Source organism: Reyranella sp., from assembly GCF_050185545.1.
In the GTDB taxonomy this organism is placed as follows: Bacteria; Pseudomonadota; Alphaproteobacteria; order Reyranellales; family Reyranellaceae; genus Reyranella.
Genome location: NZ_JBFWZI010000034.1, coordinates 1 through 53,499 on the forward strand (window position 1 = coordinate 1; position 53,499 = coordinate 53,499).

General features: G+C 67.7%; 44 protein-coding genes. 27 read left to right on the top strand and 17 right to left on the bottom strand.

Translation table 11 applies throughout. The features are described 5' to 3' along the window. The 3 genes from AB7O82_RS12220 to AB7O82_RS12230 form a co-directional block, all read right to left on the bottom strand. Nucleotides 1-478, bottom strand: a 478-nt coding sequence (locus tag AB7O82_RS12220) for a glycosyltransferase family 2 protein (RefSeq protein ID WP_428619473.1), incomplete at its 3' end; no start/stop codon positions are given. A 234-nt stretch (nt 479-712) separates the two neighbouring features. Continuing rightward, entirely contained in the window at nt 713-1,675 is a 963-nt protein-coding gene (locus AB7O82_RS12225; RefSeq protein WP_428619476.1) for an FkbM family methyltransferase, read from the bottom strand. Between the two features lie 327 nt (nt 1,676-2,002). Next, nucleotides 2,003-3,103, bottom strand: a complete 1,101-nt coding sequence (locus tag AB7O82_RS12230) for a citrate synthase/methylcitrate synthase (RefSeq protein WP_428619478.1) — start codon at nt 3,101-3,103, stop codon at nt 2,003-2,005. Nucleotides 3,104-3,187: 84 nt separating this feature from the next. Here AB7O82_RS12230 and AB7O82_RS12235 point away from each other — a divergent pair, with 84 nt between their 5' ends. The 6 genes from AB7O82_RS12235 (at nt 3,188) to plsY (ending at nt 9,029) form a co-directional block, all read left to right on the top strand. Then, nucleotides 3,188-4,408: a citrate synthase family protein gene (locus tag AB7O82_RS12235; protein WP_428539811.1), complete on the top strand. Its 1,221-nt coding sequence runs from the start codon at nt 3,188-3,190 to the stop codon at nt 4,406-4,408. After that, entirely contained in the window at nt 4,405-4,944 is a 540-nt protein-coding gene (locus AB7O82_RS12240; protein WP_428539814.1) for a cysteine hydrolase family protein, read from the top strand. Before AB7O82_RS12235 ends, AB7O82_RS12240 begins: the two co-directional genes overlap by 4 nt. A 250-nt stretch (nt 4,945-5,194) precedes the next feature. Next, nucleotides 5,195-6,163: an aspartate carbamoyltransferase catalytic subunit gene (locus AB7O82_RS12245; protein WP_428539817.1), complete on the top strand. Its 969-nt coding sequence runs from the start codon at nt 5,195-5,197 to the stop codon at nt 6,161-6,163. Further along, complete coding sequence (gene pyrC / locus AB7O82_RS12250; protein WP_428539820.1) at nt 6,160-7,509, top strand: dihydroorotase; 1,350 nt, start codon at nt 6,160-6,162, stop codon at nt 7,507-7,509. The genes AB7O82_RS12245 and pyrC overlap by 4 nt, the downstream gene beginning before the upstream one ends. Before the next feature lie 85 nt (nt 7,510-7,594). Next, complete coding sequence (locus AB7O82_RS12255) at nt 7,595-8,416, top strand: hypothetical protein (protein WP_428539823.1); 822 nt, start codon at nt 7,595-7,597, stop codon at nt 8,414-8,416. Between the two features lie 4 nt (nt 8,417-8,420). Then, entirely contained in the window at nt 8,421-9,029 is a 609-nt protein-coding gene (gene plsY, locus AB7O82_RS12260; RefSeq protein ID WP_428539826.1) for a glycerol-3-phosphate 1-O-acyltransferase PlsY, read from the top strand. A 240-nt stretch (nt 9,030-9,269) separates the two neighbouring features. Here the strand turns inward: plsY and AB7O82_RS12265 are convergent, their stop codons facing one another. Then, the gene (locus AB7O82_RS12265) at nt 9,270-11,057 is read right to left on the bottom strand and encodes an FAD-binding protein (protein WP_428539829.1); all 1,788 of its coding nucleotides are present in this window, start codon (nt 11,055-11,057) and stop codon (nt 9,270-9,272) included. 345 nt (nt 11,058-11,402) lie between these two features. Beyond that, entirely contained in the window at nt 11,403-12,107 is a 705-nt protein-coding gene (locus AB7O82_RS12270; protein ID WP_428539832.1) for a GNAT family N-acetyltransferase, read from the bottom strand. A gap of 60 nt (nt 12,108-12,167) precedes the next feature. On the opposite strand from AB7O82_RS12270, the gene AB7O82_RS12275 reads away from it, so the two are divergent. The 12 genes from AB7O82_RS12275 to AB7O82_RS12330 all read left to right on the top strand — a co-directional run bounded on the left by AB7O82_RS12275 (nt 12,168) and on the right by AB7O82_RS12330 (nt 28,080). Next, a complete protein-coding gene (locus AB7O82_RS12275) occupies nt 12,168-13,748 on the top strand; it encodes an ABC transporter substrate-binding protein (protein WP_428539835.1) in 1,581 nt (526 codons plus the stop codon). 200 nt (nt 13,749-13,948) lie between these two features. Beyond that, nucleotides 13,949-14,977: an ABC transporter permease gene (locus tag AB7O82_RS12280; RefSeq protein ID WP_428619481.1), complete on the top strand. Its 1,029-nt coding sequence runs from the start codon at nt 13,949-13,951 to the stop codon at nt 14,975-14,977. A 4-nt stretch (nt 14,978-14,981) separates the two neighbouring features. Continuing rightward, on the top strand, nt 14,982-16,151 hold the full coding sequence (locus tag AB7O82_RS12285) for an MFS transporter (protein ID WP_428539841.1): 1,170 nt from the start codon (nt 14,982-14,984) through the stop codon (nt 16,149-16,151). Further along, nucleotides 16,148-17,068, top strand: a complete 921-nt coding sequence (locus AB7O82_RS12290) for an ABC transporter permease (protein ID WP_428539844.1) — start codon at nt 16,148-16,150, stop codon at nt 17,066-17,068. The genes AB7O82_RS12285 and AB7O82_RS12290 overlap by 4 nt, the downstream gene beginning before the upstream one ends. Nucleotides 17,069-17,168: 100 nt before the next feature. Further along, complete coding sequence (gene dprA, locus AB7O82_RS12295) at nt 17,169-18,176, top strand: DNA-processing protein DprA (RefSeq protein ID WP_428539847.1); 1,008 nt, start codon at nt 17,169-17,171, stop codon at nt 18,174-18,176. 51 nt (nt 18,177-18,227) lie between these two features. After that, nucleotides 18,228-20,933, top strand: a complete 2,706-nt coding sequence (topA, locus tag AB7O82_RS12300; protein WP_428539850.1) for a type I DNA topoisomerase — start codon at nt 18,228-18,230, stop codon at nt 20,931-20,933. Further along, nucleotides 20,926-23,196, top strand: coding sequence for a ribonuclease R (gene rnr, locus AB7O82_RS12305; protein WP_428539853.1), 2,271 nt, complete (start codon nt 20,926-20,928; stop codon nt 23,194-23,196). Before topA ends, rnr begins: the two co-directional genes overlap by 8 nt. Nucleotides 23,197-23,218: 22 nt before the next feature. Next, nucleotides 23,219-23,620, top strand: a complete 402-nt coding sequence (locus AB7O82_RS12310) for a DUF983 domain-containing protein (RefSeq protein WP_428539856.1) — start codon at nt 23,219-23,221, stop codon at nt 23,618-23,620. 55 nt (nt 23,621-23,675) lie between these two features. Then, a complete protein-coding gene (locus AB7O82_RS12315; RefSeq protein WP_428539859.1) occupies nt 23,676-25,256 on the top strand; it encodes a S41 family peptidase in 1,581 nt (526 codons plus the stop codon). Nucleotides 25,257-25,351: 95 nt separating this feature from the next. Further along, entirely contained in the window at nt 25,352-25,519 is a 168-nt protein-coding gene (gene rpmG / locus AB7O82_RS12320) for a 50S ribosomal protein L33 (protein ID WP_395711807.1), read from the top strand. 148 nt (nt 25,520-25,667) lie between these two features. Continuing rightward, entirely contained in the window at nt 25,668-27,167 is a 1,500-nt protein-coding gene (locus AB7O82_RS12325) for an aldehyde dehydrogenase (RefSeq protein ID WP_428539863.1), read from the top strand. Nucleotides 27,168-27,249: 82 nt separating this feature from the next. Continuing rightward, a complete protein-coding gene (locus tag AB7O82_RS12330; RefSeq protein ID WP_428539866.1) occupies nt 27,250-28,080 on the top strand; it encodes an FkbM family methyltransferase in 831 nt (276 codons plus the stop codon). A 97-nt stretch (nt 28,081-28,177) separates the two neighbouring features. Here AB7O82_RS12330 and AB7O82_RS12335 read toward each other — a convergent pair whose 3' ends face one another. Genes AB7O82_RS12335 through AB7O82_RS12345 form a run of 3 tightly spaced genes read right to left on the bottom strand, consistent with a single transcriptional unit; the run spans nt 28,178 to nt 30,853 of the window. Further along, a complete protein-coding gene (locus tag AB7O82_RS12335) occupies nt 28,178-29,011 on the bottom strand; it encodes a TauD/TfdA dioxygenase family protein (protein ID WP_428539869.1) in 834 nt (277 codons plus the stop codon). Nucleotides 29,012-29,021: 10 nt separating this feature from the next. Beyond that, nucleotides 29,022-29,573, bottom strand: coding sequence for a cysteine hydrolase family protein (locus tag AB7O82_RS12340; RefSeq protein WP_428539872.1), 552 nt, complete (start codon nt 29,571-29,573; stop codon nt 29,022-29,024). Between the two features lie 11 nt (nt 29,574-29,584). Continuing rightward, on the bottom strand, nt 29,585-30,853 hold the full coding sequence (locus AB7O82_RS12345; RefSeq protein ID WP_428539875.1) for an alkaline phosphatase family protein: 1,269 nt from the start codon (nt 30,851-30,853) through the stop codon (nt 29,585-29,587). A gap of 117 nt (nt 30,854-30,970) precedes the next feature. On the opposite strand from AB7O82_RS12345, the gene AB7O82_RS12350 reads away from it, so the two are divergent. The 3 genes from AB7O82_RS12350 to AB7O82_RS12360 all read left to right on the top strand — a co-directional run bounded on the left by AB7O82_RS12350 (nt 30,971) and on the right by AB7O82_RS12360 (nt 33,082). Then, nucleotides 30,971-32,077, top strand: a complete 1,107-nt coding sequence (locus tag AB7O82_RS12350) for an LLM class flavin-dependent oxidoreductase (RefSeq protein WP_428539878.1) — start codon at nt 30,971-30,973, stop codon at nt 32,075-32,077. 168 nt (nt 32,078-32,245) lie between these two features. Then, nucleotides 32,246-32,527, top strand: coding sequence for a helix-turn-helix transcriptional regulator (locus AB7O82_RS12355; protein ID WP_428539881.1), 282 nt, complete (start codon nt 32,246-32,248; stop codon nt 32,525-32,527). A 9-nt stretch (nt 32,528-32,536) separates the two neighbouring features. Continuing rightward, entirely contained in the window at nt 32,537-33,082 is a 546-nt protein-coding gene (locus tag AB7O82_RS12360; protein WP_428539884.1) for a metallophosphoesterase family protein, read from the top strand. 526 nt (nt 33,083-33,608) lie between these two features. Here AB7O82_RS12360 and AB7O82_RS12365 read toward each other — a convergent pair. After that, nucleotides 33,609-34,799, bottom strand: coding sequence for an MFS transporter (locus tag AB7O82_RS12365; RefSeq protein WP_428539887.1), 1,191 nt, complete (start codon nt 34,797-34,799; stop codon nt 33,609-33,611). Between the two features lie 110 nt (nt 34,800-34,909). Between AB7O82_RS12365 and AB7O82_RS12370 the strand changes: the two genes are divergently transcribed. Together AB7O82_RS12370 and AB7O82_RS12375 are read left to right on the top strand one after the other, a co-directional pair. Continuing rightward, the gene (locus AB7O82_RS12370) at nt 34,910-35,935 is read left to right on the top strand and encodes a patatin-like phospholipase family protein (RefSeq protein ID WP_428539890.1); all 1,026 of its coding nucleotides are present in this window, start codon (nt 34,910-34,912) and stop codon (nt 35,933-35,935) included. A 12-nt stretch (nt 35,936-35,947) separates the two neighbouring features. Beyond that, entirely contained in the window at nt 35,948-36,853 is a 906-nt protein-coding gene (locus AB7O82_RS12375; RefSeq protein WP_428539893.1) for an ROK family protein, read from the top strand. Nucleotides 36,854-36,859: 6 nt separating this feature from the next. Here AB7O82_RS12375 and AB7O82_RS12380 read toward each other — a convergent pair whose 3' ends face one another. Genes AB7O82_RS12380 through AB7O82_RS12390 form a run of 3 tightly spaced genes read right to left on the bottom strand, consistent with a single transcriptional unit; the run spans nt 36,860 to nt 40,017 of the window. Beyond that, complete coding sequence (locus tag AB7O82_RS12380; RefSeq protein WP_428539896.1) at nt 36,860-38,335, bottom strand: AMP nucleosidase; 1,476 nt, start codon at nt 38,333-38,335, stop codon at nt 36,860-36,862. Between the two features lie 18 nt (nt 38,336-38,353). Then, the gene (locus AB7O82_RS12385; RefSeq protein ID WP_428539899.1) at nt 38,354-39,163 is read right to left on the bottom strand and encodes an EipB family protein; all 810 of its coding nucleotides are present in this window, start codon (nt 39,161-39,163) and stop codon (nt 38,354-38,356) included. Continuing rightward, nucleotides 39,157-40,017 carry an EipB family protein gene (locus AB7O82_RS12390; RefSeq protein ID WP_428539902.1) on the bottom strand — a complete coding sequence of 287 codons (861 nt, stop codon included), beginning with the start codon at nt 40,015-40,017 and terminating at the stop codon, nt 39,157-39,159. Before AB7O82_RS12390 ends, AB7O82_RS12385 begins: the two co-directional genes overlap by 7 nt. A 112-nt stretch (nt 40,018-40,129) precedes the next feature. On the opposite strand from AB7O82_RS12390, the gene AB7O82_RS12395 reads away from it, so the two are divergent. Continuing rightward, on the top strand, nt 40,130-41,107 hold the full coding sequence (locus tag AB7O82_RS12395; RefSeq protein WP_428539905.1) for a 2-hydroxyacid dehydrogenase: 978 nt from the start codon (nt 40,130-40,132) through the stop codon (nt 41,105-41,107). On the opposite strand, the gene AB7O82_RS12400 is transcribed toward AB7O82_RS12395, so the two are convergent. Next, a complete protein-coding gene (locus AB7O82_RS12400; RefSeq protein WP_428539908.1) occupies nt 41,067-41,675 on the bottom strand; it encodes a hypothetical protein in 609 nt (202 codons plus the stop codon). The two genes, AB7O82_RS12395 and AB7O82_RS12400, sit on opposite strands and share 41 nt — an antisense overlap. 83 nt (nt 41,676-41,758) lie before the next feature. Then, nucleotides 41,759-43,564 (bottom strand): aspartate--tRNA ligase, encoded by a 1,806-nt coding sequence (gene aspS, locus AB7O82_RS12405; protein WP_428539911.1) that lies wholly within the window; start codon nt 43,562-43,564, stop codon nt 41,759-41,761. Nucleotides 43,565-43,682: 118 nt separating this feature from the next. On the opposite strand from aspS, the gene rnd reads away from it, so the two are divergent. After that, on the top strand, nt 43,683-44,843 hold the full coding sequence (rnd, locus tag AB7O82_RS12410) for a ribonuclease D (RefSeq protein ID WP_428539914.1): 1,161 nt from the start codon (nt 43,683-43,685) through the stop codon (nt 44,841-44,843). 212 nt (nt 44,844-45,055) lie between these two features. Here rnd and AB7O82_RS12415 read toward each other — a convergent pair whose 3' ends face one another. Together AB7O82_RS12415 and AB7O82_RS12420 are read right to left on the bottom strand one after the other, a co-directional pair. Further along, nucleotides 45,056-46,579: an exopolyphosphatase gene (locus AB7O82_RS12415; protein ID WP_428539917.1), complete on the bottom strand. Its 1,524-nt coding sequence runs from the start codon at nt 46,577-46,579 to the stop codon at nt 45,056-45,058. 86 nt (nt 46,580-46,665) lie between these two features. Beyond that, nucleotides 46,666-48,831, bottom strand: coding sequence for an RNA degradosome polyphosphate kinase (locus AB7O82_RS12420; RefSeq protein ID WP_428539920.1), 2,166 nt, complete (start codon nt 48,829-48,831; stop codon nt 46,666-46,668). 119 nt (nt 48,832-48,950) lie between these two features. On the opposite strand from AB7O82_RS12420, the gene AB7O82_RS12425 reads away from it, so the two are divergent. Together AB7O82_RS12425 and AB7O82_RS12430 are read left to right on the top strand one after the other, a co-directional pair. Further along, nucleotides 48,951-49,478 carry a SixA phosphatase family protein gene (locus AB7O82_RS12425; RefSeq protein ID WP_428539923.1) on the top strand — a complete coding sequence of 176 codons (528 nt, stop codon included), beginning with the start codon at nt 48,951-48,953 and terminating at the stop codon, nt 49,476-49,478. 184 nt (nt 49,479-49,662) lie between these two features. Then, a complete protein-coding gene (locus tag AB7O82_RS12430; RefSeq protein ID WP_428539926.1) occupies nt 49,663-50,043 on the top strand; it encodes a type II toxin-antitoxin system VapC family toxin in 381 nt (126 codons plus the stop codon). Nucleotides 50,044-50,298: 255 nt separating this feature from the next. Here AB7O82_RS12430 and AB7O82_RS12435 read toward each other — a convergent pair. Further along, nucleotides 50,299-53,499 (bottom strand): Calx-beta domain-containing protein (locus AB7O82_RS12435; RefSeq protein ID WP_428619483.1); only part of this gene is annotated, 3,201 nt, incomplete at its 5' end.

Genomic DNA, 53,499 nt, shown 5'->3' on the forward strand with positions numbered 1-53,499 from the left:
ACAGGGCCGGGTACATCATGCCGATGCCGTCCTCCCGCGACAGCGCAAGCCAGTCCAGCGCATCGAGGTCGGTCCACGTCTTGTCCGGAACGAAGGTCGTCTCGCCGGCGTCGCTGTAGAATCGTCCCCACTCGGCGGAAGCGATGCAATCCGGATTGGCGGACAGCCGTGCCATCTGCAGGGCGATCTTTTCGGGCGACAGAAGATCGTCGGCATCGAGATACTGAATGAACTCGCCCCGGCTGTGCGCCAGCGCGACGTTGCGGGCGGTCGCGGCGCCTGCATTCTCCTGTCGGATCAACCTGATGTCGGCGAACCGCCGTACCTCGTCGGCACTGCCATCGGTCGAGCCATCATCGACGACGATGATTTCCAGCGGCCTGTAGCTCTGGGCCATCACCGAACGCAGAGTCTCTGCAATGAATGGACGGCCATTGAAACAGGGAATCAGGACGGAAACGAGAGGGCCGCTCGTCACCTGCGCCCGTCGAAGGTGGGAGCCGCAAAAGAACGTCCATCGTCATGGCGTGGTGGGCCTCAACAGACGCAGTCCACGACGATTCCCCTCTTCTCTCCTCTCGATCATTTTAGTCGGAACCAAAACGAGGACAATCGCAATCAGCCGACGCCCTCCATGATCACGATGGTTTGTAAGGCGCGCCGGCTTGCACTGGCGCTCGCGAGTGCCTGGCGGCCCCGCGCGGCGGCCGGACTACGATGGTCGATACCGGGCCAGGAAATTCCCGGCATCGCTTGCGACGAACTGCGCGACCTGCAACGAAGGCCGCAGCCCCCGGCCCGTCCACGGCAAGGTCTCGACTGCGTATGAATGGCGCACGAGCAGTGCATGCAACTCGGCGCGCCTGCCGGTTCGATTGCTTTCGAAGACGATCATCGGTCGGACTTCTTGCAGCAGTCTGGCAGCTCCTTCGAGGACGGCGACCTCGGCCCCTTCGACATCGACCTTCATCAGCACCCTTCTTCCCGCCACGGCGTCCAGATAATCGTCGAGCTTGCGCAGGGGAACCTGCCGCACGGTGGTCTTTTCATTCCGCTCCAACGCTTCGATGACCTCCGTGACGACCGATCCGTGCCACGTCTTGCGCTCGGGAAAGACCAAGTCGGCTGTGCCTTGCCGATTGCCCAGGGCGACCGCCTCCCATTTGGCGTCGAAGCCGTTCAGCGAACAAGCCAGGCGGAAATACTCCAGGCATCGTTCGTTGGGCTCGAACGAGATCGTCTGGATTCCCGCCGAGTTGAACAGCAGCGAATGGGTACCGTAGTTCGCGCCGACATCGAGGAATAGGTCGGGCCGATCTGCGGACTGGACGACCTCGGCATAGGTCCGCTTGACCTCCAGGTCGTGCCCGAGGATCGCGACAGCGAGGTCCCAGTCGAGCCACGCGTGGTCGGGCCGCAAGGGCAGACGCAATGTCCTGCCGAGGAACTCGACGGTCCAATGGCCGGCCGCCAGCGTTGCCGAGGTGCCCGCAAATGCCGACGCGTAGCGCCCGTGGTACTTGCTCTTGCCCGCGTCGCTCAGCGACCGGTAGAAGGCATTGACGAACCACCGAGTCCGCGGATCGCGGACCAGCGATCGCACGATCGCCCGCTTGATGGGCTTGGTGAATCGGTTGTCGCTCAGCCTGTCGACCAGCGAGATCGATTCGGACATCGGGCCTTCTGACTGACACAGGGCATCGCCGCCCCGCGGAGAGGCAATCCCTAGCGCGTACATGCCGTCGGGCGCAACCCCGCCACCCGGTGCAACGGCCCTGCTGAGCGGACGCGCACTTTTTGTCATCCTGAACGCAGCGAAGGATCTCTTCGCCAGAAGCTTCAAAGCACACTTTCGCGAACGGCAACGAGGTCGTTCGCTTCGCTCAGCACGACGTAAAGGTTCAAGCTTTCCTGCCGATCGGCATATCAGGAACGGCGATCGACAAAGTCGCGAGCTCGGAGCGAGGGGCCTTTCCCCGACATTCGCCAGGAGACCCCAGACCTATGCGCTCGGCCGCGGGCCGACATAGTTCGATTGCGGGCGGATGATGCGGCCACCTTTCTCCTGCTCGAAGATGTGGGCGCACCAGCCGGCGGTGCGACCGACCGCGAACAGGGCGGTGAAGGCGCTGCGTGGCACCTCGAGCGCCTCGAGCAGCAGCGCGGTGTAGTACTCCACGTTGGTGTCGAGCCGCTGGCCCGGCTTGTACTTGCGCAGCGCCGAGATCGCGCCCTGCTCGACGGCGGCGGCATAGGCCAGTCGCCCGGCGGTCGACGGCAGGGTGGCCACAGTGCGCTTCAGCACGTCGGCACGAGGGTCGCGCACCTTGTAGATGCGATGGCCGAACCCCATCAGGCGGGTGCCCCTGGCGAACGTCTTGGCGAACCAGGCCTCGGCGCGCCCGGCGTCGCCGATCTCGTCCAGCATGTCCAGCACCGGACCGGGCGCCCCGCCATGCAGCGGCCCCTTGAGCGCACACAGCGCCGCCAGCACCGCCGAGATCAGGCCGGCCCGGGTCGAGCTGACGACGCGGGCGGTGAAGGTCGAGGCGTTGAAGCCGTGGTCGGTGATGGTGGCGAGGTAGGTATCGAGCGCCGCCTCGAATACGGCGCCGGCGCGCTGGCCGCGGATCATGCGCAACAGATCCTGCGCCGTGGTCAGGCCGGGATCCGGCGCGATCGGCGGCAGCCCTTTCTCCGCGTTGAGCAGCGCCGCGAGGAACACCGGCATGGCGCCGCACACCAGATAGTGATGTGGCGTCGCCTCGCCGTCGGACAGCATGCCGACGCCGACGCGCAATGCCTCGACCGGATTGAGGCCGTGCGTTGCCGCCAGGAGCTTGGGCACTTCGGCGAAGGCGCGCACGCGCGCCGCCGCCAGGCCGTCACGAACCGCGGCAGCATCGCCGTCACCGCCCTCCGCCGACGGGGCGTAGCCTTGCCACAGCAAGGCCGCGACGCCTTCGAAACCGCGGGTCGCCACCAGCTCCTCGAGCGCGTGTCCGCGCACGATCAGGCGGCCGGCTTCGCCGTCCACCTCGCTCATCACCGTATCGGCTACGACCACCCCGTCGAGACCGCTGTTCACCCGAGTCAGCAGCATTGGCGTTCCTTTCCTGGGACCGCGCGCAAAGTCATGGTCCGGAAAAACATTGTCAATCTTGATTATATTGATCAATATCGCCCCATGGCACATGAATTCCTGACCTCAAAGGAAGCGGCGCGGCGACTGGGCATCTCTGCCGCCACGCTCTATGCCTATGTCAGCCGCGGGCTGCTGCGGTCCGAAGCGCTCGACGGCAGCCGCGAGCGGCGCTACCGCGCCGACGACGTCGCCCGCCTGAGGCGTCGGCGGGACGTCGGCCGCAAGGCCGAGTCGATCGCCAACCATGCGCTCGATTTCGGCACCCCGGTGCTCGAATCGGCCCTGACCCTGATCGAGGGCAACCGCCTCCACTACCGCGGCGTCGACGCGAGCATGCTGGCGCGCACGGCCTCGCTCGAGGATGCCGCCCGCCTGTTGTGGGACTGCGACGACAGCCCCTTCGCGGCTGACAATCTGCCGCCGCTGACGACGCCGCTGCGCCGCGCCTGGCTGGCCGCGGCCACGCTGGCGCCGGTCGATCGCTGCCTCGTCCTGCTGCCGGCGGCGGCCGCGCTCGATCATGCGAGCTGGGTGGAGGACCGCGCGGCGATGCTGGGGACCGGCGTCCGGGTTATGCGGCTGCTCGCCGCCGCCGTCACGGCGCAACCGCTGTCGGCGCGGCCGGTGCACGAGCAGCTCGCGGCGGCCTGGCGCGTGCCCGACGAGCGCGCGCCGCTGCTCAGGGCGGCGCTGGTCCTGTCGGCCGATCACGAGTTCAACGCCTCGGCCTTCGCCGCCCGCGTCGTGGCGTCGACCGGCGCCAATCTCTACGGCGCCACCATGGCCGGCCTCGCCGCCTTGAACGGCCCGCGTCACGGTGGCCTGACGCGTCGCGTGTCGTCGCTGTTCGACGATCTGCGCAAGGCCTCCGACCTCGATGGCGAGCTGGCCCGCCGGGTGCGCGATCGCATCTACATTCCGGGCTTCGGTCACCAGCTCTATCCCGACGGCGACGTCCGCGCGGCGACGCTGTTCGCCCTGCTGCGCCAGGCGATGCCGCGTTCGGCCGAGCTCGCGTTCGCCGAACGGTTGGCCGCGGCGGTCGAGCGGCTGATCGACCGGCCGGCCAACGTCGACTTCGCCACCGTGACCGTGGAGCGCGTGCTCGGCCTGCCCAAGGATTCGGCGCTGGCGCTGTTCCTGCTCGGGCGCAGCGTCGGCTGGATCGCCCATGCGCTCGAGCAGGCGGCACATGGCGCCTTGATCCGGCCGCGCGCCCGCTATACGGGTCCCCGTCCCGCAGCTGCGCAAGGTCCGCCATGAGACACGCGCTGATCGTTATCGACATGCAGCAAGGCTCGTTCGGCAAGGCGACGCCGCGCCATGACACATCCGGATTGATCGACCGCCTGAACCGGCTGGCCGCCGCGGTCCGCGCCGAGGACGGCGCCGTGATCTTCGTCCAGCACGACGGCCCTGCGGGCGACCCGCACCATCCCTCGCAGCCAGGCTGGCGCCTGCTCGAGGGGCTGGACGCGCGACCGGCCGACACCATCGTGCGCAAGACCGCGTGCGATGCCTTCCTCGACACCACGCTCGACGCCTCGTTGCGCGCCCTTTCGATCGACCGCCTGATCATCACCGGCTGCGCCACCGATTATTGCGTCGACACCACGGTGCGCAGTGCCCTGGCGCGCGGCCTGCGCACGGTCGTGCCGTCGGATGGCCATACGACCAGCGACCGGCCTCACCTGCCGGCTGCCAAGATCATTCAGCATCACAACGCCATCTGGGCCGACTTCATCGCCCCGCGCGGCCCCGCCCTGGTGCAGCCGTGCGCCGAATTGCGGTTGTCATGATTCATCCCCTTGAAGTGGGATGGTGTCGCCGTTACCGGCGCGGGTGGGATCATCGTCTTGGACCGCGGGCGTCTCGCCCGCTCTTCAACATGCGGGGGCGAGACGCCCGCGGTCCGCTTGAACTCGAGTCCATGACCCCTCCGTCGCCGATGACGGCGACACCTCCCCAGCGAAGCTGGGGAGGAAGCCTGTTATCCACCAGGCCGTCGCCTTGCGGGCCCGGCGCGGGCGTGCTTAACGTCGCGCTTTAGTGACAACGAAATGGGCGGGCGTGCCGAGGTTGCCCCATCTTCTCGGCATCGAAGGTCTTGCGCCTGAAACGATTTCGGGCCTGCTCGACCTTTCCGAAAGCTACATCGACCAGAACCGATCCCTCGACAAAAGGCGTGACCTCTTGTCGGGCCGCACCGTGATCAATCTCTTCTTTGAGAACTCGACGCGCACGCGCACCAGCTTCGAGGTCGCCGCCAAGCGGCTGGGCGCCGACGTGATCAACATGGACGTCGCCACATCGTCGGTGCGAAAAGGCGAGACACTGCTCGATACGGCGATGACGCTCAATGCCATGCGGCCCGACGCCATCGTCGTGCGACACAGCGAATCGGGCGCCGTCAACCTGCTGTCGCAGAAGGTCAACTGCGCTGTCATCAACGGCGGCGACGGCCAGCACGAACATCCGACACAGGCGCTGCTCGATGCGCTCACCATCCGCCGCCGGCGCGGCAGTCTGCAGGGTCTGCTGGTGGCGATCTGCGGCGACATCCTGCACAGCCGGGTCGCCCGCTCGAACATCCATCTGCTGCAGATCATGGGGGCGCGCGTGCGCGTCGTCGGCCCGCCGACCCTGATGCCGACCGACATCGAGCGGATGGGCGTCGAGGTGCATTACCGCATGAAGACCGGCCTCAGCGACGTCGACATCGTGATGATGCTGCGGCTGCAGACCGAACGCATGCAGGGCTCGTTCGTGCCGTCGATCAGTGAATATTTCCACTTCTTCGGCCTCGACCACGAAAAGCTCAAGGTCGCCAAGCCCGATGCCCTGATCATGCATCCCGGCCCGATGAACCGCGGTGTCGAGATCGATTCGGAGGTCGCCGACGACCTCGACCGCTCGGTCATTCATGAGCAGGTCGAGATGGGCGTGGCCGTCCGCATGGCCTGTCTGGATGCGCTGATCGGCGGGCGCCGCAATGCGCTCGCGGGGGCGGCGGCGTGAGCGGCGCCATCGATCCCGGCGCGCCGCCGCACAGCGGATCGACTGCCTACATCAATGCCCGCATCGTCGATCCCCTCGGCGACGCCGAGTACAACGGCGCCGTCCTGATCAGCGACGGCAAGATCGCCGACTACGGCCCCCAGCTGTTCGCCTCGGGCGCGCCTTATGGCATCCAGTCGGTCGATTGCCGCGGCCTCTGCCTCGCGCCGGGCCTGGTCGATACCCGCGTGCACACCGGCGAGCCGGGCGAGGAGCACAAGGAGACGCTGAAGAGCGCCGGTGCCGCCGCCGCCGTCGGCGGCGTCACCTCGATGGTGCTGCTGCCCGACAACGAGCCGCCATTCGACGATGCCTCGCTGATCGAGTTCGTCGCCCGCCGCGCCCGCCAGATCAAGCTTGCCAACATGTACGCCTATGGCGCACTGACGGTCGGGCTCGAGGGCAAGGAGCTGGCCGAGATGGGCCTGCTGGCCGAGGCCGGCGCCGTGGCCTTTACCGACGCCGATCATGCCGTCGGCAACGCCCAGGTGATGCGCCGGGCGCTCTACTACGCCAAGGCGTTCGATGCTTTGATCGTTCACCTGCCGCAGGAGCCGACGCTGTCGGGCGGCGTGATGACCAGCGGCGAGATGGCGACGCGGCTCGGTCTGTCCGGCAATCCGCCGCTCGCCGAGGTCATGATGGTCGAGCGGGACATCCGGCTGGCCGAGATGTCGGGCGGGCGATTGCACCTCACCAAGATCTCAACCGCCGAAGCGGTCGCCGCGATTGCCGCCGCCAAGGCGCGCGGCCTGCGCATCACCTGCGACACCGCCGCACCCTACTTCGCGCTGAACGACCTCGCGGTCGGCGACTATCGCACCTTCGGCAAGCTGGTGCCGCCGCTGCGCGCCGAGAAGGACCGGCAGGCTGTCGTCGAAGGCCTGCGCGACGGTACCATCGACGCCATCGTCTCCGACCACCGACCGCAGGACCAGGACAGCAAGCGTGTGCCTTTTGCCCAGGCCGAGCCGGGCGGCATCGGGCTCGAGACACTGCTGCCGATCTCGCTCGAGCTGGTGCACAACCGCCATCTCACCCTGCCGCACTTGTTCCGCCTGCTGTCGGCCACGCCGGCGCGGCTGTTCGGGCTGCCCGGCGGCAAGCTCGCCAAGGGCGCGCCAGCCGACCTCGTCGTCTTCGATGCGGACCATGCCTGGCGGGTCGACCGCGACGAGCTGTGGAGCAAGACCAAGAACTCGCCGTTCGACGAGCGGCCGGTGCAGGGCCGCGTCATGGCCACCATCGTGGGCGGCCGCACGATCTACCGCGACGACAGCTTTGTCACAGCCGCCCGCGCGGCCTGATCGCTGCCCGGAAATCCGCCTCCAAACGGCCATTTCGTCTGGTATTGTCGGCCAGTCCCGACCGCCGCTTCCGCAAGGGCCTTCCATGCATCGATTCTCTCTCCTTCTCGCCGCCGCCACGGTGGCCGCCTCCGGCGCGAGCCATGCCCAGCAGCGCGGTCAGTCACGCGACGATCTGCTCGACGCGCTGACGCGGCACATCCAGATCTGCGCCGAGATCACCGACACCCAGCAGCGCCTGTCCTGCTACGACCGCCTGCAGACCCAGGTCGGCGGGGTGTCGCCGCAACCAGCGGTGACACCAACGCCGATCCAGGCCGCCCAACCTCAGCCCCAGCAGCAGCTGCAACCCCAACCGCAGCCACAGCCCCAACCCCAGCCGACCACCGGCACATCGATCAGCAGCGCGCCACTCACGCCGCAACCCCTCACGCCGACGCCGCCGGCGCCCCAGCCGCAGCCGCTGGCGGTGCCGGGTGGCGGCACGGCGACACTGCCCCCGCCCGGCGGCGGCACGCGTGATCCCGATGCGGCGTTCGATCCACGCACCGCAACGACGTCGCAGCCAGGACAGACAGGCCCGCGGCCGCAAACGTCGATGCGCCGGACGGGCCCGCGCGCCATTCCCAGTGCGTCGCGCCCGCAGCCCTTGGTGTCCCTGGGCGCCGCCAACCTGACCTATGGGCCGACCCGCTACTGGCAGGTCACGGTGACGCTCACCTCCAACACGCCGCGGGCGGTCAACACGCAGGCGGAATGCACCTTCATGAATGCCGGCCGACCGGTCGGCACCGACTATCTCGGGCCAGTCACGATCCAGCCCGGCGAGCAGATCACTGCCGAGCTGATCGGGCCGCCAACCACGACCTACGTCGATTCGAGCAACTGCAAGCTCTTGAGCCCCTGAGCCGATGGCCTCGACGCTGCTCGTCCTGCTGGCGCCCTTCCTGCTCGGCTACCTGCTGGGCTCGATCCCGTTTGGCCTGCTGCTGACCAAGGCCGCCGGACTGGGCGACATCCGCAAGGTCGGCTCGGGAAACATCGGTGCGACCAACGTCCTGCGCACCGGGCGCAAGGGCCTGGCTGCCGCGACTCTTCTGCTCGATGCGTTGAAGGGTGTGGTGGCGGTGCTGATCGCCGACCAGATCGGACAGCTCGCCGCGGTCGGCGCCGCCGCCGGCGCCGTGATCGGCCACATGTTCCCGGTGTGGCTGTCGTTCAAGGGCGGCAAGGGCGTGGCGACCACGCTCGGCATCATGTGGGGCCTCTCCTGGCCGGTCGGTGCGGTTGCCTGCGCCGCCTGGCTGGTGGTCGCCGCCCTGTTCCGCTACTCGTCGCTGGCGGCGCTGCTCGCCGTCGTGGTCGCCGCGATCGCCGCCTGGTTCCTGACCGATCCCCGTGCCGCCACGCTGCTCACCCTGCTGGTGCCGCTGGTCTGGGTGCGCCATCACGAGAACATCAGCCGGCTGCTGAACGGTACAGAGACCAAGATCGGCCAGCGCGCCAAGCCGGCGACGTAGTCTGAACGGGACGCCATGTGCCGGGAGCGCGCCACTCCGTGGTGCCTCATTTCCTCCTCCCCAGTTTCGCCGGTAGCTTCGCCGGGTACAGGTGTCCGCGTCTTCGCGGACGGAGGGGTCAAGGGCCACAGTCGCGATGCTCATGACCCCTCCGTCGCCGTATGACGGCGACACCTCCCCAGTTCTGCTGGAGAGGAAGCAAGAGCGCCACGGAAGTGGCGCACTCCCGGCGAAGCGTCCTCACCGCAGCCGCGTGTTGCCGTCGGCGCTCCAGTCCTCGCTGCCGACGCCGTGGTGCACGAAGAAGAGCCCGTCGGCATCGTACTTGTCCTTGACCTGGCGCAGCCGCGCGTAATTCGTGCCCCAGAAGGCGCGCCGCCAATCGACCTCGTAGTAGTTCGACTCCGAAACGTAGGATCCGTGATCGGGCACCAACCGGCGGATCTCGTCCATGGCCGCCGTGATCTTCGCCGCGTTGCGCCGCGCCAGAGCCAGATCCGGTTCGCGGCCGGCCACGCCGGGGAAGGCCGGCGGCGCTTCCGAGGCGCTGATCGCGAGCGCGAAGGCATCGGCCGCGACAGGATGGGTCGCCGTATCGCGCGCTGCGGCTACCTCGTCGGCAGGCGCGCCGGCCAGCCCCTTGTTGAAGTGCAAGGTAATCCGCCAGTGTCGCGAGCCGGCGAACAGTGCATCGATCAGCCCGTCCTGGCGCGCCGGCTCGATCAATGGCCCCGGCATCCACACCGATTCGTAACCCTGGATGAACCAGCCTGCCTCGCCTAGATTGTTGCGCCAGAAAATGTTGTCGGGGCGCGCTCCCGGCCGATCGTCGCTCAGGATGAAGTCGGGCGCGTTGGCCTTCATCCAGTCCGCGTCCCAGAAGTGCCGCGCCGGCAGAGCGGCAATCATCGGCGGCGCCGCCAGGGTGAAGTCGGCCGGCCGCTCCGCCAGCCAGGCGACGAACGGCCGCCATAGCTCGGTCGCCGCTGCTGCGTCGAGGCCCTGGAATACCAGGGCGACGGCAAGTGCGTTGTCGGGCCGGAACGTCACCTGCTCACCCCAATGCGGATTGAACAGCCGCTCGCGGTAGAAGGCGAGGAAGCGCTGGATGAGATCGCGATAGGCCGGCGCCGACCTCGCCTGGACGGTGATGAACACGCCGCCAAAAAATTCCGGCAGTTCGCGCGTGCGCAGCGTGATGCGCGTGACCACCCCGAAGCTGCCGCCGCCACCCCCCTTCAAGGCCCAGAACAGGTCGGGGTTGGTGCAGGCATTGGCAATGCGGACCTGCCCATCGGCCGTCACCACCTCGGCCTCGATCAATCCAGCCGCCGCCATGCCGTAGCGCTTGGAAAAGGTGCCGAAGCCGCCGCTCTGGATCAATCCGGCCACACCCACCGTGGTGCAGCCGCCACCTTGCACGTAGCGGCCGGCGCGCGAGGCCGCATCGTAGGCGCGCAGCCAGACCACGCCCGCCCCCAGCGAGACCGCCGGCTGCGGCGGCGCGTTGCAGCCCTGTCCGACAAAGTCGTCGTGCAGTTCGATGCCGTCCATCCTGCGTGTCCAGAGGAGCAGCGAATCGGGAGCATTCGACGTGCCCTGATAGGAATGGCCGCCGCCCTTCACCACCAGGCGAAGGCGATGCTGTCGGGCGAAGTCGACGGCGGCGGCGACATCGCTGCTGTTGCGAGCGGCGACGGCATAGGTGCTGGGCGTCGACGTCCAGGCATCGACCCATCCCGTGGTCTGGGTGAGAGCGACGCTGTCACCGATCAGCCAGGGGTTCTTGAGGCCGCGGAAGAAAGCGGCGCACTCGGCGCTGCCCGGCTGGGCGCGACAGGCCTCCATGGGCGAGCGCACGACGAGGAGCTGACCGCCCACGCGAGCATCGAGCTCGCGCCATTGCCCGTCCGATGGCCAGCCCGGATCGCCGGGACGGTTGCGGCGATAGCGCGGCGTGTCCTGGGCGTGTGCAGTCGACATCAGCGGCAGGCCTCCGGCCAGGGTGAGCAGTGTGCGACGATTCATGGGTCCCTCGGAGCTGAAAGATCGCTCGATGAGCTACCCTCTAGTGGTCGACCGGCCGCTGCTGGCGCACTTTGTGACGACCGGCGACGCTGGTGTGACGAGCGGCAGGCCAACCGCGACGACCGGGTCGCGTCACGCCCGCGTCTCCGGCGCCGAGGCAGGCATTCGCACATGGCATTTTCTCCGTCATCCCGAGCGGAGTCGCCCGAAGGGAGGCGCAGTCGAGGACCTATCTTGTCGAAGCCAGCACAAGAAAGATCCCTCCACCAAGCCTCGCTACGCTCGGCTTCGGTCGGGATGACTGCCTTTCTTTGCCATTGATTGGGGGTACCACGGCGACCACCGTCAAGCCGACGATGAAGCTCGCTGCCGGCGGCCGGCTCCTGACGCATCCTTCTCCCCAAAGCGCATGCGCTGCTTGCCGCGGTCGCGCTCGCCCACCGGCTGGAAGCCTGCCGCCTCGAACATCGGGATCGTGCCGGTATAGGCGAAGGCCGCCGGAATGGCTTTGCCGAACTTGCCGGGCCGCACGGGGTAGGCCTCGATCACCGCCCCGCGCCGCCGCCGCACCGCGGCGACCGCCGCCGCAATCAGGGCCGAGGCCACGCCCTGCCGGCGATAGCCCGCCTTGACGAAGAAGCAGGGCAGCGACCACACGCGATCGGCATCATCGCAGACAAGCGACGGCGCGCGATCGAGCTTGGCAAGCTCGCGGCGACGATCGAAGGCCGCCCAGCCGACCGGCGCGCCATCGATGTAGGCCAGAACGCCGTGGGCGCGGCCGTCCTTGACCAGGGTGCGAAAGCGCCGCTTGTTGACCGCGCCCTTTGTCTCCGACCAGTCCTCGCCGCGCTCCTGGCGCCAGAACATGCACCAGCAGCCGCCGCAAGCGCCGTTGCCGCCGAACAGCGCTTCCAGGTCGGGCCACCGATCAGGGGTGAGCTCGCGTGTCGTGATCTTGGAAACCATCGCGACAGTGTGCCGACGTTGCAGGCCAGCGTCGACGCGCCATTGCTCGGGCAACGTGCCGTCGAACGCCCAACCCGTCATTGATCACACGTCGGCCGCTCGTTAGGGTCCGCCTCGCAACCTATACAGGAGGCAATGGCCATGTTCGTTGCTCGTCTGGCCGCCCTCGTCGCGGCCGCCCTCGGCGTGGTCTCGGTGGCCGACGCCAAGACCTTGCGCTGGGCCAGCCAGGGCGACGCCCTGACGCTCGACCCGCACGCGCAGAACGAAGGGCCGACCTCGGCCATGAACGCCCACGTCTACGAGGCCCTGATCAGCCGCGATCCGTCGCTGAGCAAGGTTCCCGGTCTGGCGCTGTCGTGGAAGCCGATCGCCTCGGAGGTCTGGGAGTACAAGCTCCGACCCGACGTCAAGTTCAGCGACGGCACGCCGTTCACCGCCGACGACGTGGTTTTCAGCTACCAGCGCGCGCAGGCGCCGACCTCAGACTTCCGCTCCTACATCTCTTCGGTCAAGGAAGTGAAGGCGATCGATCCGCTGACGGTGCACATCATCACCAACGGACCCAACCCGATCCTGCCCGACTACACTGCCTCCATCCTGATCATGTCCAAGGCGTGGGCGGAGAAGCACAACGTCACCAAGCCGCAGAGCTACAAGGACAAGGAAGAGACCTACGCGGTGCGCAATGCGATGGGCACCGGGCCCTATATGGTGAAACAGCGCGATCCCGATGTGCGCACGGTGATGGTCAAGAATCCGACCTACTGGGGAGCCAAGGATTTTCCCAACTATCCCGACGAGCTGGTCTACACGCCGGTCAAGGAGCCGGCGACGCGCGTCGCCGCACTGATTTCGGGCCAGGTCGACTTCGTGCTCGACGCACCGCTACAGGACATCGCCCGCATCAAGCAGACGTCGGGGCTGAAGACCGAAGAAACCGCCCAGGTGCGTTCGATCTTCCTCGGCCTCGATGTCGGATCGAAGGAGCTGAAGTACTCCGACGTAAAAGGCAAGAACCCGTTCGCCGACAAGCGCGTTCGCCAAGCGATGTACCAGGCGATCGACATCGCCGCGATCAAGGCCAAGGTCATGCGCAACTTCTCGGCGCCGGCGGGCCTCATCACCTCACCGGGCGTGCACGGCTATACCAAGGAGCTCGACCAGCGCCTGAAGTACGACGTCGCCGCGGCGAAGAAGCTGATGGCCGAGGCCGGTTACCCCAACGGCTTCTCGGTGACACTCGACTGTCCCAACGATCGCTACAACAACGACGAGCAGATCTGCCAGGCGGTGACGGCGATGCTGGCGCAGATCGGCATCAAGGTCGACCTGCAGGCGCGTTCCAAGACCCTGCACTTTCCCAAGCTGCAGAAGTCGGACTCGAGCCTGTACCTGCTGGGCTGGGGCGTTCCGACACTCGATTCGCACTATGTATTCACCTTCCTCTACCAGACCAACAACGCGGCCAGGAAAGTCGGCGGCTGGAACTTCACTGGCTACAGCAATCCGCGCATGGACGAGCTCGCCGACGGCATGCTGAAGGAGGTCGATCAGGCCAAGCGCGACAAGATGATCGCCGAGGCGTGGAAGCTCGCCGTGCTCGACATCCCCTACCTTCCGCTGCACCACCAGCTCATCGTCTGGTCGATGAGCGACAAGGTGACGATCCCGATCTTCGCCAACGACTCGCCCAACTTCAAATACTCGACGATCAAGTGAGGGCGCATCTCTCATGTCCCTCCCCCGTCATCATGTTCCTCCCCCGTCATACGGGGGAGATGCCCCCGCCCGGGGGCGGAGGGGGAAAGCCACAGAAGACATCCATGAGATTCCGACGTCAGACTTTCGTAAACCTCGCCTGAGGCCCTCCCCCTCCGGCCCTTCGGGCCACCTCCCCCGATGACGGGGGAGGAAACCTGATGCTCGCCTTCATCGTATCGCGTCTGCTTCAGTCGCTCGCCGTGATGCTGGCGGTGTCGTTCCTGTGCTTCGTGCTGTTCAACTTCGTGGGCGACCCCGTGAACAACATGGTCGGCCAGGAGGCCTCGCCGGCCGAACGCGCCGAGATGCGCCACGAGCTCGGTCTCGAGGATTCCGTCGTCGTCCAGTTCGCCCGATTCCTCGGCAACGCGGCGACCGGCAATTTCGGCAAGAGCTACCGCCTCGCCCGGCCGGTCTCCGACCTGATCGTCGAGCGCATGCCGGCGACGCTGGAGCTGGTGCTGGTCGCCGCGGTGCTGGCCCTCGCCATGGGCATTCCGCTCGGCGTGCTGACGGCCTTGCGCCGCCGCAGCATCGACAGCACCGCCATCATGACGTTCTCCCTGGCGGGCGTGGCGATGCCGACCTTCGTGATCGGGATCCTGCTGATCTACGTCTTCTCGGTGGAGTGCAAGAGCTGGGCGCCGGCGATCGGCCTGCCGGCCGACTGGTGCTTCCCGTCGTTCGGCCGCGGCACCACGGTGCAGGTCGGCGTCTGGAGCTCCGGCCTGCTGACGGCGGCCGGCCTCAAGGCGATCGTGCTGCCGGCCTTCACCCTCTCGCTGTTCCAGATGACGCTGGTGTTGCGCCTGGTGCGCTCGCAGATGCTCGAGGTGCTGCGCACCGACTACATCAAGTTCGCGCGCGCCCGCGGCCTCACCGATCGCGCCGTGCATTTCCGTCATGCATTGAAGAACACGCTGCTGCCGGTCATCACCGTGATAGGTATCCAGGTAGGCGGGTTGATCGCCTTCTCGATCATCACCGAGACAGTCTTCCAGTGGCCGGGCATGGGTCAGCTCTTCATCCAGGCGGTGCAGTTTGCGGATATTCCGGTGATGGCGGCCTACCTGGTGATGGTCTCCTTGCTGTTCGTGACCATCAATTTCTTCGTCGACCTGCTCTATGCCGCGATCGACCCGCGGCTCCGGCTCGACCGCGCCCAGCTCGGTACCGCCGGCGGCTGACGCGATGCCCAGAACCGCCGCCGCGCTCCCGTGGGCGCTGATCGCTGCCGCCTGCTTCGGTTCGTTCGCCGCATCATCGAGCGGCACCACGCGCGCGCCCTTCCTGCTCGACATGGCGCACGATCTCGATGTGTCCATGCCCCTGGTCGCCAATCTCGTGTCGCTGACGTCGGTGACCTGGGGACTGACCTCGGCAGTGGCGGGCTGGCTGTCGGACCGCATCGGGCGGCGGATCGTGCTGGTCGCCGCCCTTTTCTCGCTCGGTCTCTCGCTGTTCGCGCAGGCGTTCGCCGGCTCGTTCTTATGGGTCGCAGTCTGGTCGGCGGTCGGCGGCGCCTGTGCCGGCGCCTTCACCGGCACGGTCTTCGCCGAGGTTTCTGCCCGCGTGCCCGACAGTCAGCGCGGCCGCGCCCTCGGCTGGGTGATGAGCGGCCAATCGCTCACCCTGCTGGTCGGCATCCCGATGGCGGCCGCCGTCGGGTCCCTGGTCGGCTGGCGCGGCTGGTTCTGGTGCATGGGAGGCATTGGGTTGGCAGCCAGCCTCGGCCTGCTCGCCACCGTGGGGCGCGGCTCGGGCGGCCACACCCGCGCCATGGTCCGGCGGCCCTTTCATGCCGCGCTGTCGCGCCAGGTTCTGGGCCTGCTCGCAACCGGCATCGCCGAGCGCATCTGCTACGGGCTGGCGGCCGTCTACTTCGCGACCTTCCTGCAGGCGACCTACCAGCTCGGCCTGGCCGAGGTCGCCCTGCCGCTGGCGATCTTCGCCATCGGCAATGTCGCCGGCACCATCCTGGGCGGCCAGCTCGCCGACCGCGTGCGCGACCGCCTTGCGACCTTTGCGCTCGCCATGGCGCTCTCGGGTGGCGCCTGCGTCGCCCTCTTCCTGTGGCATCCCAGCGCCGGGACATCGGTCGCCCTGGGCTTCATCTATGTGTTGCTGAATGCGCTGGGTCGGCCATCCTACATGGCGGCCCTGGCTGCCGTTCCCGACGACGTGCGCGGGACCGTGCTGGGGCTCAACGGTGCGTCGGCGAGCGTCGGCTGGATGGGCGCTGCCGCGTTGGGGGCGGCCATGATCGGATGGGTGGGCTTCGAAGGGTTCGCGTTCCTCGGCGCGGCGCTGGCCGCGGCCGGCGCCGTCGGTGCCCTCTTCTGCCGGCCACGCGCGGCATGAGCGACAGCTCCGCCTTCGCCCGGTTGCGCGACTCGGACATCTGGTGGAGCTTCCGCAGCTCGCCCATCACGGTCATCGCCGCCATCGTAACTGCGGTCTTTTTCGCCGGCGCCATCCTGGCGCCGTGGGTGGCGCCCTATGACCCGTTCGACGTCAAGGCGCTCAACCTGATGGACGCCTTCACGCCGCCGGCCTGGTCCGAGGCCGGCAGCGCCAGGCATTTGCTGGGCACCGACAATCAGGGGCGTGACGTGCTGTCGGCCATTCTCTACGGCAGCCGGGTGTCGCTGATGATCGGGCTCGCGGCCATCGTGCTGTCGGTCACGACCGGCGTGCTGCTCGGCCTGATGGCCGGATTCCGCGGCGGCTGGGCCGAGGCCGTGGTGATGCGCCTGGCCGACATCCAGCTCACCGTGCCGGCCATCCTGATCGCGCTCACGCTCGACGGCGTCGCCCGTGTCGTGCTGCCCAAGGCCGTGCACGACGAGATCGCCATCTGGGTGCTGGTGGTGTCGATTGGCTTCGCCTACTGGCCACAATTCGCGCGCGTGACGCGAGCCACGACGCTGGCCGAGAGGAACAAGGATTACGTCAACGCCGCGCGCATCATCGGCGTGCCGGGGGCGCGCATCGCGCTGGCCCACGTGCTGCCCAACGCCTGGGGGCCGGTGCTGGTGATCGCCACCATCGAGCTCGCCCTCGCCATCATCGCCGAGGCGTCGCTGTCCTACCTCGGCGTCGGCATGCCGGCCACCCAGCCCTCGCTCGGCACCCTGATCCGCATCGGCAACGCTTTCCTGTTCTCCGGCGAATGGTGGATCGCGATCTTCCCGGCACTGGCCCTGGTCATCTTGTCTCTGGCCGTGAACCTGCTGGGCGATTGGCTGCGCGATGCTCTCAATCCCAAACTGCGCTGATTTCTACTGCTGGTTGATTTACAGGAGGAAACATCGCGGCTAGGTTCTCGATATGTTCCATGGCCAACTTTCGCCCCAGCACGACGTGGCGGAACGCCGGATGCGCATCCGGCTGGCGCGCAGCCCGCGCATCGGCCCCGTGACCTTCCACGAAGCCCTCCAGCACTTCGGTTCGGCGCAGCGGGCGGCGGCCGACCTGCCTGTCGTCCCCGATTCACAAATCGCGCGAGAGGAAGCGAGCCTCGCCAGGGCCGGCGGGCAGTTCGTCGTGCTGGGCGACCCCGCCTATCCGCCCGCCCTGGCGGCTCTGCCGGATGCACCGCCGCTCCTGTCCGCGGTCGGCAATCTCGCCCTGCTCGGCCGGCCGACCGTGGCCGTGGTCGGCGCGCGGGATGCCTCGCTGGCCGGCTGCCGCCTGGCCGGCGACCTGTCCGCCGCGCTGGGCGGTGCGGGGTTCGCGATCGCCTCCGGCCTGGCGCGCGGCATCGACACCGCGGCGCACCGTGCCGCCCTGACCAGCGGCACGGTGGCGGTGCTGGCCGGTGGGGTCGACCAGATCTACCCCCTGCAGAACTCCCGCCTGTACGCTGAGATCGCTCGCAACGGCCTGCTGCTCAGCGAGACCCCTTGGGGGACGCCGCCGGTCGCGCGCTGTTTCCCGCGACGCAATCGCATCGTGAGCGGCCTGTCGGCCGGCGTGGTGGTGATCGAGGCAGCGGCGCGATCCGGTTCGTTGATCACCGCTCATCGAGCCGCTGAACAAGGCCGGGAGGTCTTCGTCGCCCCTGGCTCGCCGGCCGACCCGCGCTACGAGGGTTCCAATACCCTTATAAGAGACGGGGCCATCTTGCTGCGCGACATCAAGGATATTCTGAGTGTGCTCGGAGGGTCACATTGCCCCGCCCAACCCCTTGGCAAACCAAGCCGAAAACCGGCCGGTTCGGTCGCTGCCAAGGTTCTGGCCGCCCTCGGGTCGGTACCCACTGCGGTTGACGAACTGGTGCGCCGGTGCCAAGTGTCCGCCGCCGTCCTGGCGGAGGTCCTCCTGGCCCTGGAGCTGGAGGGCCGCCTGGAACGGCACCGGGGTAACCGCGTATCTCTGATTTAATTCAGTGATTTAGCTCCGGTCCTGATCGTCATACTGGAGCATGTTTCGACGATGGATGTGCTGGTCGTCGAGTCCCCGGCCAAGGCAAAGACCATTGGGAAGTACCTGGGCCCCGGCTACACCGTGTTGGCCTCGTACGGCCATGTGCGCGACCTGCCTGCCAAGGACGGCTCGGTGCGGCCGGACGAGGATTTCGCCATGGACTGGGAAGTCGATGCCCAGTCCCAGAAGCGGCTCGACGCCATTGCCAAGGCGGTGAAAAGCGGCAGCCGTCTCTACCTCGCCACCGACCCCGACCGCGAGGGCGAGGCCATCTCGTGGCATGTCCGCGACGTCCTGAAGCGCAAGAAGGCGCTGGAGGGCGTCGACGTCAAGCGCGTCACTTTCAATGCCATCACCAAGCAGTCGGTGCTGTCGGCGGTCGAGCACCCCCGTGAGCTCGACCAGCCGCTGATCGATGCCTACATGGCGCGCCGCGCACTCGACTACCTGGTCGGCTTCACCCTGTCGCCCGTGCTGTGGCGCAAGCTTCCGGGCAGCCGCTCGGCCGGCCGCGTGCAATCCGTGGCGCTGCGCCTGATTTGCGAGCGCGAAGCCGAGATCGAGGTCTTCAAGACCCGTGAATACTGGACCGTCGACGTGCTGTTCGGCACCGCCAAACAGCAGACGCTGAAGGCCCGCTTGACCCATCTCGACGGCCACAAGCTCGACCGCTTCGATCTCGACTCCCAGGAGCGCGCCGAGCAGGCCCGCCGGGAGATCGAGCGCCGCGCCTTCTCGGTGCTGTCGGTCGACCGCCGCCAGGTCCGGCGCAACCCGCCACCGCCCTTCATCACCTCGACCCTGCAGCAGGAAGCCTCGCGCAAGCTCGGGCTGGGCGCCGCCGCCGCCATGCGCATCGCCCAGCGGCTGTACGAAGGCGTCGATATCGGCGGCGAGACGGTCGGCCTGATCACCTACATGCGCACCGACGGCGTGCAGCTGGCACCCGAGGCGATCGGCCAGACCCGCCGGCTGATCGAAAGCAAGTACGGCGCGGCCTACCTGCCGGAGAAGCCGCGTGTCTATTCCTCCAAGGCCAAGAACGCCCAGGAGGCGCACGAGGCGATCCGCCCGACCGACCTGTTCCGCACTCCGCAGGATGTGGCGCCCTACCTCGACCGTGATCAGCTCGGGCTCTACGAGCTGATCTGGAAGCGCACCGTCGCCAGCCAGATGGAAAGCGCGGTGCTCGACCAGGTGACGGTCGATATCGCCAGCGGTGACAAGACCGTGCAGCTGCGCGCCACCGGCTCGGTCATCAAGTTCAACGGCTTCCTGACCCTGTACGACGAGGGCCGCGACGACAAGAGCGAGGACGACGAGGCCAGCGCCATCCTGCCCGATGTCGTGCCCGACGAGGCGCTCGACCGCCGCGACATCCTCACCGAGCAGCATTTCACCGAGCCGCCGCCGCGCTACTCCGAGGCAAGCCTGGTGAAGAAGCTGGAGGAACTCGGCATCGGCCGGCCGTCGACCTATGCCAGCATCATCGAGGTGCTGCAGAAGCGGAGCTACGTCCGGATCGACCGCAAGCGCTTCGTGCCGGAGGATCGCGGCCGCATCGTCACCTCCTTCCTGCAGACCTATTTCCCGCGCTACGTCGAATACAACTTCACCGCCCATCTCGAGGAAGAGCTCGACGAGATCTCGGACGGCAAGATCGACTGGCGCCAGGTCCTGCGCGAGTTCTGGACGGCGTTCTCCGCCGCCGTCGGCGAGACCAAGGAGCTGCGCGTCAAGGAAGTGCTCGACAGGCTCGACGAGGAACTCGGCCCGCACTTCTTCCCGGCCAACGACAATGGCGAGGGCAAGAGCCCGCGCGACTGCCCGTCCTGCGCCAATGGCCGGCTCGGCCTGAAGCTCGGCAAGTTCGGCGCCTTCATCGGCTGCTCGAACTATCCGGAGTGCCGCTTCACCCGCAAGCTGGGCATCGTCGACGCCGAGGCCGATGCGGCGAGCGGCGCCAACCTCGAGGGGCCGAAGATCCTCGGCATTGATCCGGTGAGCGGCAAGCCGGTCACCTTGCGCAACGGCCCCTATGGGCTCTACGTCCAGCTGGGCGAGCCCGAGGGAAAGGAGAAGCCGCGCCGGCAATCGCTGCTCAAGGGCATGACTCCGGACGACGTGACGCTCGAGCGGGCGCTTGCGTTGCTTGCCCTGCCGCGCGAGCTGGGCGCGCATCCCGACGACGGGCAGGCGATCCTGGCCGGCGTTGGCCGCTTCGGCCCCTACGTCAAGCACGGCACCAAGTACAAGACCATCCCGGCCGACGAGAGCGTGCTGGATATCGGCATGAACCGCGCCGTGGCGCTGCTCGCCGAGGCCAAGAGCGCCGCCCGCGGCCGCGCGGCCGTCAAGCCGGTCCGCGCCGTCGGCAACCACCCGGCGGACGACACCCCGGTCGAGCTCTACGACGGCCGCTATGGCCCCTACGTCAAGCATGGCGGCATCAATGCCACCGTTCCCAACAGCATCGATCCGTCCAGCCTGACCCTCGACCAGGCGGTTGCCCTGCTGGCCGAACGCGCTGCCAAGGGCGGCGGGCGGCCGGCGCGCGGGCGGAGGAAGCAGGCCAACGGCGCGGCGGCAGCCAATACCAACGAGGCGGCACCCAAGCCCAAGCCTGCCAAGGCCAGGAAGAAGGCCGCGCCCAAGCGCAAGGCCGCACCCAAGGCGAAGGGTGACGCGCCTCCCCGCACCGGAACAGATGGCTAAGGGCACCGTCCCGACCCGCGACGAACTGCTGGCTTTCATCCGCGAGAGCGCCACGCCCGTCGGCAAGCGCGAGATCGCCCGCGCCTGGGGCCTCAAGGGCGACCAGCGCATCGCCCTCAAGGAGCTGCTGCGCGACCTGCGCGATTCGGGCGACATCGCCGCCGATCGCGCCAAGACGTTTCGCGATCCCGCCGCGCTCGCCGACGTCGCGGTCCTGGAGATCGTCCGGGTCGACGACGACGGCCATCTGATCGCCGTGCCGCAGCGCCACGACGAGGCGAAGGACGGCCCGCCACCGCACATCGAGGTCGCGACGACGGCGGCGCGCGGCGGTCCGGCGCCGGCGGTCGGCGATCGCGTGCTGGCCAACCTCAAGCGGCGCGGCAAGACGAGCTACGAAGCCCGTGTCATCCGCCGCCTGGGCAGCGGCCCGCGCAAGATCCTCGGCCTGTACGAGGAGCCCGCCGGGCGCAACGGCCTCGGCCTGGTCACCCCAACGGATCGCAAGCTGCGCGGCAGCTTCGACGTCCGCCCGGCCGACAGGAACGGCGCCCAGCCGGGCGACATCGTCTGGATCGAGGCGACCGGCGGCTCGCTGGCACGACGCGCCCGCGTCGTCGAGCGGATCGGCGCGATGAGCGATCCGCGCACCGTCAGCCTGATCGCTATCGCCGCCAACGACATTCCTGTCGACTTTCCGCCGGCCGCCCTTGCCGAGGCCGAGAGGGCCCGCGCCGCCCCGCTCGGGCACCGGCTCGACCTGCGCGGCACGCCGCTGGTCACCATCGACGGCGAGGACGCTCGCGACTTCGACGACGCGGTGTTCGCCGAGGCCGACCCCGACCATCCCGGCGGCTGGCGGCTGGTGGTCGCAATCGCCGATGTCGCCTGGTACGTGCGCCCGGACAAGCCGCTCGATCACGCCGCCTATCGCCGCGGCACGTCGGTCTACTTCCCCGACCGGGTCGTGCCGATGCTGCCCGAGGCGCTGTCAAACCACTGGTGCTCCCTGGTGCCCGGCGAGGACCGGCCGGTGCTGGCCGTCGAGATGTGGATCGACGCCGAAGGCCATCTCAAGCGCCATCGCTTCCATCGCGCCATGATGCGCTCGGCCGCGCGGCTCACCTACACGCGGGTCCAGCGCGCCATCGACGGCACCCCGGACAGCGAGATTGCGCCCCTGATGGAGCGCACGATCCGGCCGCTCTACGGCGCCTTCCGGATCCTGCTCAAGGCGCGCCAACGGCGGGGCGCCCTCGACCTCGACCTGCCCGAGCGCCAGGTCACGCTGGCGCCCGACGGCCGCATCGCCGAGATCGGCGTCCGGGTGCGCCTCGACAGCCACCGGTTGATCGAGGAGTTCATGGTGCTGGCCAACGTCGCCGCCGCTCAGGCACTGGAGCAGCGCCACGTTTCCTGCCTCTATCGCGTCCACGACCAGCCCGACGCGGCCAAGCTCGAGGCGCTGCGCGAGTTCCTGGGGACCCTGGGCCTCGCCCTGGCGCCCGGCCCGCGGCTGCGGCCGGCCGATCTCGACCGGGTGCTGAAGGCGGTCGAGGACAAGCCGGTCGCCCGCCTGGTCAACGAGACCATGCTGCGCAGCCAGAGCCAGGCGGTCTACAGCCCCGACAATCTCGGCCATTTCGGTCTCGCGCTCGCGCGCTACGCCCATTTCACCTCGCCGATCCGGCGCTACCCGGATCTGGTCGTCCACCGCGCCCTGATCGCCGCCTACGGGCTCGGCGAAGGCGGCCTGCCCGACGCCGACAAGGGCCGCTTCGCCGAGTTCGGCGAGCATCTGTCGATGTGCGAGCGCCGGGCGGTCGCCGGCGAGCGCGCGGCCATGGACCGCTACGTCGCCGCCTATATGGCGGCCCATGTCGGGGCCACCTTCCCGGGCCGCGTGACCAGCGTCACGCGCTTCGGAATGTTCGCCTCGCTCGACGCCACCGGCGCCGACGGGCTGATCCCGATCCGCTCGCTCGGCCAGGAGTTCTTCCGCCACGACGAGGGGCGCCAGCTCCTGGTCGGCGAACGCACCGGCGAGACCTATGGGCTGGGCGACCGGTTGCAGCTCAAGCTCGTCGACGCCGACGTCGCGACCGGCGGACTGCTGTTCGAGATCGCGGACGTCATCGAACGGGTCGAGCGCAGCGCCCTGCCGGGAGGCGGCCGGGCGTTCCGGCAGAAACAAGGCAGGCCGCGGCGTCCGGTCGCGCAACGCGGGCAGCGTCAGGACAAACGGTCGCGACGACGAAACTGAGCGCCGCGCGCATTGTGCGTCCATGAATGGAGGAAATGCCCGGGTCGAGTTCTGGACGGCCCTGCTGCGCGGCTGGCGCGGCAGATGCCCCCGCTGCGGGGGCGGCGCGTTGTTCTACGGCTTCCTGAAGATGAGCAACCAGTGCACGCGCTGTGCCCTGGTCCTGCACCCCTACCGGGCCGACGACGCGCCGGCCTATTTCACCATCCTGGTCGTCGGTCACATCATCGTGCCGATGGTGCTGCTGCTCGAGCGCTACGGCCAGCAGCCGCCGCTGTGGTTCCATGCCCTTCTGTGGCTGCCCCTGTCGGTTGTGCTGGCGCTCTTTTTGCTGCCCCACATCAAAGGCAGTGTCATCGCCCTCCTGTGGGTGCACGGAATTCAAGGGTCGAAGCCCTCGGCCGGGAGCTTCGATCCGTCTTAAGGCATGGCCGGCCAGCGCGACCCTGTGCTATTGTCGCCCAGCTGTGGGTATGGAAGTGCATCTTTTCCCTTTTCTGCGACGGGCGCTGCCTGGTGCGGTCAGCGCCCTTTACGCCGCCTCCCTGGTCGCCTCCTGTGCGACGGCCACGGACGCGCCCCTATCGTCCGGCGCTAGCGCTTCGGCGCCAGCCGACGTCAACATCGAGCGCGTCGTCCTGCAGGCCTATCGGGCGATCGGCGATCGCCACCTGTTCGAGCCCAATTTCCGGAACATCTCGGCCGAGACCTACCGGGGATTCGCGAGCGGCGACCCGTCGCTGTCGCTGGAAAGCTCGCCGACCACCTTTACGGTCCGCCGCGACGGCCGCGAGGTCCTGACCCGCCCGGTGCCGAGCGATCTGACCGACGGCCGGGCTTGGGGCACCATGCTGGCCGAGCTGATGATCGGCTCGCTCGACACCTCGCAGGCCTTGCAGCAATCCGATCGCCAGACCCTCATTCGCGAGGCCATGGCGGCGACCACCAAGCAGCTCGACCGCAACAGCCGCTACGCCGACCCGGAGGAGGCGCGCGACAATCGCTTCCAGCGCGACGGCGGCGGCGGCATCGGCATCACCATCGAGCGTGCCGAGGACAAGCGCATCCTGATCCGCGCCGTCCAGGCCGGCTCGCCCGCCGCCAGGGGAGGCGTGCTGCCGGGCGACCAGATCGTGGCGATCGAAGGCGAATCGATGATCGACCGCCCGCTGAGCGACGTCGTCGCCCGGCTGCGCGGTGCCGTGGGCGCGCCGGTCGCCATGACCGTGCTGCGTGCCTCGCAGGGCGGCGAGCTCGTCCTGTCGATGAAGCGCAGCCGCATCATCCCGACGACCGTCACCTACGAACGGCGCGGCGACATCGCCTGGATCCACCTGACCGGCTTCAACAGCGCGACCACGGACAACCTGCGGGCCACCATCGACAAGGCACGCGCCGAGATCGGGCGCGACATGCTCGGGCTCATCATCGACATGCGGTCGAACCGGGGCGGCCTGCTCGACCAGGCGCAGTCGGTTTCCGAGCTGTTCATCGGCGAGGGCACGATCTTCTCGACCCAGGGGCGTCATCCGGAAAGCCGCCGCACCTACAAGAGCTCGAACGGCGGCAAGACCGCCGACATGCCGATCGTCGTGCTGATGAACGGCGGCTCGGCGTCGGCCGCGGAGATCGTGGCGGCCGCCCTGCAGGACCGCGGACGCGCCGTCGTGGTCGGCACGACCAGCTACGGCAAGGGCACGGTGCAGACCGTGGTGCGCCTGCCCAACGAAGGCGAGCTGATCCTGACTTGGTCGCGCCTTCAAGCCCCTTCGGGCTACACCTGGAACGAGCTGGGCGTGCTGCCCAACATCTGCACGGCCAAGATCACCGACATCGGCCAGCTCGGCCCGGCCTCGGTCGATTCCGGCCAGGGGACGCTGATGCGCTGGCATGCTCTGCGCAACCCGACGCCGCAGGAGGTCACCAACCTGCGCAAGGTCTGCCCGCCCGGCGACAGCAGCCCGGACCGCGACGTCGAAATCGCCGTCCGCCTGCTGCGCGACCGCGCCCTTTATGCTCACGCCGTGCAGGCCGCGACCCAGCAGGCCCAGGTGCGCTGACCAGGGCTCGGTCCGGCGCGCTTGACACGAGGCCGTCGGCGACTACTTTGCGGCCTTCCGCGAATTCGCCCCTCGGGGCCTGAAGGACTGAAACCATGGCCAAGCCCAACACCATCCTGATCAAGATGATCTCGAGCGCCGACACCGGCTTCTTCTACGTCACCAAGAAGAACCCGCGCACCAAGACCGAGAAGCTCGAGCTCAAGAAGTACGATCCAGTCGTGCGCAAGCACGTCGTCTTCAAGGAATCGAAGATCAAGTAGCCCGGCACCCCGCGCCGCTGCGCCGAAGCCGCCCGCATGGGCGGCTTTTTTGTTTTTCCTCCCCAGCAAAGCTGGGGGGCGGAAGACATGACTACCGCGCGCCTTCCGGGCTAGTGTCCGCCGCATCCACCAACCCGGAGAACAAGACATGAGCGCCCAGCTTTCGCGCGATGATTGGAAAAGCCGAATCGGCGGTCTCAGCTACCGCAACCAGGCCTTCATCGGCGGCAAGTTCACGCCTTCGCTCACCGGCAAGACCTTCGACTGCGTCAACCCGGCGACCGGCCAGGTGCTGACCAAGGTCGCGGCCTGCGAGCAGGCCGACGTCGATGCCGCCGTGAAGGCCGCGCGCGCCGCCTTCGAGAAGGGCACGTGGGCCAACATGCCGCCGGCCAACCGCAAGCGCATCATGCTGAAGCTCGCCGAGCTCATGATGAAGAATCGGGACGAGCTCGCGCTGCTCGAGACGCTCGACATGGGCAAGCCCATCGCCTACTCGACCCGCGTCGACATACCCGGCTCGGCCAACACCGTGCAGTGGTTCGGCGAGGCGATCGACAAGATCTACGACGAGGTCGCGCCGACACCTGGCAACGTCGTGGCCATGATCACCCGCGAGGCGGCGGGCGTGGTCGCCTGCGTGGTGCCGTGGAACTTCCCGCTGCTGATGGCGTGCTGGAAGATCTCGCCGGCGCTCGCCGCCGGCAACTCGGTGATCCTGAAGCCGGCCGAGCAGTCGCCGCTCAGCGCCATCCGGCTGGCCGAACTGGCCGCCGAGGCGGGCGTCCCCGAGGGCGTGTTCAACGTGCTGCCGGGCTTCGGCGAGACCGCCGGCCAGGCGCTCGGCCGCCACATGGACGTCGACGTGCTGGCGTTCACCGGGTCGACCGAGGTCGGCAAGTTCTTCCTGAGGTACTCAGGCGAATCCAACATGAAGCAGATCTGGCTGGAGTGCGGCGGCAAGTCGCCCAACATCGTGCTGGGCGACGCGCCCAACCTCGATGTCGCGGCCCAGCGCACCGCCTTCGGCATCTGGTTCAACCAGGGCGAGGTCTGCACCGCCGGCAGCCGCCTGATCGTCGAGGACAGGATCAAGGACCAGTTCCTCGAGAAGGTCATGGCGATCGGCCAGAAGATGATGCCGGGCGACCCGCTCGACCCCAAGACACAGATGGGCGCCATGGTCGACGAGGTCCAGACCAAGCGCGTCATGGGCTACATCGAGGCCGGCCAGAAGGAAGGCGCCAAGCTCAAGATGGGCGGCAGCCGCGTCCATGTCGACAACGCCGGCTGCTTCATCGAGCCGACGGTGTTCGACCAGGTCGACAACAAGATGAAGATCGCCCAGGAGGAGATCTTCGGTCCAGTGCTCTCGGTCATCCCGGTCAAGGATGCCGACCAGGCGCTGACCGTCGCCAACGACACGATTTACGGCCTCGCCTCGGCGATCTTCACCGCCGACATCAACAAGGCCTTCAGTTTCGCCAAGGGTCTGCGCGCCGGCTCGGTGTGGGTCAACACCTACGACGGCGGCGACATCACCACGCCGTTCGGCGGCTACAAGCAGTCCGGCATCGGCCGGGACAAGTCGCTGCACGCCTTCGACAAGTTCACCCAGGTCAAGACGACCTGGATCCAGCTCGGCTAGCGAACGCGACCGCGCAGCCAGTGGGCCCGGGCGCGCTGCCGCAGGCCCACTGGCGGCAATCCGCGCGGCCGTTCCCTCCACCATGAGCGGCCCTCCCGCCCCCCACGACGCTCGTGGCGACCGGACGACCGGCGATCCGGTATCGCGCTGGGCGCTGGCCGAACCGCGGCCCGGACTGCGCCTGTGGGTCGATCTCGAGGACTACGGCGTATCGCGGCCCTGCATGGACAATGCCTTCGAGCCGCTCGAGACCGCGTTCGTCGAGAGCTACCTGCGTCCCGGCATGGGGTTCGTCGATGTCGGGGCGAACATCGGCTGGTATGCGCTGCTGGCCGCGCAGCGCGTCGGTCCGAAGGGCGGCGTGATCGCCATCGAGCCGCGCCCCGACTCGGCAAGCAGGCTCGCCATGTCCGCCAGAGAGAACGGACTTTCCAACATCGTGGTCCACCAGGTTGCGGCGGGTGCGGCGACGGGCCGGATGAAGGTGGGCGCCCTCATCGGCGGCCGCAACCCAGGCGGCACCTGGTTGCTGACAACGGACAGGCTTCTGGAGCGGACGTCCGTGGGACACCAGCGCTTCGACGTCGACGTCCGGCGCCTCGACGACATGGCGATCGGCCGCTGTGATCTGATGAAGCTCGACATCGAAGGCGCCGAGCACCTCATGCTGCAGGGTGCGCTCGCGACGATCGACCGCTGTCGACCCGTCATCCTGAGCGAGATCAATGCCGAGGTCCTGCGCCAGGTCTCCCAGGTGTCGGTGGCGGAGTATGTCGAGCTGTTGCGCCGCCACGGCTATCGGCCGCACGAGGTCACCGCGACCGGCCCGGGGCGCCTTGTGAGCGACGATGCGCTTTCGGCCGCCGGGCCCCCGATCAACGTGCTCTTCCTGCCCGGCGAGACCATGGGGTGAGACCTGAGCAGAGCGTCGAAATGAAGCCCCCTCGAATGCGCCGCCCTTCGAACGCTTCCGCATGGAATGACCGACGGAATGGCGAGCGACCTCACGGCTACCGCGGCACGTCGCCCTGCAGCATGACGCGGTAAAGGTAGCGCGTCTGCGCCATGTCGTAGTCGCCGTTGGCCTTGTGCAGCAGGCAGCGATTGTCCCACATCACGAGATCGCCCGACTTCCAGGCATGACGATACTGGAAGCGCTCGGCCGTGGCGTGCTCGAGCAGGTCGTCGAGCAGCGGGAGCGCCTCCTCGTGGTCCAGGCCAAGGACACCCTCGATGCGGATCGGGTTGATGTAGATCGACCTTGCGCCGTTCTCCGGATGGGTGCGCACCAGCGGATGCAGCGCGGCGTTGGGCACGCGCTCCTTGTCGGTATCGCTCAGTCCCATCAGCTTCCGCGCGCTGTGGCTGCTCTGATAGACGTGAATGCCGATCAGCGGCGCGATGCGCTCCTTCATCGCCGTCGGCAGGGCCTCGTAGGCGGCGGCCATGTTGGCGTACTGCGTGTCGCCACCCTCGTCCGGCAGCTGCACGGCGTGCAGCGCCGTCGCCTTGGGCGGACGGGCGGCATTGGAATGGTCGGTGTGCCAGCCCTCGCCGGGGATGTAGCGGCGCCCGTCGGGATAGCGGTCCTGGTTGGACACGTAGTGGATCTGCGGGCAGTCGGGAATGGCGAAGCGCGAATTGTGCTGAGCGAGGATCGTGCCGAACAGCTCGATCGCCCGGGCCAGCTGCTGCGGCCTCAACGCCTGGTCGCGCACGACCAGAACGCTCCGCTCGACGAAGGCGCGATACATGGTCTCGCGATCGGCATCGGCAACCGGTCGCGCGAGATCGACGCCCAACACTTCAGCGCCGGTATGCGTGCTCAAAGGCCTGATTTCCATGACCGCCTCGCTATCCAACGACTCCACGAAGGATTTCATCGACGTTCGTGACCTCGGCGTATTCGCCGTCCAGCAACGCCAGGGTGAGCTGGTGCACGTCTTCGGCCGGCCATAGTCGGCCGGTGAGATCGCGCTTGTCGCACGACCAGCAGGCATCGCCCGGCAGCCGAACGGCGAAGCCCAGGTTCGCCGCCACGCGCACCGTGGCCTCGACCGAATTGGCCAGCAGCACGCCGCAGATGACGAGTGCCGGTTTTCCCAGGCTTTCCAGCCGGGCCACAAGATCGGTGCCGATGAAGGCGCTGTGCACTTTCTTGGCAACGATGTCCTCGCCCGGCCGCGGCGCGGTCAGCGGCCTGAAGTCGTTGCCCGGCTGGCCGGGACGGAACGGCGAGTCGGCACGTGTCGAATCGTGTTTCACATGGACGATCGGCCAGCCGCGATCGCGCCACGCCGCCAGCAGGCGCGCGATGTTGCTTTCCGCATCGGGATTGTTGCGAGGCCCCCATCCGGGATCCTCCATCGCCTTCTGCTGGTCGATCAGGATCAGGACGTCGTTCATGCCGATTCCAGTCAGCGAAGGGGCAGAGGCGATCCGTCGAAGCCGTCGATCGGCAGACCGAGAAACGCGACGATGGTGGGGGCGATATCGACCAGGCTGGTGGCTCGCGATGCCGATCCCACCGAACGCCCGCCATCGTTGGCCATGAGGAACGGCCGCGTCTCGTCCGGCCCCCAGCCGCCATGCTGGCCACTGCCGACCGGCGCCGGCTTGCCCGCTTCCGTGGCCACCCAGCGATGGCCCGGCACGCCGTAGGGATTTGCGTCGCTTCGGCGGGCCATGTTCACCGCAGCGACGACGCCGTCGCGCGCTGCAAAGCGCCGCGCGGCAAGACCCTCGCCGGCCAGCACGTCGCTCGCCCAGGGCATGCTTCGCATGTCGTCGAGAACACCCAGCAGCGCGCCGCGTCCACGATCCGTCGCGTAAAGCAGCGCCGCCGTTCCCTGTCCGGCCACCGCCACGTCGCCATTCGCCAGCAGCTCGCCGAGACCGTTCACCGCCAGCCAGTCCTCGATCGTGACGCCCTCGCCGATGGTCTCCTGGCCATGATCGGATCCGACCAGCAGAAGGATCTCTTCGCCCTCGCCGCGCAGCCGGCCGACCGTCCGCACGACCTCGGCAACGCAGCGCTCGGCACCGCGCAAGGCGTCGGCATGGGCGGGCGAACCGAGCGGCACGCCATGCAGGGTGTGGTCGGGGTCGCACAGCCAGAGCAACGCCACGGCCGGCCGGCGCTCGCGCAGCACCTCCGCACAGAAGCGCTGCGTCATGGCCCAGTCGCCCGCCGCATCGTGGCTGACCTCGAGCGCATCGCCACCCTCCAGGCGGCGGCCGCCCGGCGCGTACGACCCTGCCCGGTGATAGACGTGGCCGAAATGCTCGGGATCGAGAAAATAGGCCGCGCCCGGCGAGACGTTCGAGAACGCGATGCAACCGCCGGCCCCGGCAACCCGCTCGGCCAGTGCCGGAACCAGCAGCGTACCGCCGGTTGCGCGGCGCATGTGCTGGCGAAAATCCGGACTGCCGACGTCGCGCACGACGACGCGGCCCTCCTCGAGCAAGCCCATCCGGTTGCCATGCAGGCCGTGGCGCGCGGGATGGCAGCCGGTGGTCACAGATGCCGCCGACACGCGCGTGACGGATGGAAACACCGCGCTGTGCTCGGCGCACCACAGGCTGGTGCGCGCAAGGTCGTGCAGGACGGGCGTCGTCTCCGCGCGCACCCAGTCGCGGCCGAGGCCGTCGCAACACACGAACACCACCCGCCGTGATCTTGCCATGGCTCGAGTTCCTTCACGCGATGGCAGCGTCTCGCGTTCCAGCAGACATGCATGCCGGCCCTCTTGCGCTGCCGGCCCAATGGTAGTCGACTTCGGCCGATAACTCAGGAGGAAACGATGCAGCTCGGATATTTCGCCATGCCGTCGCATCCGCCGGAACGTCCCCTCAAGGACGGGCACGACTGGGACCTGCAGGTGCTGCGCTGGCTCGACGAGCTGGGCTATGCCGAAGCGTGGATCGGCGAGCATCACACGGCTCCCTGGGAGCCGCACCCCTCGCCCGACCTCCTGGTGGCACAGGCGCTGATGCAGACCAAGAACATCCGGCTCGGTCCGGGCGGTTTCCTGCTGCCCTATCACCATCCCGCCGAGCTCGCCAACCGGGTCGCCATGCTCGACCACATGTCGGGCGGCCGGCTGAACTTCGGCATCGCGGCGTCTGGCCTGCCGAGCGACTGGGCGATGTTCAACGTCGACGGCATGTCAGGCGTCAATCGCGACATGACGCGCGAATCGCTCGACATCATCCTGAAGCTGTGGAGCGCCACCGAGCCGTTCGAGTACAAGGGCAAGTTCTGGCACGTCAACCGGCCGGGCGAGATGTTCGGCGTGTTGCGCCCCCATCTCAAGCCTCTGCAGGCCCCGCATCCGCCGATCGGCGTGGCCGGGCTCAGCAAGGGTTCCGACACCCTGAAGCTCGCCGGCGAGAGGGGCTTCCTGCCGATGAGCCTCAATCTCAACCCGGCCTATGTCGGCAGCCACTGGGAAGCGGTCGAGATCGGCGCTGCCAGGGCTGGCCGCACGCCAGATCGCGGCGAATGGCGCATGGTGCGCGAGGTGTTCGTGGCCGACACCGACGAGGAGGCGATGCGGCTCTCGGCCGGCTCCTACATGGGCCGCATGATGCGCGAGTACTTCCTGCCCCTGCTCGGCCAGTTCGGCTTTCTCGACTACCTGAAGCACGATCCGGGCGTCGCCGACTCCGACGTGACGCCGGACTACTGCGCGCGCCACAACTGGATCATCGGCTCGCCCAGGACGGTCGCCGAGAAGATCGCAAAGATCTACGACGACGTCGGCGGCTTCGGCCAGCTCCTGGTGTTCGGCTTCGACTATGCCGACAACCCCAAGGCGTGGCACCACTCGCTGGAGCTGCTCGCCAAGGAGGTGCTGCCCAAGGTCCAGCATCTCAAGCCGACCAAGGCCAAGCTCGCGGCGGAGTAGCCCGACGGCGCCGCGGATCAACCCTCCCGCCACTGCATTGCGCGCGCCACGGCGGGCTGGCGCACCGAGCATGGCGGCCGCAGCCGCCGCGCCTCGACGCGGACCGAGATCACGCGACGCCTGAATCGCGCTCGCGATTTCATTCATGCCGAGGCGCACCGTCGCCTCGTGCTTGCCGACATCGCCTGCCTCTCGCCGCACCACTTCGATCGCCTGTTCACGACCGCCTTCCACGCCGGCCCGGGCGCCTACGTCACGGCGCTGCGTCTCGGGCGCGCCGCCCGGCGCCTCGCCGCCACGGACGCGCCGATCACCGAGATCTGCCTGACGACCGGTTTCGAGAGCCTGGGCAGCTTCTCGACCCGGTTCCGGCGATCGTTCGGCGTCCCGCCGGGCGCGTGGCGCAGAATCGCAAGATCGGAGAAGTCGGTGATCCCGCCGCCCGTCTAGGGTCGGCCCATGGTCGACCTTGTTCAGGCACGCACCATCGTCGTGCTCGCCGATTGCCATATCCATCCGGCGCCGGGCATCGTCTGGCCGCAGGCGGCTCTCGATGCCTTCGATGGCGCCGATCTGTTCGTAACCCTGGGCGACATGGGTGCACGAGCAGGCCTCGATGCCCTGGCCAGGATCGCCCCGATCATCGGAGTGAAGGGCCGCGACGATGAAGACGATCCCCGCACGGCGCCGCCGCGGCGCGTGCTGGCGGTGGCGGGCCTCCGCATTGCCTGCGTGTTTGACCGCGTTGAAGCCGGCGCCGCCCTCCGGGTTGACCCTCTGGTCTGCGCCTCCTCCGAAACCTTGATGCGCTTGTTCGAAGCCCCGCTGGATGCCCTGCTCTGGGCATCAACTCACACGCCCTCGATCGACCGCACCGCCGGACGCCTGCACGTCAATCCGGGCAGCGTCACGTTGCCGGGCAAGGATGCGCCCGCGAGCTTCGCCAGGCTGACGCTGACGAACGACGCCATCGAGGGTGAGATCATCCACCTTCACGGTCGCTGACGGCGGTGGTGCATGAGAAGTGTCCGCTCCACGACCAATGACGGAGGCGAACGCGTGCTCGAGGATTTTGCAAGCCGATTTTCTACTTCAGTTGCATCGGTGAAGAATTTACAATCCAGATTCTGCGTCATTTGCGTCACCAGCGTCACAATCCTTTGAGTTCAAGGACTTGGCGGTGACGCAACGGATTGCCGAGGCCCGCTTTGCGTCACGGATTCATCGGCACCGTCACGAGAGCGTTCAACTGCGCGCCGCCGCTCGAACTGGACGTCGATGTCACGGCGCCACGGGAGACTCGCGCTTTGGCGCGGCTGGCCGGGCATCTCCTCGTTCAACGACTCCACATCGGCTACCGCCGCACGCGTGCGCATGATCCATCCTCCTTGATGCCGCGCCTTCGCCGGTAACGTCTCGTCGCCAGCCTCCGACAAGCTAGGCAGGATTTGCCCGATGTCAATCCGGGCTCCGCGAGCTTGCGGTAGGAACCACCTCACTTACGCAGGAAGCCCTGGTCGCCCCAGCTATCTTATCGAGTCGCACGCTTCGACAGCATCGCCGCCGCAGCGAAGCCCGACGCCGCGATCAGCATGATGCCTGCAAGCCCCCACAGCACCGGCGTGTAGCCGCCGAAGGCGCCCCAGGCGAGCGAGGCTACGATGGGGCCGGCGGCCCGCATCATGTTGGTCGGCATGGTGAGCGCGCCGGAGACCACGCCATAGCCTTCCGGGCCGATGAATTCCGGGACGGCCATGCCGCGCAGGATGGTGATCAGCCCATTGGCGACGCCGTAGATGATGGCGAACAGGATCAGGCCATAGATGTCGCTGATGCCGAGCGCCAGCATCGCCATCGAGATGGGAAAGGCGAAGTAGATGCCGGCGCCGAGCTGGATGGTGGTGATGTGCTGCTGGCCGACCATAAGCAGGACGCGGCCCACCACCTGCATGGGACCGATCAGGGCGATGATGGCCATCACCACCCCGGTCGGCACACCGCGATCGTCGAGCAGCGGGATCAGGTGGAAGCTCATTGCCGAGAAGGCGAGCCCGTAGCCCGCGAAAGCCACGACCAGTCCCCAGAAAGCCGGTACCCGTACCGCCGCCGCGAGCGGACTCTTCTTCCGCGCGCCGTCGGCCGGCGGCGTGATCTCGGCAATGGGCACCGGCTTTTCCCGCGGGCCGGGAATGAACAGCCAGTGGGTCAAGGCCACCGCGACGTTGATGGCCGCCAGCACCTCCAAGCTCGCCCGCCAGCCGACGCGCTCGATCAGGAACTGCGTGAAGGGAATGCCGAAGGTGCTGGCCAGGCCGCCGACGAAGGTCATCAGCAGGATCGCCTGCCGGAAGCGCGGGCCGTACACCCGCGTGATGATGGCGAAGGCCGGCTCGTAGAGCAGGACGGCCTGGCAAGCGCCCAGGCCCAGCCACAGCGCATAGAACAGCGGCAGCGAATCGATGCGCGGCCACCACAGCAGCAGCGCCGCCGCCAGCAGCGAGCCTCCGGTCATCAGCTTGCGGCCATGCCCGCGATCGATCCAGGCGCCGACCGGGATCGAGCAGAGGCCTGCCACCATGAGGCCGGCCGAGAGCGCGCCGAACATGCCGCTGCGCGACCAGCCGAGTTCCTGGCCCATCGGCCCCACGAACAGCGGGAAGGTATAGTAGACGAGGCCCCAGGAGAGGAGCTGGCCGAGCGACAGCATCCACAGGATCGTCACGGGGCGCTTTCGCCACGGTCCTGCCGCTGCATCCTTGGCCATAATGACGCCGCCATGCCCTCGTTACAGAACGGCGAAGGTAGCGTCGCGCCGACCGGGAGCCCAGCAGCATGAGTTCGACCAAGCGCATCAATCTCGCCCTGCAAGGCGGCGGCTCGCACGGCGCGTTCACCTGGGGCGTTCTCGATGCGCTGATCGAGGATGGGCAGCTGGAATTCGAGGCGATCAGCGGCACCAGCGCCGGCGCCATGAACGCCGCGATCCTGCTGCAGGGCTGGTCGCAGGGCGGCGGAGCAGGCGCGCGCGAGGCGCTGCGGCGCTTCTGGGGCGAGCTCGGGACGATGTCGATCGCCAGCCCGATCCGCCGCACGCCCCTCGACCGGCTTCAGGGCAACTGGAACCTCGACGATTCTCCGGGCGCCCTGTGGGCCGACCTCGTCCAGCGCACCCTCTCTCCGTGGCAGCGCAATCCGCTGAAGTTCGATCCCCTGCGCGACCTGCTGGCTCGACACTTCGACGAGAAGGCCGTGCGAGCCTGCCACGAGATCAAGGCCTTCATCGCCGCCACCAACGTGCAGACCGGCAAGGTGCGCATCTTCACGCGTGACGAGCTGTCGATCGACGCCCTGCTCGCCTCGGCGTGCCTGCCCAACGTCCACGATGCCGTCGTGATCGACGGCGTGCCCTACTGGGACGGCGGCTTTCGCGGCAACCCACCGATCTGGCCGTTCATCTACAATTGCGACAGCCGCGACGTCGTCGTGGTCGAGGTCGATCCGCCCGAGCGCATGGGCATCCCGACGTCCAATGCCGAAATCGCCGACCGGCTGAACGAGATCACCTTCGGCGGGGCCCTGATGGCCGAGATGCGGGCCATCGCCTTCGTCCAGGAGCTGATCGCAAAGGGCGCCGTCCGCGGCGACTTCGGCAAGCGGCTCAAGAACGTCCTGGTTCATTCGATCGCCGACCCCGCCTCGCTGGCACCGCTCGGCGCCGTCAGCAAGTTCAATATCGAGCCCGAATTCCTCGAGCATCTGTTCGGTCTCGGCCGCAAGGCCGCAACCTCCTGGCTGGCCTCGACGTTTCAGTCTGTCGGCACAACGAGCAGCCTCGACATTCGGGCGCGCTTTCTATGAAGTAGGAGGATCATGCGTATCGGCATCGATCTCGGCGGCACCAAGATCGAGGGCATCGTGCTCGACGATGCCGGTGGGGAACGCGCACGCATGCGCGTGAAGACGCCGGCCGGCGCCTACGAAGAAACTGTGCGCGCCGTGGCGGACATGGTCCACGAGCTCGAGGCGCGCGTCGGCGCGCGCTGCCGGGTGGGCGTCGGCCATCCCGGCGCCATCTCCCCGGCGACCGGCCTCATCAAGAACGCCAACTCCACCCATCTTAACGGCCATCCACTCGACCACGACCTGCGCCAGGCGCTGGCGCGCGAGGAGGTCAAGCTGTCGAACGACGCGAACTGCTTTGCCGTCTCGGAGGCCGCCGATGGCGCCGGGCGGCTGGCGCCGATCGTCTTCGGCGTCATCCTCGGGACCGGCGTGGGCGGCGGAGTCGTCATCGACGGACGCCCCCTGCTCGGCGCCCAGGCGATCGCCGGCGAATGGGGCCACAACGCCCTGCCGCAGCCGCGCGACGACGAACGGCCCGGCCCGCAATGCTATTGCGGCCGCTGGGGCTGCGTCGAGGCATGGCTGAGCGGCCCCGCCTTCCAGGCCCAGTTCGCCAAGCGCACCGGCCGACAGCTGATCGCCACCGACATCGCGGCCGCGGCGGAGTCGGGCGATCGCGAGGCTCAGGATTGCCTGGAGCGATATTGCGACCGGCTGGCGCGCTCGCTCGCCAATGTCGTCAACCTGATCGACCCGCACGTCATCGTGCTGGGCGGCGGCCTCTCGAAGATGCAACCGATCTACCGGCGCGTGCCGGAACTGTGGAAGGGCTACGTCTTCTCCGAGCCCGAGAGCATCGCCACCAGGCTCGTGCCGCCCGTCCACGGCGATTCGAGCGGCGTGCGCGGGGCCGCTTGGCTGTGGCCGATTTGACCTTCCTCACCTGAACGGCGGCTCGTCGAAGCTGCGGAGCTTGCGCGAGTGCAGCGAGCCCAGCTCGCTGCGCAGCAGGTCGAGGGTCTCCAGGCCGATGCGGAGGTGCTCGCCGACCGCGCGCTGGTAGAAGCGCGTCGCCGCCCCCGGCAGCTTGATCTCGCCATGCAGGGGCTTGTCGGACACGCAGAGCAAGGTCCCGTAGGGCACTCGCAGGCGATAGCCCTGCGTCGCCAGCGCCGAGCTTTCCATGTCGACAGCGATGGCGCGTCCATGATTGATGCGGCGTCGTTCCTGGGACCAGCGCAGCTCCCAATTGCGATCGTCGTAGCTCACGACGGTTCCGGTGCGCAGCCGGCGCTTCAGCGCGTCGCCGCGCTCGCCGGTGACCCGTTCGGCGGCCTGCTGCAGCGCGACCTGCACTTCCGCCAGGGCGGGAACCGGCACTTCGGGCGGCACCAGCTCGTCGAGGATGCGATCGCGCCGCATGTAGGCGTGCGCCAGCACGTAGTCGCCGATCGTCTGCGACTGCCGCAGGCCGCCGCAATGGCCGATCATCAGCCAGCAATGGGGCCGCAGCACCGCCAGATGATCGGTCGCGTTCTTGGCATTGGAAGGCCCGACGCCGATGTTGACGATTGTCACCCCGCCGCGCCGGTCCGAACGCAAGAGGCTGCAGGCCGGCATCTGGAAGCGGTGCCATGGCGCGGTCGCCACCGCGTCGTCGGCGGCCGGCAGCGCATCGCCGCGCCGCACCACGGCGCCGCCCGGCAGCACCAGCTGGGTGTAGGGGCTGGCCGGACTGGCCAGCTCCCCCATCGCCCAGGTGACGAAGTGCTCGACATAGCGCTGATAGTTGGTGAACAGGATCCACGGCTGGATGGTGCGCCAATCCGTGCCGGTGTAGTGGACGAGACGGCGCAGCGAGAAATCGACCCGCACGGCATCGAACAGCGCGAGCGGACGCGAACGCCGGTCCTCGAAAACCCACGTGCCGTCGGCGATCTCGTCGCCGACATTGGCCAGCACTGGTGTCGGGAAGTGGCGCGCCAGCTCGGTCACCGACAATTCGCCGTGGATGAACTCGTCGCCCTCTTCCGTAACGAACGGATAGGGAATTTCCTGGCCGCTCGCGACGACATCGAGGCGGGCGCCGAATTCGGATACCAGCGGGCGCAACTGCTCGAGCAGGTACTCGCGGAAATAAGCGGGCTGCGTCACCGTCGTCGAATAGAGCCCCGGCGCCTGGAACTTCGCCCAGGCGCGGCGGGTGAAGCGGATGGCGCCGGCAGGTCGCCAGTCGACACGCAGCTCGGGATAGCGGAAGCGGCTGCGTTCCTCGGGCGACGGTTCGACGCCGGAGCGCACGAAGCGCGCCAAGGCCTCGCGCAACGCCTCGCTGGCAGCCGCATGCAGCTGCTCGAGCCGGTCCACCGCCTGCTCGGGTGTCAGCCCATCCTCGAAGGCGTCGCCGTCAGTCATGGAAAGCTCTAGGCCCGATCACTTGCATTCCGGCTTAGGCAAAGCCTCCAGTCGCGTGATGCGGTACTCGATGCCGCCTTCGCCTTCCTCGTGAGTGCCGTAGAGCTCGATGCCGTTGTCGAGCGTCACGCTGCTCATCTCGAAGGCAGGCTCACCCTGCCCCCCGGACTGGGCATCGAAGAAGCCGGCGCGGTAGTAGATGCGTCCGTGGCCGTCGACCAGCGACTCCGTGCCGTCGGGGATCTTCACGTCGGCCAGGCGCTTGGGCACCTTGCCGATCAGGATGTTGACCAGTTGCGGCGGCTTCACCTTGTCGCCGAAGAAGAACAGCGCGTCGAAGCCGTTCCCGCCCGCCTTGGCCTGGCGGATGGTCTCGCGCGAGATCGCCACCGGGAACATCGTGCGGGCCGGCAGGGCCACCGTCTGTCCGCCCGGCTCGGAGAAGCGCGCCTCCCCGCTTCCACCGTCGCCAAGCGTCGCCTCACCCTTGAACACGGTGCTCTGCCGGCCGCTCACCGACGTCCGATGCTCGAAGCGCAGGTGCCTGCCGTCGCGGCTTTCGCTCATCTGTGATTGCTGCTCGTTGGCGACCGAGGCGCGCGGCCCGGTGACCTCCAGCCTGAGACGCTGATTGATGACATACCCCTCGCAAGTCAGCCGCAGCTCGTAGGCGTAGGTTCCGGGCGTGCCCGCGCTCGGCCTGCCGCGCTCCAGCGCGATCACCGAATAGACTGCGCGATGCGGCGTGATTTCCTGTGCCGCCGCCGGCGCGACCTGGACTGCCAGGGCGGTCAGAAGGCCGGGAATCGTCAAACGGGATTTCAGCATCGCGGCCTCTGCAGGGCTTGGAGGTGGACGAGACGAGCATCGACGGCAAAGTCGCCGTAGTCGAGCAACATCGAGCGCGCGATACCATTGGCGAGAAGGTCGAGCGCCAGCTCGTACTCGGGATTGGCGCTGCCCTGATCGCCGGCCGCGAAAAAGGCCAGCCGAACGTTCCAGGACGGCTGATTGCGCAGCAGGGTGAAATCGCCACGCACCGGCGGTCCGGTGACGCGCGGCGTGCGGCCGATCACGGCATTGACCTGGAAGGCGCCGTCGAGACGGGCGCCGTCGAAGACGCTGTAGGATGCCGACCGGTCACCACTTCGCGCATGGTGGATAAGCAGGACGAGATGGCTGGTCGGGAACAGCGTGCCGGCGGGCAGCTCGAAGCTCCGCGCCTCGGGCAGGGTAAACGAAGCGCGACCGGTGGCTCCCTGGCCCTGCAGTTCGGCCTGGCCCCGGAGCTCCTCCTCGACCTCGTCGTCCTGGATGTTGCGCACGCTGAAGCTCAGCCTCAGCCCATCCTTGGACTCATAGCTGCTGAAGCTCGAATCGGTGTCGAACTCTTCGCCGTCGTTGCGCAGAAACTTCAGCTTGATCCGCTGCTTCACCTCCCAGCCATCGCAGGAATCGACCGTCTCCAGCACCATCCTGCCGTTGACGTCGACAATGCCGCTGTTGGGCCGGGAGACCGAGAGCTTCATGTCGTAGGTCGCACGATGCGGCACCAGGACGACGTCTGGTTGCTGCTGCGCGTCGACCGCCCTTATCCACAGTCCCAGCAACAATGCGGCGCAGACGGCGGCAAGAGGAGCCGCGATCTGGGCGGGAGGGCGGCGAAAACTAAGCTTGATCAACGGACAATGGCGTGAGGCGAGGCCTTGTAGCCGGGCCGCCAAGCGTAATATCCATGCCCGCGGATTGCCACAATGATCGCCTGCAGCAGGGCTGCACAGGAGGAAGACGTCCATGACGACCGCCAAACCGAAGGTCCTCGCGACCCGGCACTTTCCGCCCGACGTCGAGGCCCGGCTGGCGGCCAACTTCGATGCCGTTCTGAACCCCGAGGACCGGCTGTACGACGGTCCGGCCCTGATCGCGGCCACTGCCGGCTGCGACGCCATCATGTGCGCCGCGGGCGATCCACTGACCGCCGACACCATCGCCGGGCTGCCGGGATCGGTCCGCATGATTGCGACGTTCTCGGTCGGCTACGAGCATGTCGACGTCGCCGCCGCCGCCAGGCGCGGCATCGCCGTCAGCAACACACCCGACGTCCTGACCGACGCCACGGCGGATATCACCCTGCTCTGCCTGCTCGGGGCAGCCCGCCGGGCGCACGAAGGCGCCCACATGCTGCGGACACGCACCTGGACCGGCTGGACGCCGACCCAGCTGATGGGCGTGCATGTCACCGGCAAGCGGCTGGGTATCCTGGGCATGGGCCGCATCGGCCAGGCTGTCGCCGACCGGGCGCGGGCCTTCCGCATGCAGATCCACTACAGCAACCGCAATCGGCTGCCCCCCGACCTCGAGAAGGACGCCATCTTCCACGCCGACCCCGAGGCGATGCTGCCGCACTCCGACTTCCTGTCGATCAATGCGCCAATGAGTGCGGCGACCCGCAAGTGGGTCAATGCCGAGCGCATCGCCAAGCTGCCGCCCGGGGCGATCGTGGTGAACACGGCGCGCGGCGGGGTGGTCGACGACGAGGCGCTGATCGCCGCCCTCAGGTCGGGCCGCCTCGCCGCGGCCGGCCTCGACGTGTTCGAGGGCGAGCCCAGGATCCATCCCGACTATCACGACATTCCCAACGCCTTCCTCATTCCCCACATGGGCTCGGCGACGGTCGAGACGAGGAACGCCATGGGTTTCAAGGCGCTAGACAACCTCGAGGCTTTCCTGCTCAGGAACCAGACGCCACCAGACCTCGTGAAGTCTTCTTGATCGGCTTGGCCTTCGCTTTCCTCGCAAGCACCGGCTTGGCGGCAGGCATGGGCGCCGAACCGGGCACCGCTGCAGGGAGGACAGCCGATCGGTCAGCAGGCCCTGGTGCCGTCCTGGCCCCTGGCGAAGGCATTGGCGCCGGGTCAGCCATCGCAGCCGGAAGCGCAGCCGGAGTGGAAGCAGGAGCCGGCGGCGCCGAGGCATAGGCAGCGGCATCCCAGCTCGTGGCCGGAACGCCCGGGCCGGACCGCAGCGGCGCCGCGTACTGGATACCGTCCTCGGCGACCATGCGCTGGGGCTGGGCGTAGTCGACCTCATACGGGTCGTGGCCATTCTCCCGCTCCGAGCAGATCGGCCGGCTGCGAAAGACCCGCCACATGGCGCAGTCCTGCTTGGAGACCATCGACATCAGATGGTCGGTCGACGTTTTGTCGCTGGCGGCAAGCAAGCCGCCATCGGCGGCATAGCTGGCCCCGACGATGAGTGGAGGCGCACCGCACCCGGCCGTCGAAAGGGCCAGGCTGACGAGCATCGGCAGGGACGAAAACGCGAGCCGAAAATAGCTCATAAATCACTTAATCGAATAAATGTAATACCCTGAATTTATTCGATTAAGTGAGCCAGGTCAAAGGCGAGAAGTGCCTACCACCCCTAGTCCCTGCGCGAGGGCGGCAGACGCAATCCAATGTGCAGCTCGCGCAGCTTCTCGGGTGGCAGCTCGGTCGGTGCATCCATCATCAGGTCGACAGCCTGCTGGTTCATCGGGAAGCAGATGACCTCGCGTATGTTGGGCTCGTCCGCCAGCAGCATGACGATGCGGTCGACGCCGGGGGCGGCGCCGCCGTGCGGCGGGGCGCCGTAGCGGAAAGCGTTCAGCATGCCGCCGAACCGCTGCTCGACCTCCTCGTTGCTGTAGCCGGCGATGCCGAAGGCCTTGAACATGATGTCCGGCCGATGGTTGCGGATGGCGCCGGAGCACAGCTCGATGCCATTGCAGACGATATCGTACTGCCAGGCGTTGATGGTCAGCGGATCCTGCGTCTCCAGGGCCTCCAGACCGCCCTGCGGCATCGAGAACGGGTTGTGGCTGAAGTCGATCTTCTTCGCCGTCTCGTCGTACTCGAACATCGGGAAGTCGACGATCCAGCAGAACTCGAAGGCACCCTCGGCGATCAGGCCGAGCTCCTGGCCGACCTTGGTGCGGACGTGGCCAGCGAACTTCCAGGCGGCCTCGGGCTTGTCGGCGACGAAGAACACGGCGTCGCCGTCCTCCGCCCCGGTCAGGGCCTTGAGCTTGGCGAGCCGCTCGTCGGTGACGAACTTGGCAATCGGGCCTCGGCCCGCGCCACCTTCCAGGATGATGTAGCCCAGCCCGGGCTTGCCTTCTGCCTGGGCCCACGAATTGAGCTTGTCGAAAAAGCTCCGGGGCTGCGCGGCCGCCTCGGGCGCCCTGAGCGCGCGCACCACGCCACCGCCCGCGACGATGCCGGCGAACACCTTGAAGTCGGAGCCCGCGAAGACCTCGCCGGCATCGACGATGCGCAACGGGTTGCGCAAGTCGGGCTTGTCGGTGCCGTAGGTCAGCAGCGCCTCGGCGTAGGGAATGCGCGGAAACGGGAAGCGAGTCACCGTGCGCGGAGTATCGCGGCCGAAACCGGCAAACTCCTCGAACACGCCGCCCAGCACCGGCTCGATGGCCGCGAACACGTCTTCCTGGGTGACGAAGCTCATCTCGAAATCGAGCTGGTAGAACTCGCCCGGGGCACGGTCGGCGCGGGCGTCCTCGTCGCGAAAGCACGGCGCGATTTGGAAATAGCGGTCGAAGCCCGACACCATCAGGAGCTGCTTGAACATCTGTGGCGCCTGCGGCAGGGCATAGAACTTGCCCGGATGCAGGCGGCTCGGCACGACATAGGACCGCGCACCTTCGGGACTGTCCGCCGTCAAGATTGGTGTCTGGAACTCGATGAAGCCCTGCTCGATCATGCGCCGGCGCAGCGAGGCGATGACTTGGCTGCGCAGCACGATGTTGCGGTGCAGCTTGTCCTTGCGCAGGTCGAGAAAGCGGTACTTGAGCCGCAGCTCCTCGGGCGAGGTGTCGTTCTCGATATGGACCGGGATGGGCAGTGTCTCGGCCATCGACTGAACGACCATCTCGGCGGCGTCGAGCTCGATCTGGCCGGTGGCAAGTCGCGGATTCACCGTCGACGGCTCGCGCGCCACCACCTTGCCACTCACGGTGATCACGCTCTCGCTGCGCACGGTTTCGGCAACCTTGAAGACCGGACTGGCAACGTCGAGAACCACCTGGGTCACGCCATAGTGGTCGCGCAGGTCGATGAACAGCAGATTGCCGTGGTCGCGCTTGCGCTGGACCCAGCCGGACAGGCGGACCTGCTGGCCGACATGCTCCGACCGCAACTGGCCGCACGTATGGGTTCGGTAGGCTGAAGACATCACTGATTGTCCGGAAGCTTGCGGGCCGGCAAAAGGCACGGAATGGCCCGCCAAGTCAAGCCGACCGGGCGTTCCCGGCTTTGCCGCAATCGCCTGCTCCGGCTATACAGCAACGTCAATGAAGCTGATTACCAAAACTGACGACTTGGCGGCGTTTTGCAAGCCCTTGGCGACGACCGAGTTCATAGCCGTCGACACCGAATTCATGCGCGAGCGCACCTACTGGCCCAGGCTCTGTCTGGCCCAGGTGGCGGGCCCTGACGAGGCGGCCGCGATCGATACCCTGGCCGAGGGCATCGATCTCGCCCCGCTGGAAGAGCTGATGGCCAATCAGAAGGTGTTGAAGGTCTTCCATGCCGCGCGGCAGGACATCGAGATTTTCTATCAGCGCATGAACCAGGTGCCGCAGCCGCTGTTCGACACCCAGGTGGCGGCCATGGTGTGCGGCCACGGCGAGGCGGCGTCGTACGAGTCGCTGGCCGCCCGACTGGCCAAGGCAAAGATCGACAAATCGAGCCGCTTCACCGACTGGAGCCGCCGGCCGCTCAGCGAGCGGCAGATCACCTACGCGCTGTCCGACGTCACCCATCTGCGCGTCGTCTACGAGAAGCTGAAGCGCCAGCTCGACAAGACCGGCCGCTTCTCCTGGATCTCTGAGGAGATGGCGGTGCTGAACGACCCGGCGACCTACCGGGCCGATCCCGACATGGCGTGGCGCAAGCTGAAGCCGCGCAGCGCCTCGCCGCGCATGCTGGCGACGCTGCGCGAGATTGCGGCGTGGCGCGAGCGCACCGCCCAGAGGATCGACATCCCGCGCCAGCGCCTGCTGCGCGACGAGCAGCTGCTCGAGATCGCGAGTCATGCACCGCGCAGCCTCGAGGAGCTCGCCATGACGCGCGGCCTCGGCCGCGGCTTCGCCGAAGGCTGGCAGGGCCGCGAGATTCTCGAGGCGATCGAGCGGGCACGCCAGTTGCCCGACTCCGAGCTGCCGACGCGCGACCGCCAGAGCGAGCAGTTGCGCGCCCCCGCCCCCGTGGTCGATCTGCTGCGTACCCTGTTGCGCCTCAAGGCCGACGAGGCCGGCGTCGCCGCCCGCCTGGTGGCGAGCGCCGACGAACTCGACCGGCTGGCCGCCGGCCGGCGCGATATCCATGCCCTGCGCGGCTGGCGGCGCGAGATCTTCGGTGCCGATGCCATCGACCTGATCGAAGGCCGCTTGGCGCTCGCCTTGTCCGGCGAGCACGCCAGGCTGATCCCGACGCCGACAGCGGCGGCGTAGGCTCCTCGACCCTCCTCCCAGCGTCTTCGCTGGGGAGGTGTCGCCGTCATACGGCGACGGAGGGGTCATGAATCCTGTTCTTCCGGACCGCGAGCGTCTCGCTCGCTCAGGCTCATGATCATGAGCGGGCGGGACGCCCGCGGTCCGGATGACCATGACCCCTCCATCCGCGAAGACGCGGACACCCCAGAAGCTGGGGAGGGGGATGACTCTCACACCCCCGTCACGATCACCGGCTTGAGGTCGAAGGCGTCGGCGGCGTTCTCGAGGCGGCGCGCCGTGACGTCGCCCAGGCTGCCATAGGCGGTCGACGGCACGATCAGATGCAGCTCGCGCTCGAGGCGGCGCAGGCGTACCTGGGTGAGCAACCCCGGCGCACCGCCGGACAGGTTGTAGGCGAGCCTGAGGCAGGCGCCGAGGCGGCGGGCGAAGGTCCGTCCCCGGCCGTCGGCCAGTCTGAGCGCGGTATCGAGCATCGCCGCGCGCGGATCGCTCTTGTAGCGATAGGCCAGCGTCATCGCGAGCACGGCCCGCTCGCGATGGCTCATGCCGGGTGCCGGCAGATGGAGCACCCGCACGTAGGCCTGCTCGGCGCGGTAGTCGGGGTGATCGTCCCACGAGATGTCGCTGAGATGGCAGGCCGCGGTGCGCAGCACGCGCTCGGTCTCGTTCTCGCCCGCGAACACCGGCGTCAGCCAGTCGAAGATCTCCGACGGGTCGAGGTCGAAGCGCCGCCAGCCTGCGCCCTGCTCCTCGGCGAAGGCGATCAGCGGATGGCGGGTGCGCTCGGCCTCGCCGAGCCGCGAATAGTAGAAACCCTCGCGCAGCCCGAAGGCCGAGAATACCACGCTGCGCGGCCTCAGCACGGCAAGCAGGCGGTCGAGCGCCAGGCAGGCCAGCGGCAAGGTGTCGACGCGGCGACGCGATACGCCCGGCATCTTCTCCAGCGATCGCGCGCTCTGCACGGCGATCAGCCGGGCGACGGCCCGCGCCTCCTCGGCGGCGATCTCGTAGTGATGAATGATGTGCAGCGGATAGCCCGCCTGCTCCATGTGCAGGCGGGCGAAAGAACGCCACGCGCCGCCCACGGCATAGAAGGTCTCGCCGGTCTCCTCGCGCAGCCAGCGCACGCTTTCGATCGCCTCGAGCACGACACGCGAGGGATCGCTCTTGCCCGACGACATGAGCCTCAGCGGCCCGATCGGCAGGGTGGTCGAGGAGCCCAGGCAGCCGCCGTTCAGCGCCACCAACTCGAGGCTGCCGCCGCCCAGGTCACCCATCACCCCTGCCGCCTCGGGGATGCCGCAGATCACGCCATACCCGGAGTAGCGCGCCTCGTCGTGGCCGCTCACGACATGGGCCTGGATGCCCGGCCGGCTCGCCAGCGCGTGCATGAAATCGGCGCCGTCGGCGGCATCGCGAACGGCCGCCGTCGCCAGCAGGTCGAGCGATTCCACCTTCATGTTGTGGGCGAGCGTGTGAAAGCGATCGATGTTGGCCAGCGCCATCGCGACGCCGTCGGGATTGAGCCGCCCGGTGGCGTCGAGCCCGCGCGCCAGGCCGCACATCACCTTCTCGTTGAAAACCGGTAGCGGTGCCCGGCTCTTGCGCTCGTAGACGACGAGGCGGATCGAATTGGAGCCGACGTCGATGATCCCGACTCGCCCCTTGCCTGTGGCCGCGCGCGCGCTGGCGGCGTCAGGAGCGGGAGTGTCCAGGGTGGCTTCGCCGTCCATGCGCGCTCCCTGTAGCCCAGTCCGCGCCGGTTTGCAGCGGCGATCGACGCGCGACGTGACGCCGCTACCCGGCGTCACACGCCGCCCTAGGAGCTCAGCACCAGCCTGGGCACCGCGCCGGCGAGCTTCAGGGCGCTGCCGCGACCCGACAGCGACGGGTTCGTCATGAAATAGTCATGGGCGATGAAGGGTTCCTTGCCGGGCGGCGGCCGGCTGTAGCTGCCGTCTGGGCCCATTACCCAGCTCTGGCTGTCGTCCTTGAGGTTGGCCACCATGATCTGGTCGAGCACCTGCTCGTGCACGGTCGGATTCTCGACCGGACAGAACAGCTCGACCCGGCGGTCGAGATTGCGCGGCATCCAGTCGGCCGACGAGATGAACACCTTGGCCTGGGGCGACGGCAGGGGCTTGCCGTTGCCGAAGCAGACGATGCGGGCATGTTCGAGGAAGCGCCCGATCATGCTCTTGACCCGGATGTGCTCGCTCAGGCCTTTTACCCCCGGACGCAGGCAGCAGATGCCGCGCACAACCAGGTCGATTTGCACGCCGGCCCGGGAGGCGGCATAGAGGCGGTCGATCAGCGGCGCATCGACCAGCGAGTTGAGCTTGGCCCAGATCGCCGCCGGCCGCCCGGCCCGCGCATTGTCGATCTCCGACTCGATCAGGCCGTACAGGGTCTTGCGCAGCGTCGCCGGAGCATAGGCGATCTTCTCCATCTTCTCGGGCCTGGCATAGCCGGTCATGTAGTTGAACAGCCGTGCCGCATCGCGCCCCATCGCCGGATCGCAGGTGAAGAACGACAGGTCGGTGTAGAGCCGCGCCGTGATCGGATGGTAATTGCCGGTGCCGAAATGCACGTAGGTGCGGGTCGACTGCGCCTCGCGGCGCACCACCATCGACACCTTGGCGTGGGTCTTGAGATCGATGAAGCCGTAGACCACCTGTACGCCGGCGCGCTCGAGGTCGCGCGCCCAGCGGATGTTGGCTTCCTCGTCGAAGCGCGCCTTGAGCTCGACCAGCGCCGTCACCGTCTTGCCAGCCTCGGCCGCCGCGATCAGCTCCTTGACGATCGGCGAATCGTGGCTGGTGCGGTAGAGCGTCTGCTTGATCGCCACCACCGCCGGATCCCGCGCCGCCTGGCGCAGGAACTGGACGACGACGTCGAAGCTCTCGTAGGGGTGATGAACGACGATGTCCTTGGCGCGGATGGCGGCGAAGCAATCGCCGCCGAAATCGCGGATACGTTCGGGGAAGCGTACGTTGTAGGGCACGAACTTGAGGTCGGGCCGGTCGTCGACGATCACCGCCTTGACGTCGACGATGTTGAGCATGCGGTCGAGGTGGAAGATGTGCACGGTCTGGGTCTGCACCGTGACCTCGAGCTGGTCGAACAGGAAGTCGCGCAGCTCGGCCGGCATGGCGCTGTTGACCGAGATCGAGATCAGGTCGCCGCGCCGGCGGCGCTTCAGCGCGCTCTCGTAGAGCAGCACCAGATCCTCGGCCTCCTCGTTGATCTCGACGTCGCTGTCGCGGATCAGGCGGAACACCGCCTGCTCGATCACCTCGTAACCGGGGAACAGGCGCGGCAGGGCGATGTCCACCAGGTCCTCGAGCGACAAGAAGCGGATCGTGGGCCCAGGCAGGCGGATAAAGCGGTCGAGCTGGGTTGGCAGCGGCAGCAGGGCCATCAGCGGCCGCCGGTCGTCACGACGCTGCAGCTTCAGGATGGCCGAGAAGCTGCCGTTGGGCAGGAATGGGAACGGGTGCGCCGGATCGATGGCGAGCGGCGTCAGGATGGGGAAAACCTGCTCGATGAAGTACTGGTCGAGCCAGCTGCGCTCGGCGTCAGTCAGTTCGCCGATTTCGACCACGGCAATGCCCGCCTCGCGCAGGTCGCTCTGCAGGGTCGCCCAGGTCTCCTGCTGGTGCGCCATCAGCACCGAGGCGCGCTCGCGGATGGCGGCCAGCTGCTCGGCCGGCGTCATGCCGTCATCGCTGCGCAACGTGCCGCGCGTCTGCAGCATGTCGACCAGGCCGGCGACGCGCACCATGTAGAACTCGTCGAGAATGTCGGCCGAGATCGACAGGAAGCGCACCCGCTCGAGCAGCGGGTGACGCTTGTTGCTCGCCTCCTCCAATACGCGCGCATTGAAGGCGAGCCAGGACAGCTCCCGATTGATGAAGCGCTGGGGATTGTCGGATGCTATCTCGAGACCCAGAGGGTGGCTCGGTGTCGAGGTGAGGGCGTCCATAGTCGGCCTCTGAGGGGCGTGTGCCGGAATCTGTGCGCAGCGACCGTAACGCTTCTGCCTGAACGAGTCATGGCAATTCACTAGAGGCTTGTTATGACTGCATTTTCCTGGATTGGGACTTGACCCGTACCCTTCTCCTCCTGCGGCATGCAAAATCAGCCTGGAGCGATCCCCGGCTCGACGATCACGACCGCCCCCTCAACCGCCGCGGCGAGCGCGCCGCCAAGGCGATGGCCGACCATATTGCCCGCCTCGGCCTGCGGCCCGACCTGATCCTCTGCTCGACCGCGCTCCGGACGCGCCAGACGCTGGCGCCGATCGTGGCGACGCTGGCCCCGCCCGCCCCGCCGATCAACTTGAGCAAGGACTTGTACCTCGCGCCGGAGGAGGTGCTGCTGGCCCAGGTCCGGGCTGTCAGCGACGATAGGGCGAGCGTCCTGCTGATCGGACACAATGACGGCATCGGGCACTTTGCCGCGGCATTGGCCGGAGACGGCCCGCCCGAGGAGCTGGCCTCGCTGCGCGCCAAGTTTCCCACCGGCGCGCTGGCCACGCTCTCGCTGCGCGACGAGCCGTGGCGCAAGCTCGACTTTGGCGCTGCGCGACTGATCTCCTTCGTGCGCCCGCGCGATCTCGGCGTGGTCTGAGCGCGCGCTTCGGGAAGCGGGCGAAGCGAACAGCGGAAGATGCCGGGAACCATTTGGCAGGGATTGCAAGCTCGATGAGCCGCAAGTAGGCGGTTAGGAGTGTCAGTTTCCTTCAACAAATACGTTCCGTCGGGCACGTCTCTCGCAGCCGAACTGATCGAGGAGCGCAGGCGAGCGGCCGCCAATGAGTGACGTCGTTCTCGACAGTTCGGCCGTCCTCGCCCTCCTGGCTGATGAGCCTGGAACCGAGGTGGTGGAGGCCGCATTGCCCGGCGCACTTCTTTCGACTGTCAATCTCGCAGAGATTGTCGCCAAGCTGTGCGAGCGCGGCATGCCGGCGGAAGAAGCAACTTCCCTGATCCATTCGATCGGCGTGGAGGTGGCGGAATTCGACGCCGATCAGGCGACGCGATCAGGCGGGCTCCGACTCTCCATCCGAAGCGCCGGCCTGTCCTTAGGGAACCGTGCCTGTCTGGCGCTTGCACAGGTGCGCCAGCTGCCGGTGCTGACGGCAGACACCGCTTGGGCCCAACTCGACAACCTCGACGTCCGCTTGATTCGTTAGCCCGTGTCGAGGCTGTTGAAGGCTGACCTGGGTTGGCGAATGAGGTGACCGATGGGGCGCGGCCCAGGCTCCCCGCCGTTTGCGCCTCCTCTCCGAACTTATTCATGATGCAGCGCAGCCGGTACTTGCGTCGCCTCATGCAAAGCGTCCGTATTTCCTTACGCGCTACGGGACAACCACATGGAACACCATCCCGCAGTTCAGAACCATTCCTGTTGGCGACGCGACGCTGCCACCGGGGTCAGCCGCCGCTCCTCACGCGTGATTCTCGACGATCGTGTCGGCGTTCCTGAGGCCCGTGAGAATCGACTGCGCGTCCGACGTCACGAAATCAAGCAGGGCGCGGGCTGCCGCCAAGTCGGCGTCCCCGGCCCATTGCATGTCATGCTCCTGCTGCTCATGAACGTATTCGAGACCGACAGCTACCTTGCCCATCAGCGAGGTAATGTCCTGGCCATTCGCCGTGTTCTGGGCACCGCTCATGATGTCCACCAGCACCGTGCCGACGAACTGGCCGGCCGCCAGCGTCGTCTTGATCTGATTGACCCAGTAGTTCAATCCATCGGCATCGGCCGTGCGGTTGAACAGGTTGTCGTAGACGGTGTCGAGGAAGGCCCCGATCTGGGCGTCGCTGGCATTGAACGGATCGACCAGGAAGGGATAGAGCGCCTTTGCCTCGGCGCTGACTCCGAACGAGCTTGCGATGTTGGCAAAGAGGGCGGCCGGGCCTTGCGTCGCCTGGTTGCCGTGGAACTGGTCCACCCAGAACTCGAACCCTCGGGCATCGGCGCCGCGGCCGAAGAAGGCTACGTAGGTGGCGGCGATCTGCTCCTCGGCGGACAAGGCCACCAGATTCAGGGTGGTCGTCGTCGGCCCGACCTGCACGGGAACGACATAGACCACCGCTTGGGCATCGTCCGCGGCGCCGTTGGCGCCGCCGGCATGATAGGTGAAGCTGTCGATGCCCGCGAATCCCGCGTTCGGATCATAGGTCACGGCGCCATCGGCGGCGAGCTGTAGCAAGCCGTGGGTCGTCGTGCCCTGCACCGTCGCCGTGGCCGGCGGCGAGATATCATCGTTGGCCAGCACGCCTGCCGACGCCGATACTGTCAGGGTGTCGCCCTGGAGCACCACGTAGGCATCGCCATACGACCTGAGATCGTCGTTCAGGACGGTGCCGATCGCGCTGGCCGTGCCGATCGTCGTGCCGTCCGACGGGGTCGAGAGGGTGACGACGAACCCATTGTCGGGCTCGATCGTCGCATCGCCCGCCACCGCGACGGTGATCGTGCTGACGGTCTCTCCGGCGGCAAAGGTGACGACGCCGGACGGCAGCGCACCCCCAGCGAGATCGGCCGCGTCGACAGGGGTCACGCCGGAGCCGGCGACCGCGTAGGCCACCGACGACACGCCGGACGTGTCGCCGCTTCTGGTCACGGTGAAGGTGAACGCCGTCGGCCCGGCATTGCCTTCGACCTTCGATGCCAGCAGGGCGGCAATCGACACCGAAGTGTCATCGTTGACGATCGTGGCAACCGTCGACGCCGTGCCGATGATGAGGCCCAGCGAAGGCTCCGAGAGCGCGAGCGCGAAGGCTTCGTCGGCCTCCACTGTCGTGTCACCTGCCACGCTGACCTCGATCGTCTTGCTCGTCTCCCCCGTGGCGAACGTCACGATGCCGCCTGGCAGCACGCCATCCGAGAAGTCCAACGCCGTCGCCGCGTTGGCACCGGTTCCTTCCACCGACCACACGACCGTCTGACTTGAGATCGAGGCATGGTCCAAGGTGAGCGTGAACGTGTAAGTCCTCGTGCCGCTATCGCCTTCAGACTGCACTTCGGCGTCCACGACGACGGACACGGTGGCCGGTGCCACCTCGACCGCCGCGACCGCGATGGCATTCGCCAGGCTGTCGCCGGTGTGATCGGCAACCGCCGCGGCGATCTGCGTGGGATCGCCGGCCGCGGCCTGCAGGTCGTTCGCGGTTTCGCCCTGGGCGACCCGCGCAACGGCGCTGATATCGGTGAACAACGCCAGGCCGCTGCTGTTTTCAGCGAGCTTTTGGTCGAGCGACGCATTGCTGGCGGCAATGATCGTCGCGAGGTCATCGGCAAATGCGCTGGCGTCGGTACCCTGGGCCGTTGCGACATCGTTGACCAGCGTCGTCAATGTCTGCGTATTCGACAGGTCATACTGCTGGCCGCCGTCGAGATCGCCGATCGCGGCCGCCATGGCGCCGAACACGTTGCTGAGCGCCGCGGCCTTGTCACCGCCATCGCCCACCGCCGAGATAATCAGCTGGGCGGTATCGAGCAGCTTGGCGCCCGCCACGACGGCCGCAGCGGCTGCCTCGTCACCGGCCACGGCGGCTGCGATCGGATCGACATTGAGGGTGTCGATGCCGGGATCGAGGCCAAGGATCTGGCTCGCAACCTGCTGCGCCTCGGCAAGGTCGGCAATGCCGCTCGCCTGCAGGGCGGTGATCAGCGTCGTAACGGGCGTGATGACCGAGGAACCCGCCGGCGCCGACAGCGATCCAACGAATGCCAACCCTGTCGACACGTCGATGCCGCCGATCACGACCAGCGGTCCCGACCCGGCCGGAGGCGTAAAGTTCCCGTTTTCATCCGTCGTCGTCGACGCTTCGCCAGGATCGAGTTTGCCGTTTCCATTGCCGTCCGCAAAGACCGTGGCGCCGGCGATATAGCCGTCGATCGCCGCAGCATCGTCGTTCGCGATCGTGGCCGTGGCCGACGCGGTTCCGATCGTCACGCCAACCGACGGCTCCGACAGCGTGACCGTGAACTCCTCGGCGAGCTCCGTCGCCTTGTCGCCCTGCACCTTGACCGTGATGATCGCCGATGTCTGTCCGGCCTCGATCGTCACCGTTCCGGACGGCAGGGCACCACCGACGAAGTCGGTGGCATTCGCGGCGTTGGTGCCGCTGCCTGTGACCGCCCAGCTCATCGTCTGGCTGAACGTCGGAGCCTTGTCCAGCTGGACCAGGAACGTATAGAGCGTCGCGCCGGTATTGCCTTCCGGCTGGCTTGGCGTTGTGGCCGTGATCGACGCCACCGCCGGCGCTGCCGTATCCAGCATGAACGTCAGGCTGGCCGTCCCGGTATTCCCCGCACCATCCGTCTGGCTTGCCACGATCGTGTGCGCGCCGTCGGCCAGGCCGAGCGGTGTGAAAGTCCAGGCGCCACTGCCGTCGGCCGTCGCGGTTTCACCGACCGCGACGCCATCGATCATGAAGGTTACCAGCGCATTGGGATCGCCGGAGCCGGTCAACGTCGCATCGCTGGTGATCTTGTCGACTGCCGACGGGCCAGTGTCATGCAGCAGCTGCTGCGTCACGCCCGGTGCGACCGTGTCCAGCGTGTAGGCCACGCCGGCGCTCGATCCGGTGTTCCCGGCAACGTCGGTAACCTTCGCGACGATCGTGTGTGCCCCCTG

Coding starts and splice junctions, on each gene's coding strand:
- AB7O82_RS12225 (WP_428619476.1), bottom strand. CDS start 1,675: ATGTCCGAATCGATCTCGCTGGTCGACAGGCTGAGCGACAACCGATTC.
- AB7O82_RS12230 (WP_428619478.1), bottom strand. CDS start 3,103: ATGCTGCTGACTCGGGTGAACAGCGGTCTCGACGGGGTGGTCGTAGCC.
- AB7O82_RS12235 (WP_428539811.1), top strand. CDS start 3,188: ATGGCACATGAATTCCTGACCTCAAAGGAAGCGGCGCGGCGACTGGGC.
- AB7O82_RS12240 (WP_428539814.1), top strand. CDS start 4,405: ATGAGACACGCGCTGATCGTTATCGACATGCAGCAAGGCTCGTTCGGC.
- AB7O82_RS12255 (WP_428539823.1), top strand. CDS start 7,595: ATGCATCGATTCTCTCTCCTTCTCGCCGCCGCCACGGTGGCCGCCTCC.
- plsY (WP_428539826.1), top strand. CDS start 8,421: ATGGCCTCGACGCTGCTCGTCCTGCTGGCGCCCTTCCTGCTCGGCTAC.
- AB7O82_RS12265 (WP_428539829.1), bottom strand. CDS start 11,057: ATGAATCGTCGCACACTGCTCACCCTGGCCGGAGGCCTGCCGCTGATG.
- AB7O82_RS12270 (WP_428539832.1), bottom strand. CDS start 12,107: ATGACGGGTTGGGCGTTCGACGGCACGTTGCCCGAGCAATGGCGCGTC.
- AB7O82_RS12275 (WP_428539835.1), top strand. CDS start 12,168: ATGTTCGTTGCTCGTCTGGCCGCCCTCGTCGCGGCCGCCCTCGGCGTG.
- AB7O82_RS12280 (WP_428619481.1), top strand. CDS start 13,949: ATGCTCGCCTTCATCGTATCGCGTCTGCTTCAGTCGCTCGCCGTGATG.
- AB7O82_RS12285 (WP_428539841.1), top strand. CDS start 14,982: ATGCCCAGAACCGCCGCCGCGCTCCCGTGGGCGCTGATCGCTGCCGCC.
- AB7O82_RS12290 (WP_428539844.1), top strand. CDS start 16,148: ATGAGCGACAGCTCCGCCTTCGCCCGGTTGCGCGACTCGGACATCTGG.
- dprA (WP_428539847.1), top strand. CDS start 17,169: ATGCGCATCCGGCTGGCGCGCAGCCCGCGCATCGGCCCCGTGACCTTC.
- topA (WP_428539850.1), top strand. CDS start 18,228: ATGGATGTGCTGGTCGTCGAGTCCCCGGCCAAGGCAAAGACCATTGGG.
- rnr (WP_428539853.1), top strand. CDS start 20,926: ATGGCTAAGGGCACCGTCCCGACCCGCGACGAACTGCTGGCTTTCATC.
- AB7O82_RS12310 (WP_428539856.1), top strand. CDS start 23,219: ATGAATGGAGGAAATGCCCGGGTCGAGTTCTGGACGGCCCTGCTGCGC.
- rpmG (WP_395711807.1), top strand. CDS start 25,352: ATGGCCAAGCCCAACACCATCCTGATCAAGATGATCTCGAGCGCCGAC.
- AB7O82_RS12325 (WP_428539863.1), top strand. CDS start 25,668: ATGAGCGCCCAGCTTTCGCGCGATGATTGGAAAAGCCGAATCGGCGGT.
- AB7O82_RS12330 (WP_428539866.1), top strand. CDS start 27,250: ATGAGCGGCCCTCCCGCCCCCCACGACGCTCGTGGCGACCGGACGACC.
- AB7O82_RS12335 (WP_428539869.1), bottom strand. CDS start 29,011: ATGGAAATCAGGCCTTTGAGCACGCATACCGGCGCTGAAGTGTTGGGC.
- AB7O82_RS12340 (WP_428539872.1), bottom strand. CDS start 29,573: ATGAACGACGTCCTGATCCTGATCGACCAGCAGAAGGCGATGGAGGAT.
- AB7O82_RS12345 (WP_428539875.1), bottom strand. CDS start 30,853: ATGGCAAGATCACGGCGGGTGGTGTTCGTGTGTTGCGACGGCCTCGGC.
- AB7O82_RS12350 (WP_428539878.1), top strand. CDS start 30,971: ATGCAGCTCGGATATTTCGCCATGCCGTCGCATCCGCCGGAACGTCCC.
- AB7O82_RS12360 (WP_428539884.1), top strand. CDS start 32,537: ATGGTCGACCTTGTTCAGGCACGCACCATCGTCGTGCTCGCCGATTGC.
- AB7O82_RS12370 (WP_428539890.1), top strand. CDS start 34,910: ATGAGTTCGACCAAGCGCATCAATCTCGCCCTGCAAGGCGGCGGCTCG.
- AB7O82_RS12375 (WP_428539893.1), top strand. CDS start 35,948: ATGCGTATCGGCATCGATCTCGGCGGCACCAAGATCGAGGGCATCGTG.
- AB7O82_RS12380 (WP_428539896.1), bottom strand. CDS start 38,335: ATGACTGACGGCGACGCCTTCGAGGATGGGCTGACACCCGAGCAGGCG.
- AB7O82_RS12385 (WP_428539899.1), bottom strand. CDS start 39,163: ATGCTGAAATCCCGTTTGACGATTCCCGGCCTTCTGACCGCCCTGGCA.
- AB7O82_RS12395 (WP_428539905.1), top strand. CDS start 40,130: ATGACGACCGCCAAACCGAAGGTCCTCGCGACCCGGCACTTTCCGCCC.
- AB7O82_RS12400 (WP_428539908.1), bottom strand. CDS start 41,675: ATGAGCTATTTTCGGCTCGCGTTTTCGTCCCTGCCGATGCTCGTCAGC.
- aspS (WP_428539911.1), bottom strand. CDS start 43,564: ATGTCTTCAGCCTACCGAACCCATACGTGCGGCCAGTTGCGGTCGGAG.
- rnd (WP_428539914.1), top strand. CDS start 43,683: ATGAAGCTGATTACCAAAACTGACGACTTGGCGGCGTTTTGCAAGCCC.
- AB7O82_RS12415 (WP_428539917.1), bottom strand. CDS start 46,579: ATGGACGGCGAAGCCACCCTGGACACTCCCGCTCCTGACGCCGCCAGC.
- AB7O82_RS12420 (WP_428539920.1), bottom strand. CDS start 48,831: ATGGACGCCCTCACCTCGACACCGAGCCACCCTCTGGGTCTCGAGATA.
- AB7O82_RS12430 (WP_428539926.1), top strand. CDS start 49,663: ATGAGTGACGTCGTTCTCGACAGTTCGGCCGTCCTCGCCCTCCTGGCT.